The organism is Hoeflea sp. (genome assembly GCF_039975035.1).
In the GTDB taxonomy this organism is placed as follows: domain Bacteria; phylum Pseudomonadota; class Alphaproteobacteria; order Rhizobiales; family Rhizobiaceae; genus Hoeflea.
Window position 1 is genome coordinate 1 of sequence record NZ_JBDWHW010000097.1, and the last position, 52,663, is coordinate 52,663.

The following is a 52,663-nucleotide window of genomic DNA, read 5'->3' on the forward strand; positions in this document are numbered from 1 at the left end:
CTCAAGCACATGGCCCACAACCTCATCCGAATGACCCCCGGAAAGGACTCGCTGCGCCTCAGACGAAAAGTCGCCGCTTGGGACGACGATTTCCTTGCAAGCATCATCGCCAGATGATTGCTTCACCCGATTCCCCTGGGGGCCAAGGGGAATGCCTTTAGCATCTGCGGAAGCATCGCAGTTTGTGGGCTCTGTAGTGCTCGGTTTCCTTGCCCTGACAGCAAAACGCCGGAATCTGGCGTCATGACGCAATAAAATTACACGAATACTGTTCGACCGATTATTTACGGTCGTCATGCAGAGGTTTTTTGGATCGGGTCTCTTGCGCAATCGGGTGCATTCTGTCATAGAACACAGGAAATAGGACAGCCTTGCTGTCCTATTTGTGTCCGCCCTGGCCAACTGGCTGAGGTCTTGGCAGATGCAAAGGGGCTATGAGCAGCAATCTGACATAGTGCGATCCACCCGTCGTAAGGTGACCGTCTAGCCCCTTCATGATACAACAGCGCACCCCGCGCCCGTATCCACAAAGTGAGGCTCGAAAGCCCCGCGAGGCCAGACGACAGATGCATCCGGAACGAAAGCGTCGCCGCAACGGCGATGACGGGTTTAAGGCCGGGATCAACCGCCGCGACGGCCATGAAGGAGGAATGAAGATGGCAGAACAGGTACCATCTCGGACGGACGCGAATGCTTGCATGGCTCATGCCGAAACCAAGCCCGCCGCCGTCCAAACCTTTGGACTGCCGTCAAAGCAGGGCCTTTACGATCCGCGCAACGAACATGACGCCTGCGGTGTGGGATTTGTGGCGCATATGAAAGGCCAGAAATCACACCAGATCGTGCGTGACGGCTTGTTCATGCTCGAGAACCTTACTCACCGCGGTGCGGTTGGGGCCGACCCGCTGATGGGTGATGGCGCCGGGCTTCTGGTACAGATTCCTGACAGGTTTTTCCGCGAAGAGATGGCTGAACAGGGCGTGACGCTGCCCGAGGCTGGTGATTACGCGGTGGGCTTTGTCTTCATGCCGCAGGACGAAGCACTTTGTGACCACCTAAAGGGCATCATCGCCGAAGGTGTCGCCGCTGAAGGGCAGACGCTGCTGGGTTTCCGCGACGTTCCGGTCGACAATTCATCCTTGTCCAAGGCGCCGGAAATTGCTGCGACCGAACCGCGCCATGTGCAGGTGTTCATCGGTCGGGGTGAAAATGTTGAAGATCAAAACGTCTTCAAGCGACAGCTGTTTGTGCTCCGGAAGGTGATTTCGAACCGCGTCTATGATGAAACCGATGGCCGCGACAATGGCTTCTATTTCGTCTCGCTGTCGACGCAGACAATCGTCTACAAGGGCATGTTCCTGGCCTACCAGGTTGGCGCCTATTACAAGGACTTGAGCGATCCACGGTTTGAATCCGCCGTAGCCCTTGTTCATCAGAGATTCTCGACCAATACGTTTCCGTCGTGGAAGCTTGCACATCCCTACCGGATGGTGGCGCACAATGGCGAAATCAACACGCTGCGCGGCAACGTCAACTGGATGGCTGCGCGGCAGGCTTCGGTGTCGTCGCCCTTGTTTGGCAGTGATATCTCCAAGCTCTGGCCGATTTCCTATGAGGGCCAGTCCGATACCGCCTGTTTTGACAACGCGCTCGAATTCCTGCTGCGTGGCGGTTATTCCATGGCTCACGCAGTGATGATGCTGATCCCGGAAGCCTGGGCAGGCAACACGCTAATGGGCGCGGATCGCAAGGCGTTTTACGAATATCATGCGGCCCTGATGGAGCCATGGGATGGCCCGGCAGCGGTGGCCTTTACCGATGGCGTCCAGATTGGCGCGACGCTTGACCGGAATGGCCTGCGTCCGGCGCGGTATATAGTAACTAATGACGACCGGGTGATCATGGCATCTGAAGCTGGCGTTTTGCCTGTGGATGAAAGCTCGATTGTAAAGAAGTGGCGGTTGCAGCCTGGAAAAATGCTGCTGATTGACATGCAGGAAGGCCGGATCATTTCCGACGAGGAGGTCAAGTCGGGACTTGCGGCGAAGCATCCCTATCGTGAATGGCTTGAACGCACCCAGCTCATCCTAGAAGACCTGAAGCCGGTCGAGCCGCGGGCCTTGCGCAAGGATGTGTCACTGCTCGATCGTCAGCAGGCCTTCGGCTATACACAGGAAGACACCAGAATTCTGATGTCGCCGATGGCGACCACGGGACAGGAAGCTATCGGTTCAATGGGAACTGATACGCCAATCTCCGCGATGTCGCAGAAATCAAAGCTGCTCTACACCTATTTCAAGCAGAATTTCGCTCAGGTGACCAATCCGCCAATCGACCCGATCCGGGAAGAACTGGTGATGAGCCTGGTGTCCTTCATCGGGCCACGTCCGAACATTCTTGACCACAAGGGTGCGGCGAAGAAAAAGCGGCTTGAAGTGCGCCAGCCGATCCTGACCAATGGCGATCTCGAGAAGATCCGTTCGATTGGTCACACGGAGGATCGTTTCGACACCAAGACGCTGGATTTCACCTATGCGAGTGACAAGGGTTCGGATGGGATGAAAGCAGCGCTCGACCGGCTTTGCAACCGGGCCGAAGAAGCTGTGACCGGCGGCTACAACATCATTATCCTGTCTGACCGTCAGATAGGAGCGGACCGGATCGCGATCCCTGCGCTGCTGGCGACGGCGGCGGTGCATCACCATCTGATCCGCAAGGGTCTGCGTACATCAGTCGGTCTTGTGGTCGAATCGGGTGAGCCGCGCGAGGTTCACCATTTCTGCTGTCTGGCAGGTTATGGCGCCGAGGCAATCAATCCATACCTGGCTTTCGACACGCTGCTTGACATGCACAAGCGCGGGGAATTCCCGCCGGAAGTCGACCAATACGAAGTCGTCTCCCGCTACATGAAAGCCATCGGCAAGGGCATCCTCAAGGTGATGTCGAAGATGGGGATTTCCACCTATCAGTCCTATTGTGGCGCGCAGATTTTTGATGCCATCGGCCTGTCCAGTGATTTTGTCGATACCTACTTCACAGGCACGGCAACAACGATTGAAGGCGTTGGGCTCGACGAGGTTGCGAGCGAGACTGCCAGCCGGCATCGGCTTGCCTTCTCCAATGACCCGGTTTTGGCGACTTCGCTGGATGTGGGGGGCGAATATGCTTACCGGATGCGCGGTGAAGAGCACGTCTGGACACCCGATTCAGTGGCTGCGCTCCAGCATGCCGTGCGTGGCAATGCCAAGGACCGCTACAGTGAATTCGCCGATATGATCAACCGGTCAACCCTCAAGATGAATGCCATTCGCGGGTTGTTTGAAATCCGTACTGCCGAGGCCAACGGGCGCAAGCCGGTTCCGCTGGATGAGGTGGAATCTGCTGCGGATATCGTGAAGCGGTTTTCCACCGGCGCGATGTCTTTCGGTTCGATCAGCCGTGAGGCGCATACGACGCTTGCAATCGCGATGAACGAGATTGGCGGCAAGTCGAATACCGGTGAAGGCGGTGAGGAGCCGGACCGTTACCTGCCGCTCTATGGTGGCGGGGCCAACCCGGAACGTTCCGCGATCAAGCAGGTTGCATCGGGGCGTTTCGGCGTGACCACCGAATATCTGGTCAATGCCGACATGCTGCAAATCAAGGTGGCCCAGGGCGCCAAGCCCGGCGAAGGCGGCCAGCTTCCGGGCCACAAGGTAGATGCGACGATTGCCAAGACGCGGCATTCGACACCGGGCGTCGGACTGATTTCGCCGCCGCCGCACCATGATATCTACTCGATCGAGGACCTGGCGCAGCTGATTTTCGATCTCAAGAACGTCAACCCGGAGGCTGATATTTCGGTCAAGCTGGTGTCGGAAGTGGGCGTTGGAACGGTTGCAGCCGGCGTTGCAAAGGCGCGTGCCGACCACATCACCATATCGGGGTATGATGGCGGCACCGGCGCATCGCCGCTGACCTCGCTCAAGCATGCCGGCGGCCCCTGGGAAATCGGTCTGGCCGAAACCCATCAGACACTGGTGCTCAATGGTCTGCGCTCGCGCATCGCGCTGCAGGTCGATGGTGGCCTGAAGACCGGGCGTGATGTGATCGTCGGAGCGTTGCTCGGCGCCGACGAGTTCGGCTTCTCCACCGCACCGCTGATCGCTGCCGGCTGCATCATGATGCGCAAGTGCCATCTCAACACCTGTCCGGTTGGTGTCGCCACCCAGGATCCGGTGCTGCGCAAGCGCTTCAAGGGCACGCCCGAGCATGTCATCAATTACTTCTTCTTCATTGCCGAGGAAGTGCGCGAATGGCTGGCGGCGATGGGGTATCGCAATCTCAATGAAATTATCGGCCAGTCCGAACTGCTTGCCAAGGATGGCATGATCGAGCACTGGAAGGCCAAGGGACTGGATTTCAGCCGGATTTTCCATAAGCCGGATGCGCCCAAGGAAAAGACCTACTGGACTGAACGCCAGAACCATCCGATTGCCGATGTTTTAGACAGGCAACTGATTGAAAAGGCGATGCCTGCGCTTGAAAAGCGGGAAAAAGTCGAGTTCGACGTCGATATCAAGAACGTCGATCGTTCCACCGGCGCGATGCTGTCGGGTGAGGTGGCCAAGCGGTTCGGTCACAAGGGACTTCCCGAAGATACCATCAGCGTCAAGCTCAAGGGTACGGCCGGGCAATCGTTCGGCGCATTCCTGGCCCATGGCGTAACATTTGATCTGGCCGGCGACGCCAACGATTATGTCGGCAAGGGCCTGTCGGGCGGATGCATCATTGTGCGGCCGCCGGAAAACTCGCCGATTGTGGCTGAAGACTCGATCATTGTCGGCAACACCGTGCTTTACGGCGCCATCGAGGGTGAATGCTATTTCCGTGGCGTTGCAGGCGAACGTTTCGCTGTGCGCAATTCGGGCGCCATTGCCGTGGTCGAGGGCGTGGGCGACCATGGCTGCGAATACATGACCGGTGGTCTAGTGGTGGTTATTGGCGAAACCGGACGCAACTTTGCCGCCGGCATGTCTGGCGGCGTTGCCTATGTGCTCGACGAGGCCGGCGATTTTGCCAGCCGCTGCAACATGGCGATGGTGGAACTGGAGCCGGTTCCCGAAGAAGACGATATTCTCGAGAAGCTGCATCACCACGGCGGCGATCTTGCCCACAAGGGCCGGGTCGACGTCAGCGGCGACATGACCCGGCATGACGAGGAGCGGCTGTTCCAGCTGATCTCCAATCACATGCATTACACGGGTTCGACGCGGGCCAAGGAAATTCTCGACAATTGGGCCGACTATCGGCCGAAGTTCCGCAAGGTCATGCCGGTCGAGTACCGGCGCGCGCTTGAGGACATGGAGCGGATGCGCATAGGCGTGGCGGCGGAATGAACCGTTGGGCAGTCTTCCACCGGCTGCTTTCGACGGAGATCGCAATCGCCGTGCCGACGATTGCCTACGTCGTAAATGACAGGTTTGACATGGAATTCATCGTACTTGGGGCGGTCATTGGCCTGACCTATTGGTACTGGGGGCCCTCGTGGCCGCCACTCTGATGTGAGGAAGAAAGAATGGGTAAGGTAACGGGTTTTCTCGAAATCGACAGGCAGACGGCGAAGTATCAGCCGGCGTCTGACCGCATCCGTCATTTCCGCGAGTTCACCATTCGCATGAGCGATCAGGAAGTCCAGAAGCAGGCGGCTCGCTGCATGGACTGCGGCGTGCCCTATTGCCATGGTCCCACCGGGTGTCCGGTTCATAACCAGATTCCCGACTGGAACGATCTGGTCTACAACAACAACTGGGAAGAGGCGATCCGCAATCTGCATTCGACCAACAATTTCCCCGAATTTACCGGTCGCATTTGCCCCGCGCCTTGCGAGGAAGCGTGTACGCTCAACCTCGAGGACGCCCCGGTCACCATCAAGACGGTAGAGCAGGCTCTGGCCGACAAGGCCTATGAAATGGGCTTTATCGTGCCGCAGCCGGTGACCAGTAAAACCGGCAAAAAGGTCGCCCTCATCGGATCTGGTCCTGCCGGCATGGCCGCAGCACAGCAGCTCGGGCGCGCCGGACATGAAGTTCATGTCTACGAACGCGAAAGCCAGCCCGGCGGTTTGCTGCGCTATGGCATTCCTGATTTCAAGATGGAAAAGCACTTCATCGACCGCCGCATCGAGCAGATGGAAGGCGAAGGCGTGACGTTCTTCTGCAACGTCAATGTTGGTGTTGATAAAAGTGTCGAGGAACTGCTCAAGACCTACGATGCAGTGCTTTACACCGGCGGCTCGGAAAAGCCGCGCGATGTCGGCATTGCGGGCGCGGGTCTGATCGGCGTGCATGATGCCATGCCATACCTGGTTCAGCAGAACAAACGCGTTGCCCGCGAGAGCATCGACAATGTCGGTTGGCCTTCGGAGCCTGTGCTCGCCGGCGGCAAGCATGTGGTGGTGATCGGCGGCGGCGATACGGCGTCGGACTGCGTCGGTACCGCGTTCAGGCAGGGCGCTGTCAAAGTCACCCAGCTTGATATCCGGCCACAGCCGCCTGAGAAGGAAGACAAGCTTGCCATCTGGCCCTATTGGGCAACGAAAATGCGAACATCATCTTCGCAGGCCGAAGGTGCCATTCGCGAATTCCAGGTGGGGACTCTCGAACTGGTTGGCGAAAACGGCATTCTGGCCGGCGTCAAATGCTGCCAGGTGGATGAGAAACGCAAACCGATTGCCGGAACCGAGTTCGTCATCAAAGCCGATCTTGTGTTTGTCGCCATCGGCTTTCGCGGTGTTCTTGATACCGGCGTTGTCAGCGAGCTTGGCGACAAGTTGTCGATGACTTCAGACCGTCGTGGCTCGACCAATATTGCGGCCAATGAGGATGACTACCGAACCTCTGTCGACAAGCTCTGGGCCGCCGGTGACGTGCGTCGTGGTCAGAGCCTGGTTGTCTGGGCGATCCGTGAAGGCCGTCAAGCCGCCCGGGAAATCGATCTGAGCCTGATGGGCGCAACCGACCTTCCTCGCTGATCATCCCCGGTCTGTCCTCACTTTGGAGGGAACCGGGATAACCTTGCGTTGGGGTTTCCCGGTTTCCGAAGAGGCTGTCGAGCGAACGCCGGTATCGAAGCTCAGCGATTGCCGCGTGGCCAGGTGTAATTGTCGACGCGGTTGGCTGGCGGTTCAGGTAAAATTCCGTCAATCACCATTATGTCGCGTGGCGAGCGGATGAGACTTGCCGAAGCTGGCATGTCGCCCAGCAGCGCCGATCCGCCGTCGAGATCCGGATCAGTCATGGCCACAGGTATTGTCCGGGTGATGGCCGCGGCACTTTCCCCCGGTGCAGGCGGCATGAAGATCTCGGGGAAATCTTCGGAAGAAAAGGCTGCCACCCCGGCTGTGGCTGCGTCCCCGAGCAACCGCCGAGCGGATTTTTCGACATAGAACGCGATCTTGCGTTTGCCGGCGGAGGTCAGGTTGATGCCGTCCGAACCGCGAAGCCGAACCTGCTGTCCATTGATATCGGATCCGGTGAAGATGAATTTGCCCTCCTCGTCGACAAAACCGTCCCAGATATCGATGAATTCACCCCCGGCCAATTCGGCAAGTTTCCGGTAAATGCCGTTTAGGGCCACGATGTCGGTTGTCATGGCGGGCGACTTGAAAGCTGGTAATCCGACCCACAGCAGCGGTGTATTGCGGGTCCGCAGAATGCCAATAAGCTGTTTGGTGCGGCGCGAATATTCAGCCAGCCAGTTGACGGAGCGAACGGCCTCACGTTTGCCGTTGACCAACAATTGCTGACGATCGTTCGAGCCGATCTGCACTACGATGATGGACGGCCGGACTTCTTCGATGATCGCCGGCGCCTGTTCGAACCAATTGTAATAATCGTCGCGCACCAACCCCGAAGATCCGTTGGTCCGGTCGATCACCACCACACCTGGTGATTTTTCAAATGCCTCGCTCAATCCGTCGGCGGTGCCATTTGCCAGAAAATCGCCAATCACCAGGATTTTCTGCGCATTCTCAAGCTTCTCGATTGCAGGTTCTGGCGGTGGCGCGGCTTTGACGCTGCGCGCTGGCTTCTTGACCCGGCTGGTTCGCGTCGTGGTTGGCGGCTTGGATTTCTTGACATTGCCACCGCCAAACAAAAGCTGGAGGAAGGACTTGCGCTCGACCCGTTCCTGAGCCGCCGCCTGCTGGGTCGCCTGCAACACGACCAAGCCGGCCATCGAAGCGATCAGCAGGATGGCGAGAAGACGCAGGAATGGAAAACGATCTGGCATGCGCGCGCGATCTCCGTTTCGGCCAAAGGCCGGTTGGGACCCGCTGCCCTGACACAGATCAGTAGCGGCGGATCGCATCCAGTATCTTTTGCGACGGAATCGGCTCGCCGGTCAAGCCGGCCCTTGACTGGAAGGCCGCGATGGCAGCCTTTGAACCCGAACCGAAATTGCCGTCTATCTCTCCGTCATAATAGCCAAGTTTCTTGAGCCGGGTCTGCAGTTCAAATTTTTCCTTGACGCCCAGCGTGCCTGCCGGCCGCGGCCATTGCTGGTCGACTCCGCCATATCCGGCGATTTCGTCGGCCAGAACGCCAACACCGAGAGCATAGGAATCCGAGGCATTGTAGCGCTTGATGACGAAGAAGTTCTTGGTCATCAGGAAAGCCGGTCCGTTCGCGCCGCCGGGCATCTTGAGTTCGGCGCGCCTGCCTCCGTCAGGAAAGCCCTTGCCGCCGGGTCTGGTGAACCCGAGGGCCGCCCATTGCGACAAGGTCTTGGTCTGTCCGGAATATTTGGATGCTCCGCGCGGAGCGACAGCTTCATAGCCCCATGTTTCTCCGGTTCTCCAGCCATTCTTCTTGAGGAGATTTGCGGCGGTCGCCAATGCATCGGGAATTGAGTTCCAGATGTCGCGATGCCCGTTTCCGTCAGCGTCGATGGCGTAGGCCAGATAACTCGTGGGGATGAATTGGGTATGGCCCATCGCTCCTGCCCAGGAGCCTGTCATCTCCCGGGTCGAGATGTCGCCCGATTGAAGGATCTTCAAGGCTGCGACCAGTTGCTGGCGCGCAAATTTCGCGCGCTTCTTGTCAGCATAGGCAAGAGTGGCGAGAGCCTGCGGAACGTAGTGGAGGCGATCGGTCTTGGTGAGGATTTCGCCATAGTTGGATTCCATCGACCAGATGGCGAGCAGAACAGACGCGTCCACGCCAAAGTGACGTTCGATCGCAGACAGCGTTCTGGCGTGCCGAGCCGCCATCTCGCGACCCTTGGCAACGGTATAGGGGTTGACACGGGAATCCAGATAGTCCCAAACCTTGGTCGTGAATTCCGGTTGATAGCGTGCCTTCTCAAGCACTGTCGGGTCCGGTTTGGATACACCACTGAACGCCTTTTCGTAGGTCGAACGGGTGATCCCGGATTTGGCGGCTGTGCCGTAGAAGCCGGAGACCCACTTCTGGAAGCCCGCATCGGCAAGCGCGGGAATTGGTGAGAGCAGTCCGGCAAAGATGCAGAAGCTGGCGGTACGGACAAGGTTTTTGGGTGTTCGGAGCATGTTCCAAGCATCCTGTTGTTTGAGGCTTTATCGAGCGGTTGATCGGTGATCTTAGCTCTCAGCTGTCAACAAATCGTTTACCATGTTTGCCGCGCCGGCGACGACTTTGCCATTTTCTAATACATCCCGGGTATTGCCGATAACCTGAGCCGGGATGAACCGGGGAACATCATTTATGAGAAATGAGGAAAAGACATGACAATGACGCGCAAAATCAGAAAAGCCGTTCTGCCGGTCGCGGGACTGGGCACCCGGTTTCTGCCGGCCACCAAGGCAATCCCGAAAGAGATGCTGACAGTGGTCGACAAGCCGGTTGTCCAGTATGTGGTTGAAGAAGCCATCGCAGCAGGCATCGAGCATTTTGTTTTCGTCACCGGCCGCAACAAGGCAGTCATTGAAGATCATTTCGACATTCAGGTTGAACTCGAGGCAACGCTGCGCGAACGCGGCAAGACGGTCGAACTGAAATCACTCGAAGACATGCTGCCAAAGGCCGGCGCGACCAGTTTCACGCGCCAGCAGGCACCGCTCGGCCTGGGGCACGCCGTCTGGTGCGCGCGAGATATTGTCGGAGATGAACCGTTCGCCTTGCTGCTTCCAGACATGGTGATGCGGGACAAGGTCGGGTGCCTGTCCGGAATGGTCGAGCTTTACAACAAGGTTGGCGGCAATATCGTGGCTGTTGCCGAATGCGATCCCGCGCTGGCCCACAAATATGGCATTGTCGGCAAGGGCGAAGCCCTCGACGGTGGCTTCCGCATCACCGAGATGGTCGAGAAGCCGGCGGCAGGAACCGCACCCTCGAATTTCTACATCAATGGCCGTTATATCCTGCAGCCGGAAATATTCGACATCCTGTCAAAGCAGGAGCGAGGCGCCGGTAACGAAATTCAGGTGACGGACGCAATGCTCAAGCTTGCATCCCAGCAACCGTTTTCGGCCTATCCTTTCGGCGGCCAGACCTATGATTGCGGATCCAAGGAAGGCTTCATTCTGGCCAATGTCGCCTTCGCGCTCGACCGGGAAGATATCAGGCCGCTGGTGGCCGACGCTCTGAAAAGCCTGATAGCCGGCTCCTGAGAGACGCTGCGCCAGCCGCTAGAACGTGGTTTTCTCGGGAATGACGGGGATGGTGTCCGTGCCCGACCCGTCACCTGCGAAGCTTGAGGCCCAGTCCGACGCGGGTCGTGGTCTCGTCGGTTGCGCCGGGCTCTTCGGTGCGGGTGTAGCTCGCGTCAGCCTCCAGATCGAGATAACGGTTGATGCTCCAGGTCAGGCCGGTGGAGACACCGTAGCTGCGCTGGTTGCTGCGGCCGCTGCCGGAATCGTAATCCCTCAAGCCTGCGGAGGCACCGAGGCGAGCCACAACAGCGCTGTGGATCTGCTGGGTGAGGCTGGAATCAAACTCATAAACGACCGAGCCGGACTGGCCTGCCGTGGTTGCAGATTCCACGGTTGTGGCTGCGCTGGCCATCAGGTTGGTTCCACGTCGCGGCGACCAGTTGAGCTCGCCGTCAAGCGTCAGACCGGAAATGTCGCTCAGAGCACTGTCGTCAAGGGTTCGCAGCACGTAACCGGCTGCCAGTTCACCTGACAGCTTTTCACCGAAATTGAATTCCGCGCCGCCGCGAGCGCCATAGGTTGTTGAAGACCGTTCAGCGCCAGTATTGTCGATGCGCTGATCGTATTTCTCTCGGCCAGCCGAGACCTCCAGAAACGGAATCAATGCGGGCGACACGGCGTAGCCAATGCGCGTGGTGAGTTCAACTCCCGATGTATCGCGATCATCGACCAGAATGGTACCGCCATTCGCCAGGGTGGCGTTGCCGTACATTGTGCGGGTGAGTTCCAGTGAAGTCGTACCGCGTAAATTGCCCAGGTCTTTCTGCAAACCGATGCTGGCGCGCAAGTCATGAATTCCAGATTGCGTCGTGGCGCCCGCTATGGCGTTCGGGTCGGTGCGGCTTTCCTGGGAATAGCTGTATCCGGCGCCAAGAATCGCGGTCACGTCATTGACCATGTCGAGGTTCAGCCGGGCATCGATATTGGCGCTCGGCGATTCAGTGCCGGTTCCCGAAAGGTTTTTCTGGAAAGTCCCCGATCCGTCAACGCTGAGCTGATGACGTGACCAGTCCGATTGAAGCGTCGCTGAAACCGTCGTTTCGCTGTAGATCCGGCTGGTCGTTGTCGGGCCGTAGCTGGTCGATTCGTGAACCACCCGTTCAGATATTGTTGGCCGCAGGTTCAGCGAACCCAGCATGAAGCCCGGAACGGAGGTGTCGTCGGCCCGGCTATTGCGAGGCAAGTCATCCACGGTTCCGGTGCGGTCGTTTTGTCGCGCCAGGCTTGCCGCATAGTCGCGGTCGGACTGATCGCGATCCGATACGCTGCCAACAGATCCGGTTTGAGTTTCTGTATCGGCCTCGGCGTTGCCCGTGGTGAATTGTGCTTGCTCGTCGGTGCTGAGTGCTCCCTGGCTGGTCGCGGACGTTCCAGCGGAACTGCCGCCGCTTGCCGGCAGGGCGCCGTAAAGCGTCGAGGCGGCTGAGGCATCGGAAGAGATGGAGGCTGTGGTGGTGCCGCGCAGCCCGTAACTCTCTGTCGTGGAATCCGAATCGGACACCGTCTGAGCCTGTGCCGCCGATATCATCGTGAGCAGGCATACCGCGGAGGCGCAGATGCGCAATCGCGGGCTGTTCGGTGCAGGTTCTGACAGTGCCGTGGTGTCTTGGTTGCGCATGCGTTTTCGGGTCCGGAGCCGTCCAAATCTTTTCAAACCGTAAACACATGTGGTTAACGCGAGGTTTCGATCAGCTCTTTGTCATGATGGTTGTGTGTTTGATGGACACGGCAGCAGCAACGCGATATTCCGGCGACATGAAGAAGATCCTGCCAGACTACCCAGCCAAAGAGATCCGGCTTTCCGCCCAACGGACGGTCCTTACGGAAAAATGCGGCCTCGACGCTCTCGCCGCCGCGCTTGATAACGGGCTTGCCGAGCATTTCGTGCGCGCGGTTGAAGCGCTTGGCGGAATCTCGGGTCGGGTGATTGTCACCGGGGTCGGAAAGAGCGGGCATATCGGCGCGAAAATCGCCGCGACCATGGCCTCGACCGGCACTCCGTCGCATTTCGTGCATCCGGCGGAGGCAAACCACGGCGATCTGGGAATGATCGCGCAGGATGACGCAATCATCGTGTTGTCCTGGTCGGGGGAAAGCGCCGAGTTGAAGGGTATCCTGGCCTATTCCCGCCGGTTCCAGATCCCGCTGATCGCGTTTACCGCCGGATCGCAGTCGACGCTGGCACGGGAGGCCGACATCGTGCTGCTGTTGCCGCGCGAACAGGAGGCGTGTCCGCACGGTCTGGCGCCAACCACCTCGACGCTGATGCAACTGGCGCTCGGCGATGCGCTGGCCGTGGCTTTGCTCGAGGCCAAGGGGTTCACCGCCGGAGATTTTCATACGTTCCATCCCGGCGGACAGCTTGGCGCAAATCTGGCGCATGTGGCGGACGTCATGCACACAGGCGAGTCCGTGCCACTGGTGCCATCGGGCACGCCCGCGCCGAATGCCATCATGACGCTGTCGCAGCGGAAATTCGGATGTGTCGGGGTGACCGGGCCTGATGGACGGCTGATCGGCATCGTCACCGACGGCGATGTGGCGCGCAATCTGGGTCGGAATCTGGTTGATCAGCCGATCGATGCCATCATGACCAGCCAACCCAAGACCATCGCACCCACGGCGCTGGCCAGCACGGCTATGGCGATCTTGAACAAGAACGCCATAGGTGCGCTGATCGTGACCGATCCGGATCTGTTGCCGGTCGGCATCGTACATTTCCACGATCTGCTCAGGATCGGTGTCGCCTGAAAACCTTTCCCGGAATGCCGGTCAGGCTGGTTCTACTGTCAGGCAGCCGGCCTGGGCTGTCGTAATTCGCACGCGTGCCCCAACGGGCATGTTGGGGCCCTGCACGATCCAGGTGGTGTCGTCGAGCCTGATCCGGCCCTTGCCCTCGCTGATCGGTTCTTCCAGCGTTGCCGTCCGGCCCACAAGGCCTTCCATCCGCCGGTTGAGCATGGGTTGATCGGTTTCCGTTTTCGATCCCAGGATACGCTTGCCGACAATGGCGAAGGCTACTGCAAGCACCGCGAATACCAGCAACTGTGTTTGCCAGCCCCAGAAGCCGGCTCCCCACAGAGGGAATGACAAGGCGCCGACGGCCATTGCCGCCAGGCCGATCCAGAGCAGGAAAACCCCCGGGACCAGGATTTCGAGCCCGAGGAAAACCAGTCCGACGATCCACCAGGTCCATGGCCCGAGTTCGGCTACCAGTCCGGCAATCATGCGTCCGGCTCCCCTCGCGGGGCAAGCGGAGTTGTCGCACGCGGCTGGCGTGGCGGCTGACCGGGCACACGTTTCGGCGCCGTGGTGGAAGCATCGCCGTCACCCCTGCCGAAAACTTCCTGCGCGATCGCGCCAATGCCACCCAGAGATCCGATCAGCGAAGAGGCCTCCAGTGGCATCAGGATGACCTTCTGGTTCGGGGCCGAGGCAATCTGACCCAGCGCCTCGGTGTATTTCTGCGCAACGAAGTAGTTGATCGCTGTGACGTCACCTTCAGAAATGGCGACAGACATCATCGTTGTCGCCTTGGCTTCAGCTTCGGCGAGCCGTTCGCGGGCCTCGGCGTCGCGGAATGCCGCATCGCGGCGGCCCTCGGCTTCAAGAATGGCCGACTGCTTGGCGCCTTCGGCACGCAGGATCTGTGAATTGCGCGAGCCCTCCGCTTCGAGGATATCTGCACGCTTTTCGCGCTCGGCCTTCATCTGCCGGCCCATCGCCTCGACCAGATCCACCGGCGGAGCGATATCCTTGATTTCAACCCGGGTAATCTTGATGCCCCACGGTGCCGCCGCCTGATCGACGACTTTGAGCAGCCGGTCGTTGATGGCATCGCGGTTGGACAAAAGCTCGTCGAGGTCCATCGAGCCCATGACGGAACGGATATTGGTCATGGTCAGGTTGAGCAGCGCCTGTTCGAGGTTGGAAACCTGATAGGCGGCCTCCGCGGCGTTGAGCACCTGGTAAAATGAGACCGCATCCGCGGAAACCGACGCGTTGTCACGGGTGATGACTTCCTGGGTGGGGATGTCGAGCACCTGTTCCATGATGTTGATCTTGCGGCCAATCCGGTCGACAAAAGGAACAATGAGATTCAGACCGGGCGTCAGTGTGCGTGTGTAGCGCCCGAAGCGCTCCACCGTGAATGCAAACCCCTGCGGCACTGTCTTGATCCCTGAAAACAGGATCAGGATTGCAATGACGACGACTACGATGACTGTGATATCCAATCCTACCATGCCCTAGACCTCCCTGGCTCGTCTGCGGTGTCATCACCGACACGGCAGCGGCATTCCCTAACAATGTCCACGCATCTTGACCCGTCGAATATCCGAATGGAATCCCTGATCAACGCCGTAGCCGGATTTCGGCATAAAACCGTCCCTTTAAGACAGGTAATCGGTCTCGCAAGAGCTTTCAATCTTTACCGGATGCCATCTTCGTGCTTGTGCCGGGTTGCATCGGACAATCGAGGCGCGAAAGCGCCACAAATCAGACCCAGCCCTGCAGTTCCCGCCGGACAACTGTCTCAAGCACCTTGATGCCGTCAGGCGTGTCATTGAGGCACGGAATATGGGTGAAATGCTCACCGCCGTTTTCGTGGAAGATCTCGCCTGCTTCGCCGGCGATTTCCTCGAGTGTTTCCAGGCAATCGGATACAAAGCCGGGATTGATCACTGCGATGCGCTTGATACCTTCCCGGGCCAGTTTTTCCACGGTCTTGTCGGTGTAGGGCTGGAGCCATTCTTCAGGACCGAAGCGCGACTGGAATGTCGGCATCAGTTTTTCCTCCGACCAACCCAGCCGCTCGCGCACAAGCCGCGCGGTTTTCAGGCACTGGCAATGATAGGGGTCGCCCTTGAGGAAATAGGATTGCGGAATGCCGTGGAACGAGGTCAGCACGATTTCCGGCTCCCAGTCGAGGGTGGCGAGATGGGTCTCGATGGATTGGGCAATGGCCTCGATGTAGACCGGATCGTCATGATAGGGCGGAACCGTACGCAGAGCCGGTTGCCAGCGCATTTTCATCAGTGTCTCGAAGGCCTTGTCATTGACGGTCGCTGTTGTTGCCGCGGCATATTGCGGATAAAGCGGAAACAACACGATGCGGTCGCACCCAGCATCCTTGAGCGCCTGTATCTTGTCGGGAATCGAGGGTTGACCATAGCGCATCGCCCAGTCGACCTTCACCGAGGGAAAAGACGACAAGGCCGCGCCCAGTTGGTCGGACTGATTGCGGGTGTAGGTTCTCAGATAGCTTTCATCAAGATCCTTGTTCCAGATCTGCTCATAGGCCTTGCCGACACGACCGGGACGGGTGTTGAGAACGATGCCGAACAGGATCGGATACCAAAGCAAACGCGACCACTCGATCACGCGTCTGTCCGTGAGGAACTCTTTGAGATACCGCCGCATGGATTTGTAATCGGTGCCGTCGGGCGTGCCGAGGTTGACGATCAGAACGCCAACCTTCTGGATCTTCACCGGCGCGTGTTCGGGCGAGAGTACGCCTACCGCGCGGCAGGCGTTGTCGGTCAGGGTCAGATGGCTGTTCAAGGGGCTCGGTCCAATCCGGTCTTCATTTGCCTCAGTCGGTCGCCCGGACCTGTCTGATGGGGTCATCCACCAGCCGGTCAGCGGTTGATCGGGAACATAGAGACATCGATCGACAAATCAATCTGCCGGTGATGCGGGGTTTTGCCAACTCAGTCAAAAAAAGGACCCGGAAAACCGGGCCCTCTTTCAGTTGTCTTGACGGTGATCTCACTTGGCCGGGATGGACAGTGTTTCACCCACCACGAGATCCTTGGCGTTAGCCGACGGATTGGCTTCGGCAATCACCTTCCACATTGTGGCGTCGCCGTAATAGGTCTTGGCGAGGTCCCAAAACGTGTCACCGGAGGCTACAACGTGTTGCTTGCCTGCCATTGCGGTGTCGGCTACCGGCTCTTCCTTGGTCATTGCCGGGGCTGCTTCTTCTGAAATCGCCGGGGCCGATGTGGTCAGGTCCTTAGAGCCGGGAAGCGGTTCGGGAACCTCAACTGCCGCTTCCGGGGCAGGGGCAGTTTCCTCTGCCGCCGGTGCGGCTTCCATCGGCTTTTCTGCGACCGCCGTCACACGGCCTTCGGTGAATGGCGTGTAAGGATTGTTCTTGGTGAGATAATCGGCAACCACCTGTTCAAGGCCCGGACCGTAGTCATAGGCATTCATGCCGGCGGAATTAAATACGGAATAGCCGTCTCCGCCCGATCGCATGTAATTGTTGGTCGCCACCGAGTAGACCGCATCCGGGTCGATCGGTTCGAAACCGTCGCCCTTCTTGACTTCCACCGAAACGATCCGCGAACCGGGTTCAGCATCCTTGTTGAACGTGTAGCGAATACCTGCCACCTGGGCGAAACGTCCTGCGCCTTCCTCGATCTGGCTGGCGCCGTTCTCGAGCGCCGCGATAACATCCGAGCCCTTGAGCTGGAATGTCGCAAGCGTGTTCTGGAACGGCAGCACCGAGAGCACTTCGCCCATGGTGATTTCGCCGGCATCGATGGAAGCGCGCAGACCGCCGCCGTTCTGGATCGCTATTGTCACACCCTGATCGGCAACCCGGTCGAGCATGGCGTCGGTAACGAGGTTGCCCATCGAGCATTCGGTCGAGCGGCAGGTTTCGCGGCTGCCGTCGATTTCCTTGACGGTTTCGGAAACCTTGCGGGTTTTCAGCTCTTCGATCGGCGCGCCAAGTTCCTTGATCCGCGCCAGGACAGCTTCATCGGGCTTGACCGAACTGTCGAGATAGATCGGATCGCCCTTGGCTTCCTTGACCACGCCGTCATCATCGAACGTCACGGTGAATTCGCCGAGATATTTCGAGTAGGACGCGGCCTGGGTGACCGGAACCTGGTAGCCATCCGGATTGTCGATCATGGTCGGATACGGACCTTCGGCCTTGTCGTCCGTGTTTGACAGCAGCGAATGCGAGTGACCGCCCACCACGACGTCGACGCCAGGGATCTTCGCGATCATTTCCTTGTCACGCGGGTAGCCGACATGGGTCAGTGCAATGATCTTGTTGACGCCTTCCGCCTTGAGCTTTTCGACTTCAGCGGTGATCGTGCGGATGTCGTCGGCAATCAGAATGTTGGGGCCGGGGGAGGAAATCTCCGGCGTATCGGTTGTTACCGCGCCGACGATGCCGATTTTTTCGCCACCAACCTCAAGTACCAGTGACGGCTTGATCCGGTCTCCAACTTTCGAGGAAGCGCTTGCGGCGACGTTGGCCGAGAGGACCGGAAATTTGATCACGTCAAGAAACGGCACCAGTGCATCTTCACCATCGTCAAACTCGTGGTTGCCCACGGTCATGGCGTCGAACTTCATCAGGTTGAGAAACTCGGCTTCAACAGTCCCCTTGTAGGTGGTGTAAAACAGCGATCCCTGGAAATTGTCACCGCCGTTCAAGAGCAGCAGATTGCTGCCTTCATGCGCCTTGCGGCGATCAGCGATAGCGGTTACCAGCCGTGCGGCGCCACCGATGCACTTGGCTTCGCTCTCATCCTCCGCGGAACAGGTGGATTCGTATTTGTTGTTGGATTCAATGCGGCTGTGCCAGTCATTGATGTGCAGAATCGTCAATGTGTAATCGGCGAAGGCCGCGCCCGAGCTCAAGCCCAGGATGGATGCCGATAAGAGTGCGCGTTTGATGAGACTTGTCATGGAATGGCTCCCTGTTCTGGTGCTCTCTACCCGCCGGCATTCCGTGTTTCCGGAGCTTTCGGCAGACCTGGACCAATGCTTTCACTATCGGGGGTGAACATCAAGAGCCAACCGTCTTGTCGTCTGATTTTTAGCTGTTTTCAGGCTGAATAATCGCGCTCGTCGGCAATCACTTTGCCATCGTTCGGAAGGCTGCCGGGCGTGGCGATCTCGACTGTTCCGCGCAGCTTGGCGATGGCCGCCAGCGTTGTCTCTACTGCCGCTGTTTCAGGCTCGGCGCCCGGCGCGGGTTCGACCTTCAACGTCATCACGTCGATGTCCCGCGAGCGGCTGACAACCAGGCGCGCCCGGGCAATCTCGGGATGCGCATTGAGCACCTGGGCTATCTGTTTGGGATCGACAAACATGCCCTTGACCTTGGTGCGCTGATCCGCGCGGCCCATCCAGCCCTGAATTCGCGGGCCGGAACGGCCACAGGGCGAAACCCCGGGCATGATCGCCGACAGATCTCCGGTTCCGAAGCGAACCAGCGGATAGCCTGGATTGAGAGTGGTCACGACGAGTTCGCCGACTTCACCGTCAGGCACCGGATCATCGGTGCCGGGACGGACGATTTCCACGATGATGTCTTCATTGACAATCATTCCGGGATGCGGGGCGCCGCTCGCATCGGAGCTTTCATAGGCGATGACGCCAAGATCGGCGGTTGCGTAGCACTGAAGCACGGAAACGCCCCGGTCAGCGTAATATTGCCGCAGGGAGGGAAACAGTGCGCCGCCGGAGACCAGGGCCCGTTTGAACGACGTGAGATCCCGGCCCAGTTCATCGGCTTTCTCGAGAATGATCTTCAGGAAATCCGGTGTGCCGGTGTAACCGGACGGTTTCAGGCGAACGGCGGCGTCGACCTGGGCTTCGGTATTGCCCCCGCCTGCGGGAAACACCAGGCACCCCAGCGCGCGTGCGCCCTCATCCAGAATGAAGCCGCCGGGGGTCATGTGATAGACGAGAGAGTTGTGAATGACATCGCCCGCGCGAAAACCCGCGGCAAACATTGCCCGGGCCGAAGCCCAGGGGTCGACACCAAGCCCTTGCGGCTCCCACACCGGTCCGGGCGACATGAAGACCCGGGTACCCCGGAGCGCGTCCGGATCGGCCAGTCCGCCGAATGGCGGACTTGATTCCTGCATCTGCATCAGGTCGGGTTTGCGCAACACCGGGAGTTGAGCCAGGGCGGCCCGATCCCTCAGGCTGGCAGGATCAGGATGCCCGAGCCAGGCGTCGAGGACGGGAAGCCGCCTGAGACTGCGGTCCAAGAGGGCCCTGAGGCTTTCGAATGTCTCCTGCTCACGGGTTTCAGGCGCCCGCGTTTCGCGCTCATCGAAATAGCTGGTCATGGCCCGGGCCCTGCGCTTGCTGTCTAGATCCGGCGCACCAGAGTGAACTGCGAGCCGGTCGAGGACGTGCAGTTGAGCTGGGATTGAGTGGCCAGCGAGCAATTGACCCGTGAAGTTGTCTGACGCAGCAGCGATGTCAGTTCAATCTCGACCATCCTGTCTGATACGTGGCGGTAGGAGCCTTCCGCAAGAAGCGAGTTTGTATCCGTTGTCCGGGTCTCGAAGCGGCCCGCGGAAAAGCTCGAAATGATGCCGTTCGGATCAACCCACTGACCGTCAATACCTTGAGGCTGTGCTGTTGTTATCGGGCGGGGAGAATAGGTCGCCGACTGGCAGGCAACCAGCGAGCCTGCAAGTGCGCCAACGGCGATTATGCGATGTAGGTTCATGGTCCAGTGCTCCCCTCGAGCCGACATAAATATGATTCCGTCTATGAAAGAATGCAGCGCCTGTGCGCCGAAAGCAAGGCAGACGCCTGCCAGTTGCGTCAATTTGGCTCCGACCGGCAGGCGTTTGTGACAAACTTATCGAACCAGCACGTTGCGGAACTGCCAGGGATCGGTTTCGTCGATGTCTTCCGGGAACAGGCCCGGACGACCGGTCAGAGGCGTCCAGTCGGTGTAGTGGCCTTCCACCGGGCCGAGATAGGGCGACTGCACTTCCAGGCAGCGTTTGTAATCAACCTCATCGGCCTCGACGATGCCGGCATCCGGATTTTCCAGTGCCCACACCATGCCGGCCAGAACCGCTGACGTCACCTGCAGTCCGGTTGCATTCTGATAGGGCGCGATGCGGCGGGTTTCTTCCAGCGAAAGGCGCGAGCCGTACCAGTAGGCATTCTTGTCGTGACCGTAGAGCAGCACACCCAACTCATCGAGTCCCTCGACCAGTTCGTCTTCGTCAAGCACATGCTGCACCGGCTGGGCGTTGCCGCCATTGCCGAACATTTCATGCAGGGACAGTACAGCGTCATTGGCCGGATGATAGGCGTAGTGACAGGTCGGACGGTAGGTAACGTCGCCGTCCTTGTCCCTGACCGTGAAAAAGTCGGCGATCGAGATCGACTCGTTGTGGGTGACCAGGAAGCCGTATTGCGGACCGGGGGTCGGACACCAGGTGCGCACGCGGGTGTTGGCGCCGGGCTGTTCGAGATAGATTGCTGCCTTGCAGCCCTTCTTGTGCTTCTTGGCGTTTTTGGGCATCCAGTTTTCATGGGTGCCCCAGCCGAGCTCAGCCGGTTGCAGGCCTTCCGAGATGAAGCCCTCGACCGACCATGTGTTCCAGAACACGTTGAGCGGCTTGGGGTTCTTTGTCAGCTGGGTGTCGCGCTCGGCGATGTGAACACCCTTGACGCCCGTCTTCCGCATCAGTTTGGCCCAGCCCTCGCGGTCGTTCTGGTCGGGCTCTTCGAACTTGATGTCGAGATCCGTGGCGAGGTTGACCAGCGCCTGCTTGACGAACCAGGAGACCATGCCCGGGTTGGCGCCGCATGTGGAGATGGCGGTGGTGCCGCCGGGGGTCTTTTTCTTTTCGCGGCGCAGGGTTTCACGCAGCGCATAATTTGTGCGCTCGGAATTCTTCATGTGCTTGTCGAAATAGAACCCGAGCCAAGGCTCAATGACCGTATCGATGTAAAGCACATCGAGCTTGCGGCACATCTTGATCAGGTCAACCGAGCCGGTGTCGACCGAGAGATTGACGCAGAATCCCCGGCCTTCGCCTTCGCTCAGAAGCGGCTTGAGCAATTCCCTGTAGTTTTCCTTGGTAACATGCGCCTTGATGTGGCGGACGCCAAATTGCGCCAGGATTTCCATGTCGGCTGCATCGTCGCGAGGGTCAATGACAACCATCCGGCTCTTGTCGAATTTGAAGTGCCGCTCGATCAGCGGCAGGGTGCCGCGACCGATGGATCCAAAGCCGATCATCACGATAGGGCCGGTGATCTCCCCATAAACCGGATAATCCTGTTGGGTCATGCTTTCGCTCCGTTAACTGCGCTGCAGCCGTCTGCGGCGGTAGCGGCGGCGTAAACCATACTTCCTTGTTACAATAAAGCGAAATCAGAGAGCTCAGGCATCCATGGCTTCGAGTTCGTCGATCAGTCCCTCGATCATCGACAGCCCTTGATTCCAGAATCCGGGATCGGACGCATCGAGGCCGAACGGAGCGAGGAGTTCGGTGTGATGCTTGGTGCCTCCGGCCTTCAGCATGTCGAAATAACGGTCGCGGAAACCCTCGGGACTGTTTTCGTAGACGGAATAGAGGGAATTGACCAGACAATCGCCAAAGGCATAGGCGTAGACGTAAAACGGCGAATGGATGAAATGCGGGATATAGGCCCAAAAGGTCTCGTATCCTTCGGACAGTGCCACCGCCGGTCCGAGACTTTCCGATTGAACCTCGAGCCAGAGCGCACCCAGTTGGTCGGACGTCAGTTCGCCTTCGCGGCGCGCGGTGTGAACCCGTCTTTCAAATTCATAGAACGCGATCTGGCGCACCACCGTGTTGATCATGTCCTCGACCTTTTGCGCCAGCATGGCCTTGCGTTCGCGGCGGTCCGTGGTGCGCTCCAGCAGCGCACGGAAAGTCAGCATTTCGCCGAACACCGAAGCGGTTTCGGCGAGCGTCAGCGGCGTCGACGACATCAGCGCGCCTTGCGCCCCTGCAAGCACCTGATGCACGCCATGACCGAGTTCGTGAGCCAGCGTCATCACATCGCGCGGCTTGCCCAGGTAATTGACCAGCACATAGGGGTGGACCGAGGGGACGGTGGGATGGGCAAAGGCGCCGGACATCTTGCCCGGACGGCTGGGCGCATCAATCCAGCGCCGGTCGAAAAAGCGTCGGGCAATTTCGGCCATCTCCGGCGAGAACTGGTGATAGGCGGAAAGCACAGTGTTCTTGGCTTCATCCCAGGGGATTGTTTCGCTTGGCGTTTCTGGCAAAGGCGCGTTGCGGTCCCAGAATTCCAGCTTTTCCAGGCCGAGCCAGCGGGCCTTCATCGCATAGTAGCGATGCGACAGCCGCGGACAGGCTTCGCGCACCGCCTGGGCCAGCGCGTCGACCACCGGGCGCTCGACCCGGTTGGCCAGATGCCGGCTGTCGGCGATGTCTTCGAAACCACGCCAGCGGTCGGAGATTTCCTTGTCCTTGGCGAGCGTATTGGTAATCAGGGTGAAGGTGCGCAAATTTTCCCTGAATGTTGCGGCCAGCGCCTGGCCGGCCTTCTTCCGCTTCGCCCCGTCGGAATCCTGCAGCATCGACAACGTGGCTTCCAGTGGCAGCGGTTCATCATCAATGGTGAACTCGAGGCTGCCCATGGTCTCGTCGAACAGGCGGTTCCAGGCGGCGTGGCCGGTCATCGATTTTTCATGGAACAATTGTTCGATCCGGTCTTCGAGCTGATAGGGCCGGTCGAGCCGCAGGTCATGGATCCAGGGTGTGTAGCGGGCGGCCCGCGGATCCTGGCTCAAACTGTTCTCGATCACCGCATCGTCGATCCGGTTGAGTTCCAGCGCGAAGAACAGAAGATGCGCGCTTGTATCGGTCATCGCGCTCTGCACGTCACCATAGAACTTGGCGAATTTCGTGTCCGACGTGTCGGTGAAATAGGCCAGCCCGGCGTAGGATATGATCCGGCCCATCAACTCTTCAAGCTGTTCATAGGCTTCGATGGCTGCGCCCAGGCCGTCATCGCCCGAAGTCCTTGCGGCCTCCTCGATCCGGCCCTTCCAGCGCGATTCAAACTGTTCGGCGCGGTTCCGGGCTTCAGTGAGATCGGCCTTGAATTCGGGAGCATCGGGAGCGGCATACAGATCCGCCAGATTCCATCCGGGCAGGTTTCCCAGGGCGGCGTCTGCTCCCTGGGCCGTCGCGGCTGCGCGAACCGGCGCATGGTCCAGAATTGTTTTCGGCATGACGGACTCTCTTTCAAACAGGCTTGGCTAAATGGAGTTGGCGAAGCAGCCCCAACGGGTTTTACTGGCAGCGACGATTAAAATGCAAACATTTCTCGAAATCCGATTTTCAGGCTTTGCTGGCAATGTCGGCCGACGGCGAAAGCCCTGACCGTACTCTCGGTAGTGAGGAAACAAAGCTCGTGTCAAACCGAATTCTGATTGTCGATGATGACCCGGTACAGCGCCGCTTGCTCAAGGCTGCGGCCGAACGCGCCGGCTATGCGACCGAACTGTTTCAGGACGGGCGCTCGGCGCTGGCCCGGTTGAGCGATTCCGGCGATAAGGTCGATGCGGTCGTGCTTGACCTGATGATGCCGGAGATGAACGGATTGCAGATGCTGGAGCACATGCGGGCCGCCGGCATTTCGGTTCCCGTGGTCGTCCAGACCGGGCAGGGCGGCATCGAGACCGTGGTCAAGGCGATGCGTGCGGGAGCTTTCGACTTTGTCGTCAAGCCGGTTTCACCCGAACGGCTGGCGTTGTCGCTGGCCAATGCGCTCAAAGCCTCGCAAACCGGAATCGCCCCGAAATTGGCCCGCAAGGGAGCCGGGTTCAAGGATATCGTGGCCGCGAGTCCGGCCATGGAGCGGGTGCTGTCACTTGGTCATCGCGCCGCCGCCTCGACAATTCCGGTGGTGCTGGAAGGCGAATCCGGCGTCGGCAAGGAAATGATCGCGCACGCCATCCAGGTCGAAAGCAACCGGCGCAACAAACCCTTCGTGACCGTCAATTGCGGTGCAATTCCAGAAAACCTGGTCGAAAGCATCCTTTTCGGTCATGAGAAAGGCGCCTTCACCGGCGCGTCGGAACGTCATGCCGGCAAATTTTCCGAAGCCGATGGCGGCACGTTGTTTCTCGATGAAGTCGGGGAATTGCCTCAGGAGATCCAGGTCAAGCTTTTGCGCGCGGTGCAGTCGGGGGAGATTGAAACCATCGGCGCGCGAATGGCGAGAAAGGTGGATGTCCGTCTGATCTCCGCCACCAACAAGGATCTGATTGCGGAGGTCAAGGCCGGCCGGTTCCGCGAAGATCTGTATTACCGGCTCAATGTTTTCCCGATCCATGTTCCGGCGTTGCGCAAACGCAAGGAAGATATTCCACAACTTGTCCGCCATTTCACGCAGCATTTCTCTGAGACAATCGGCAGAAGCCGCGTCCGCGGCATTGCGCCGGATACCATGGCATTGCTGACCGCTCACGATTGGCCTGGTAATATCCGCGAACTGGAAAATGCCATTCACAGGGCAATCGTGCTATGCGACGGCGACACGTTGACGAGTGACCTTTTTCCGCAAATTGCCGCTCAGATGCCGGGCTACAGTCTCGTAGCCCGGGCGGATTGCGAAAATTCGTCAAGTTTTCCCACGGTACCTTTCGAGGTGCTTGGTCTGATGGCTGCCGACCGGGACGCGGGGATAGAGCCCTTTGATATGCCCGAGACCGCGGAGCAGGCAATGCCTGTCGGATTGGGCTTGCCTGCGGTCAACGCGGTGACGCTTGATGGCGAAGTGCGTCCTATTTCAGAGGTTGAAGAGGAACTTATCCGCTTTGCGTTGTCGTTTTATCGCGGGCAGATGAGCGAAGTCGCACGACGTCTCGGGATTGGTCGATCAACGCTTTACCGCAAGCTCAAGGATTACGCGATTGATCCCGACAACCCCGGACGCGAGGCCGCTTGACCGCTAAAAACCACCGACCTTGAAAATATGTTGCCGAATTGATCTGTTTCATTCCTTGTTAAGTGTTCGTTCACTATAAGGGGTTGAGCAGCGGTACATGGCGGTGCTTGCCATTGTGTCACCGCATTTGACCACCAAATGGTGATCAACAACGGTTTTCCGGCGTTCGGGGACGACTTTGGCGACAATGACAACAGATTCAGATTTGGCACCATCCACATGGCTTGCACTCACCTCCAGTTGGTGCGGCCTGTGCTCGGCTGTGGTGTCGTCGGGGTTTCGCTACTGTTTGCTGGCGCTGATCGCAACATCCGCCATGTTGGTGACATCTGCCGGTGCATCAGCGGAAACCCGTTCTCTCAAGCTGTACTACATCCACACCAAGGAAAAAGCCGAGATCGTCTTCAAGCGCAACGGCCGATACGATCAGGCCGGATTGAAAAAACTCAATCGCTTCCTGCGGGATTTCCGGCGCAACGAGCCGACCAACATGGATCCCCGGTTGTTCGATCTGGTATGGGAAGTCTACCAAAAGGTCGGAGCGCGGGACTATATCAATGTTGTCTCGGCCTACCGCTCGCCGGCCACCAACGAGATGTTGCGCCGGACCCGTGGCGGGCAGGCCAAGAAAAGCCAGCATATGCTCGGCAAGGCGATGGACTTCTTCATTCCCGGGGTCAAACTCACCACGCTTCGCGCCACGGCGATGAAATTGCAGGGTGGCGGCGTCGGATATTATCCGAAATCCGGTTCGCCCTTTGTCCATGTCGATGTGGCAAGCGTGCGCGCCTGGCCCCGTATGAGCCGGCAGGAGTTGAGCAGGCTTTTTCCTGACGGAAAGACCCTGCATCTTCCGCCGGATGGCAAGCCGCTTCCCGGATACAAGGTCGCCCTGGCCGATTACAAACGGCGTGGCGGTGCAATAGTGTCGACCAGCAGCAGCAATTCGAATTCCAGCAACAAGCGCTCGGGCGGTTTGTTGGCGGCGCTGTTTGGCGGCGACGAGGATGAAGAACCAGAGGCAATCGCCGCGGCGCCAACTCCTGCGCCCGCGCCACCCCGCACGGAAGTGGCAGGATTGCCCGGTGTCACGGATGCACCGGCGGACATAGCTCCGGAACCACAGCTTGCATTGGCGCTTCCGGCGCGCGGACCGGTTCCCGGCGCACGGCCGGCGCTTGAGCCAGCCATTGTGGTTGCCGCACTGGCTCCACCGGAACCAATTGTGCCTGCCCAGGCCGAGATCAATGCGTATGCCGCGGCCGCAAATGCGGAAGTCGTCACGGCGCCTTTGGAAAATGCCGTTGTCGATCTCGCCAGCATTCGCGCACCGATCCCGGAATTTCTAGCCGAGCGGACCGGCGGGTCAGACCCGGCGCCTGAAACGCCGGCGGTAGAGATGGCCGAGTTGCCGGTTCCGAACCTGATCAGGGCGCGTATGCTTTCGGACACAACGGAGCCAGCCGCGGACATGAAGCCAGCCGCGGACATGAAGATTGCCTCGGCATCGCCGGAATCCGTCAAGCTTCCGTCAAACCAGCCCTCGCAGGCTGAGGTGGCCGCGGCTTCGCCGGTGGGGGAGGGGTTTGTGCCGCTGCCGATCCGCCGGCCTGCCAATCGCGCCGCGGATCGTGTTGCGGTGCCGGTACCTGAAGAGATCCAGGTCGCATCGCTTGCTCCGCCGACGCGCGGTGCACGTTTGGCCGGATCGTCCGCGACGATTTCTTCACCTCGCAAAGGCGACCGTCCGACCGCCGCCGAGGTGGCGGGGCAGGCCCAGCGTGTCGCGATCCGCACCGAGCCGAAATTGACCGATACCATGATCTCGAAATGGGCCCTGGCGCAGGAACGCGTGCAGACCATGGCGGTCCAGCCGGGCAAGTCGCGTCATTTTGTCGTCACCCAATTGCGCGCCGCGCCAAAGGTGGTTTACGCGAACGCCTTTGCGCCGGGCGGCGGCGACTTGCCGCACAACCAGTTCAGCGGTTCGGCTGTCAATTTCGTCACCGTCGCACGGTTCGACAAGTAGATCTCATCTGAGAAACCCCAAAAAATATGGCCGCCCAACTTGCTTCAGTTGGGCGGCCATATTGGTTTTCAGTGACTGACGAGTTGTCCCGCATCTGCGGCTCGAACCTGCTGCAGGCGCGCCCTCGATCTGATCAAGGGTGGGAAATCGTGTGGCCAGGAGGCACTCGCACCTTGGTTTCAGGCGAGCTGATTGCGGTTGATATGGAATCGCCAGGACGTGACAGGGGTCAGCTGGCGTCTTCTGGTTCCGGAGCCATGCCGAGAGCGTGCAGATAGGTGTCGAGAATAGCCTCCTGCTCAAGCCGGTCGTTCTGGTCCTGCTTGCGGATGGCAACGACCTTGCGGAGCACCTTGGTGTCGTAACCGTTGGATTTCGCCTCGCCATAGACATCCTTGATGTCGTCAGCGATGGTTTTCTTTTCTTCTTCCAGCCGTTCAATGCGTTCGACAATGGAACGGAGCTGGTCGCGGGCGACGGCGCCGGCATCAGACATGGGATCACTCCTGAATGGACAGATGAGAGGTTGATAGGGTGAGGCCTCAAGTGCCCAAAGGCGGCCTTCGGGTCAAGGGCGTTTGCGATATCTGAACCGATTATTCGGCTTCCTGTGGACATGCGTGGACGGGGCCGGTCTAAACCACGCGGGAACCGTGCAGCTCGACCTCGTGCAAATCCGCACGTTCGGCCATCGATGCGAGAATCGGCGACAGGCGGTCGATCCACGAGTTGATGCCGGCTCTTTCGGAAATCAGGTCCTGGCGGATTTCGAGCAATCCGTGCGCGAGACCCGTCATCGAGCAATGCCTGTGCATCGTGTCACCCCGGAGCGCTCCGTCATAAGGTTCGTTGTCGCCCACCACCAGCGCCGGATCGGCGCGCAGCAGATCGATCAGAAGCTGCGCCGCGCGCGGGTCGGTGTCCCACAACACGCCGGCATGCCAAGGCCTGGCGACGCCCTTCCAGGCGTGCGTGAAGGAATGCATGGAAATCACCAGCGGGGGTTTGGAGGACTTGCGCCAGGTTTCGGCAATCACCGTGGCCACAGCGTCATGATAGGGGCGGTGATAAAGGTTCAGACGACGGTCCCGCTCCTCCTCGCTGAGCGGGTGATTGGCCGGTATGACCATCCCGTCGGAAAGTTTCATGATCAGCGTCGGATCATCCTCACCGCGATTGGGGTCGATCAGCAGTCTCGAGAAACAGCCCAGAACCGCGGGAACTCCCAGGCTGGCGCAGAGACCGCGTGTCACGTCTTCCACACCAATGTCATAGGCGATGTGGCGGGTGAAGGCTTCCGCGGGCAGGCCCAGATCGCCATACTCGGCAGGCAGCCGGTTCATGGCGTGATCGGCAAGAATCACCAGGGAGCGGCTTGGGTCGCCAGGAATGATTTCAAAGGGCTTAAAGCCGGACATGGCGGATTCGGATACCGGTATTTGGGATGGACGATGAGACCGGATCAATTGCATAGCCGCGTCTTCCGGGCAACCACAAGGATCGGGTTCTTTGCATTCTCACAGTTTGTGCTAGCCTGCTAAGCTTGACTTTAGTCGGAGGTCTTTCGTTGACTTTCACCGCCCCCCGGCGCAAAAAGCAACACATAATCCCCAAGCGGAGACTGACCGAAATTGATGTTTCGCAAGTTGCCACAAGCCCGTTCTTCCATCACCAGATTCGCTGTACTCATTCCCCTGACGCTCGGGGGACTGATGCTCGCAACCGTGGGGGAGGCGAAGGCGGATTTCAGAGTGTGCAACGGGACCCAGTCCCTGGTGGGGGGCGCGATCGGCTACCGCACGGCGGAAGGGTGGGTGACGGAAGGCTGGTGGCAGATACCGGCCAATTCCTGCGCGACCCTGATCGAAGGTCAACTGGGATCGCGATATTATTATCTCTATGCCGAAGATGCCGGTGGCGGCGGCCGCTGGGCCGGTGACATCAACATGTGCGTCGCCGACAATGAGTTTCGCATTGTCGGGGTCGAAGACTGTTTCGCTCGTGGTTTTCAGCGCGTGGGATTCAAGGAATACGACACCGGACGGCAAGGCAGCTGGATGGTCCAGCTTTCTGATGCCCCGGAAGCGCCGGAAAGCTCAAATTGATGAAGCGGTTACGTAATGTGAAAATTCTCGCGACGCTCGGGCCTGCCTCGTCCGATGAAGCGATGATCAAGAAACTGCACGAAGCAGGCGCCGATCTGTTTCGCATCAACATGAGCCATTCCACTCATGAGATGATGCGCACGCTGGTCGGTCGTATCCGCGCCGTGGAGAAAGAATGCGGGCGTCCGATCGGCATTCTCGCCGACCTTCAGGGGCCGAAACTGCGGGTAGGGAAATTTGCCGACGGGGCGGTGACGCTGACTGCCGGCCAGACATTCGTGCTGGACAATCGCGACGAGCCGGGTGATTCGACACGCGTCTTCCTGCCGCATCCTGAAATCCTCGAGGCGGTCCAGCCCGGTCACCGGCTGCTGATCGATGATGGGCGATTGCAATTGCTTGCTGTCGAATCAGACAAGACCTCAATCACCTGCACCGTTGTCAGCGGCACCAAGATTTCCGATCGGAAGGGCGTCAGCCTGCCCGATACCACGCTCGGTGTCGGCGCACTGACCGAGAAGGACAGAAGCGATCTCGATGCAGTGCTGGCCGTCAATGATGTCGACTGGGTTGCCTTGTCATTTATTCAGCGGCCCGAAGACCTTTCCGAAGTTCGCAAGATTGCCCGTGGCCGCGTCGGCCTGATGTCGAAAATCGAAAAGCCCCAGGCGATTGAACGGATAGACGAGATCATCGAATTGTCGGATGCGCTGATGGTGGCGCGCGGCGATCTGGGCGTCGAGATGCCGATAGAATCGGTGCCGGGGATCCAGAAACAGCTCACTCGCGCTTGCCGCAAGGCCGGCAAGCCCGTGGTGGTTGCTACCCAGATGCTGGAATCCATGATCTCGGCGCCGGTTCCCACCCGAGCCGAAGTTTCCGATGTCGCAACCGCCGTGTTTGAAGGCGCGGATGCCGTGATGCTGTCGGCTGAATCGGCAGCCGGGGATTATCCGGTCGAAGCGGTCACGATGATGGCGGCGATCGCCCGCAAGGTGGAGCGCGATCCCAACTATCCCGGCATTATCTATTCCCAGCGCCCGCAGCCTGACGCCACCGGTGCCGATGCAATCTCGCTCGCCGCTCGCCAGATCGCCGAAACGCTCAATCTGTCGGCAATCGTCTGCTATACCTCGTCAGGCAATACCGGTCTGCGCGCCGCGCGCGAACGGCCGAATGTGCCGATCATCGCGCTGTCGCCGGTGATCCAGACCGCACGGCGGCTGTCGGTCGTCTGGGGACTGCATTGCGTGGTGACCCAGGATGCAACAGATCTTGACGACATGGTGGACCGCGCCTGCCGCATCGCTTTCCGTGAGGAATTCGGCAAGCCGGGCGATCGCATCATCATTTCTGCTGGCGTGCCGCTTGGTACGCCAGGCTCAACCAACATGCTGCGAATTGCCTATATCGGTTCGGACGGCATGACCGGGATCTGACCGTCCGCCGGGCAGCGATCTGTACCGCAATGACTTTTATCCGGCGGAGGAAACTTCGCCGGAGCAACTTGCATCATCGTCCGCCAAGGCTGCTTCCGCCGATGCGGTCGCGGCCTTCAGGTCGACGTCGAAGCCTGAGACCTTCTCGATGGCCCGGACTGCGAGGTCGGTTGTGACGTGATCCGGCTTGTGGCCGAGATTGCGGATCCAGAGCAGTTCCGCGCCAGCGATATCGCGCGCCAATCCCTCCGAATGAATATGGGCGAGCACCACGGAATCGCTGTCGCCGGTGATGATGACCGTCGGCGCGGTAATCCGGCTGTAGTGTGGCGAAACGCGCGCGAGATAGGGTTTGAGGCCGGAAACATCTATGGCGTTGTTGCGAAACGCCTTTGGCCTGAGCACCAGAGCCGGTGCGGTCCGGGCGATGTAGTCATCTGGCTTGGGATTTGGCGCGAAAACGCAAGCCGAGCCGCTTTCGAGCCGGGTAAGTCCTGCCGGCAGCGCCAGCGTGTTGGCAAACAGCGGACCGATGACGGGCATGCCGGTCAGACCGTAGTACCAGGCTATCCCACCTGGCCAGGGATGCGTGGCAGGTGCCAGAAACACCAGCCCGGCGGTCATTTCAGGATGAGCCAGGGCAAAACTTGCCGCGATCGCCCCGCCAAAGGAATGACCGATGATGACGGCCTTGGAGATTCCCCTGGCTTGCATTGCGCGTGCAACGGCTTCCGCCTGGCCATCGGGGGTGTTGTTTTCGCTTCCTCCGCGTTCCGACCAGCCGTGGCCCGGACGGTCGATGAACAGCATTTCGGCGCGGCCCTCGAACCAGGGTCGGAACGGGATCATCTGATCGAGCAAGTTGCCGCTGGCGCCGTGAATGAACACCAGTGGCGGCAGATCGGCCGTGCCGGGACGCGGGACATGCACAGCGTGAAGAGTGTAGCCGCCGACATCAATCATCTCGCCCACGGGCGGATAAAGCGCCTCTATCGAGCGAGCTTTCATCTGCGTCCATGCGGCGAGACCGGCGAGCAGCAAAGCCACGGCAGGGATTGTGTAGATCATGATGGTCCGGATCGATCTTTGGAGGGGCATGAGTCATCAATGATTGAGAGCTGGAAGGAAGGGATGGTGACCTCTGCTTCCATGACGATGCAGCGCGGGATAAGTTTCAGAGGAAATCAGGTCTTTCTGCCTGCCAGCTTGTCGGCCAGTTCTCCCACCTTTTGCTGGGCCTGGCGGTTGGCAGGATAGATCTCGAGCATTTGTTCCCAGGCCCTGAGTTCGAGCTCATCGTTTCCCGACTCCGAGAGAATCGCAGCCATGCCGGCAATGGCGCCGAAATGGCGCGGCTCCAAAGTCAGGACCCGGTTTATGTCGACCATGGATTTTCCGTGGTTGCCCATCATGAAATGCAGCGTTGCCCTGCGGTTCCATCCCTCCACGTAGTCGGGCATCAGCACGATTGCCTGGTCCAGCAGATCAAGCGCCAGGCCATTCTTGCGGTCGGAGACGGCCTTGTCGGCCCATTGCATCAGGAGATTGACGGTGGCGCTGCCCGAATCGCGCCATTGTGCCCAGATCCGTTCGCTGATTCGCCTGGCCTTCTGATCATCGCGCTCATGCTTGAGATCTGAAAACAGCGTGTCGAGCGTGACACTGGGCGTCGCCGATGCGCTTGCCGCAGGAGCTTCAAGCCCGGTTTGAGCCAATGCAGGCATAACCGGCAAGGCTGCAAGCAGTGCGGTGGCAACGGACAGGGCAGGGAAGCTGAAAGACGAAAAATGGCGCATACCGGAAAACTAGTCCGTCTGCGCCAAATTTCAATGCAAATTTCGGTGAAGGCCAAGCGGCCTGCGCCTTCAGCCCTGACGAGCCTTGAAACGCGGGTTCTGCTTGTTGATGATGTAAACCCGGCCCTTGCGGCGAACCAGACGGTTGTCGCGGTGACGGGCCTTGAGCGCCTTAAGCGAATTCTTGATCTTCATTGTTCTGATCCGCACGTTATCTGGGCGACCGGGTCGCCTATTCAATCAAAAGCGCGCCAGCAAGGACGCGCTCATCGGTTGGCACGGCATGTAGCCGCTTGGGCATTTACTGTCAACTCCGGGAAGGGTTTTTCCCGCCCGGAAGCACTCCGAAAGCCTATTTTCGCGGCGCGATCCGGGTAACGTGTCCCATCTTGCGGCCGGCGCGCGCATCCGCTTTTCCGTAGAGATGGATCACTGTGCCGGGTTCGGCCGCCAAATCGGTCAGTGTGTCGACGTCGTCGCCAATCAGGTTTTCCATCACGCAATCTGAATGCCGGGCCGGATCACCGAGCGGCAGGCCGGTGATGGCGCGTATATGCTGTTCAAATTGCGAAATGGCACAGGCAGCTTCGGTCCAGTGCCCGGAATTGTGCACCCGGGGCGCGATTTCATTGACCAGCAGCCGGTGGGTGTCTCCATCGCGGACGGCAAAGAATTCGACGGCGAAGACGCCGATATAATCCAGATGACCGGCTATTGCGGACGCAATTTCAAGCGCCTGTGCGCAGGCCTCGGGGCCCAGCTGCGAGGGAACCGTCGACGTATGCAGGATATGGTCGTGATGAACATTCTGCACCACATCGAAGGCCCGGACCTCGCCCGACAGGCCGCGCGCGGCGATCACCGAGACTTCGCACTCGAAATGCACGAAGGATTCGAGGATCGCCATCTGGCCCTTCATGGCGGCAAAAGCCTCGTCAGCGTCTTCCGGCCGGACAAGCTTCGCCTGGCCTTTGCCGTCATAGCCCAGTCGAGTCGTCTTCAAGACAGCCGGCAGACCGGTGGTGAGGATGGCGTCTTCCAGATCAGTCCGGCTCGAAACGGCGGCAAACAAAGCTGTTTCAGCGCCCAGTTCCCGCGCCATGGTTTTTTCAAGAAGCCGGTCCTGGGCCACTTCGAGAGCCCTGGATCCCGGTCGGACGGGTATGTGCGCCTCAAGCCACCGGACTGCGGTGACAGGCACGTTCTCGAATTCGTAGGTGACGACATCGCAGAGCACCGCCAGTTGCTCGAGCGCTTCGGGGTCGTCATAGCGGGCGACGATCTGGCTGTTGGCGACCTGTGCGGCGGGTGCATGGATATCGGGTTCAAGAATCACGGTCTTGTAGCCCAGCCGCGCGGCCGCCATTGCCAGCATCCGGCCGAGCTGGCCGCCGCCGATGATGCCGATGACGGCGCCGGGCAGGAGTGGTTGCTCGCTCATGGCTGATCAACCGGCTGGTCGGCCACGGCATCGGTGCGTGCCTGACGCCAGGCGTCGAGTCGCTGTGCCAGTGCTTCGTCGGACAAGGCCAGAACACTCACGGCAAGCAACGCCGCATTGATTGCGCCAGCCTTGCCGATAGCCAACGTGCCGACGGGAATGCCTGCCGGCATTTGAACGATCGACAAGAGGCTGTCCTGTCCCGAAAGCGCTTTGGATTCGACCGGGACCCCGAAGACCGGCAAGGGGGTGAAGGCAGCGGTCATGCCGGGCAGGTGGGCCGCGCCGCCCGCGCCGGCGATAATCACCTTGAAGCCGTCGGCCCGGGCGCCCTTGGCAAATTCCACCAGGCGGTCGGGCGTGCGGTGTGCCGAGACGATCAGGGGGCGATGCGATACGCCCAATTCCTCAAGTGTCTCGCAGGCGTGCTTCATTGTGGGCCAGTCAGACTGACTGCCCATGATTACGGCCACTTTCGGTGTATCAGCAAGGGTCATTGTCGCTCCCCCGTCAGGCGATGATATCAGGGATGATCTGGTCCTCGAGCTCGGTAATCTTGTCCTTGATCGCCAGCTTCTTCTTTTTCATGCGCTGAATGCGCAGCTGGTCGCAACCAGTTTTTATCATGGCGTTGATCGCAACGTCGAAGTCTTCATGCTCATGGCGCAACCGCGCGACGAGCATGCGACGCTCCGCCTGTTCCTGGTCGGACATAAATTTTCCCCGTCTTACGCATCTTGTCGGCGCTGGTCCCGACGTGTTTGTCATTTCGGCGCTCGTAGCACAGAATCGGGTTTAACAGGAAGTTATCTCAAATCTAGAAATCACCTTCGACAAAAGGAAAAAGCCATGGCACACTCCATGGTGTCAACAAACGATTTGCTCCGGTGTCCCGGCGCCGGCGCATTCCAGCAAAGGAGCCGCCTATGTCGATTGATGCTCATCTTGCCACACTTGAGAAAAAACACGGTGAACTGGAGGCCGAACTCCGCACTGTGCAAGCGCAGCCATCCGTCCACGACGAGAAGATTGTCAGTATCAAGCGACGCAAGCTGCGCCTCAAGGATGAAATCAATCGTCTGCGTGCCGACACACAACATTGACCAGATTTGCATGACAAGATGACGACGCGGGGTTTCCCCCGCGTCTTTTCATTTCGGGAATAATGTGCCTGCGGGTCGAAAATAATGCGACTGCTGGACGTGGTTCAGGACCAGAATTGATCGATCCAAAGGTTCAAGTGCATGAATCCGCCGGTGTTGACGGCGTAGATCCTGCGCGTGCCCTGATTGGTGACAGTCACCAGATTGCAATCGAGAAGCGCCTTGAGGTGCTGTGAAACCGCCGGCCGGCTGATTGGCAGGCCATTGGCCAATTCGTTGACCGTGCGCGGCTGGCGGCGCAACTCTTCCAGAAGATGACGCCTGTTGGGATCAGCGATGGCTTGAAAAGCGTCCGTGGTCATCAGGTCAGGCTAATTTAAAGCAATAGACCCGGCAAGTCTTTTGTATGCGATGCAGCAATCAAACCATGTTGCTGGAATGCCGGGCCCGGAACCACTCGAGTCGCTTCATGTCGAACCGAATGTCCTTGCCTCGTCGCGCAGCAGGAATTTCTGGATCTTGCCGGTCGAAGTCTTGGGAACCTCTTGAAAGATCACCGTGCGCGGGCATTTGAACCGGGCCAGCAAGCTACGGCAATGCTCGATCACGTCCTCTTCGGACAGGCTATGGCCGGGACGGAGCTCGATAAAGGCGCAAGGGGTTTCGCCCCATTTGTCATCGGGCCTGGCCACCACTGCCGCAGCGATGATCGCCGGATGCTTGTAAAGCGCATCTTCCACCTCGATGGAAGAAATGTTCTCGCCGCCCGAGATGATGATATCCTTGGACCGGTCCTTGAGCTGGAGGTAGCCGTCCGGGTGCATCACGCCCAGATCGCCTGAATGAAACCAGCCGCCACGGAAGGCCTCGGCGCTGGCTGCGGGATTTTTCAGATAGCCTTTCATCACGATGTTGCCGCGGAACATGACCTCGCCGATGGTTTCGCCATCCGCGGGTGTCTTTTCCATAGTTTCCGGGTTCATTACGGCCATGTCTTCCAGAGCCGGATAGCGCACGCCTTGGCGCGCTTTCATGGTGGTGCGGGCGCTTCGCTCGAACGCTGACCATTCGGCCTTCCATTCGTTGACAACCGCCGGACCGTAGGTCTCGGTCAGCCCATAGAGATGAACCACCTCGAAACCGGCGTCGGCCATGCCTGCGAGAACCGCTTCGGGCGGAGGAGCGGCGGCGGTGTTGAAGCTCACGGTATGGGAGAAGTCGCGTTTGTCGGTCTCGGGTGCGTTCAGAAGCGTCGACATGACAACCGGCGCGCCGCAAAGATGCGTGACGCCATGATCCGCAATGGCGTCGTACATCGCCTTGGCCCGTACCCAGCGCAGACAGACATGCGTGCCGCCGACGACGCCGAGCGTCCAGGGAAAACACCAGCCATTGCAGTGAAACATCGGCAGGGTCCACAGATACACCGGATGGCGTCCCATGCCCGAGGCAATCACGTTGGAATAGCCCATCAACGCCGCGCCGCGGTGATGATATACCACGCCCTTGGGATTGCCGGTGGTGCCGGAGGTATAATTCAGCGAAAGGGATTCCCATTCATCGGCGGGCAGGACCCGGGTGAAATCGGGTGAGGCAGCGAGAACCAGTTCTTCATAATCGTGGCTGCCGATGCGCTCGCCTTTGGGGAACGGTGCGTCGTCCGGGTACTCGGTGTCATCATAATCTATCACTATGGGCTGAACATCTGTGTGTTCGAGCGCCTGGGATATGACCGACGAAAATTCGCGGTCAACGATCAACACCTTGCACTCTGCATGATCAAGCTGGAACGCGATTGCCGGCGCATCAAGCCGTGTGTTGATCGAGTGCAGCACCGCGCCGAGCATGGGCACGCCGTGATGGGCTTCGAGCATCGCCGGTGTGTTGGACAACATGACCGACACTGTGTCACCCTTGGAAATCCCCAGTGCCGACAGCGCATTGGCCAGCCGTTTCGAGCGTTCCAGAAAGGATCGGTAACTCACCCGCAAGGCGCCATGGATGATGGCTGTGTGATCAGGATGGATCAGCGCCGCGCGTTCGAGATGAGCCAGCGGCGTAAGAGCCTGATAGTTGGCGGAATTGCGGTCGAGGTCGGTTTCATAAGGATTGGCGGTCAAGCTCTGGTTCCCGTGCATGGTGTCGTACGATGTCCAATATCAAATCACCTGAAACAAGAGTTGTCATCAGGTCAATAGGGGGACGGCCCCGTCCCAGATCAGTTTCAGCGCCGCCAGAAATACCATCACATACATAAAGGGATAGAAAATGTCCGGTTTTATGCGCCTGACGATGAAGGCGCCGGCCAGCGTCGCCACCGGGGCCAGCGGCGCCAGCACCAGCGAGGTCGACAGATTGGTCGTGTCGAACTGGCCGAGCGCGAAATAGGGTACCAGCTTGATGGCGTTGATGATGGCAAAAAAACGCACGCTGGTTCCGGTATAGATCCTTGGATCCTGGCGGAGCGGCAGGGTGTAGATCTGATAGGGAGGCCCTCCGGCATGCGAAACAAAACTGGTGAACCCGGCCAGGGCGCCCCAAAGTGCTCCCTGGGCAGGCCTGTGCCCGCGCGCTACCTGCTGGTTGCCGGTGCGGGCCGCGGCGATGCTCTGCGCCACGAAGCGCCAGACAAACCACAGCGCCACTGCGCCAACGATCAGCCTGATCATCGGAACGGTCACCCAGGCGGCGGTGATCCAGCCGATGGCAATGCCCGCAAGCGCGCCGGGGACCATGATGACAAGTGTCCTGGTGTCCTTGTGGCTGCGCCAGGTCCACAAACTGATAATATCCATGACAACAAGGATCGGCAGCAGTATGGCGGCGGCTTGCACGGGTGAAATTGTCAGAGCCATCAGCGGCACGCCGAGCAGCGCCATGGCGCCGCCAAAGCCGCCTTTGGAAAGACCGACCATGATCACGGCCGGAATGGCGGCGGCATAGAAGTACGGGTCAGTCATCATCGGGGTGGTTGATCCTTGTGCCGCGCCGGTCTATCCCGTTTGCATTCAATTGGCCATATCGGCTTTCACCGCTGGCCCTGACAGGAACTCTCATGACAGATCCGATCAAACGTTGCCGCCTCGTCCTTGTTACACCGGATATAGCCGATGCCGCCGAATTGGCGGCGGTGACTGCTGACGCGCTGCGCGGCGGTGATGTCGCCTCGGTTATTGTTCCCCAGCACGCGCTGGACGAGAAAAGTTTTCAGAAGCGGTGCGAGGCGCTGGTCCCGGTTATCCAGGCCGCGGGCGCCGCGGCTCTGGTTGCGGGCGACTCCCGGGTCGCGGGCCGGGTCCGGCCTGACGGCCTGCATATCGAGGTTGGCCCAACCGCAATGGCGGAAGCGGTCGCGCGTCATGCGCCCGGATTGATCGTCGGCGGCGGCAACGCGCGGGAACGTCATGCTGCGTTGTCGATCGGTGAGGCGCAGCCTGATTACATCATGTTCGGCTCGATTGCCGGCGACATCAAGCCGGAGCCGCATTCCAAGAATCTGGCGCTTGCGGAATGGTGGGCGGACATGATCGAGATCCCTTGCGTCGTGATGGGTGGAACCAGCACAGCCTTCGTGGAAGATATGGCGCAGACCGGGGCCGAATTCATTGCCTTCGGACAGGCGGTTTTCTCCAATCCGGCCGAGGCCCCGCGCATAGTCGCGGAAATAAATGCAATCCTTGACGAAAAAGCGCCACGGTTTGGCCGATAATGCGCGAAAACCCTGACCCCGATATTTCGGTCGCCCACAGGTCTTCCGCCATGCTCTACAAATCATCCCGCCTGCTGCCGCTGGCATTGTTGCTGACATTGGCAAACGGAACCGCGCAAGCGCAGGACGGTTCGGGTGGCGACAAAGCCTTGGCTGGGGTCGCAGAAGCGGCGCCTGTCACAACGGGTGCCGATCAGGACAATGCGTCTGAGGATGCGACGGTGCGGGCCTTCGGCGCCTTTCAACGCGGTTACTATCTCACGGCAATGGAACTGGCGCTGCCGCGTGCGCAGCTGGGCGATCCCGCGGCCCAGACCCTGGTCGCAGAACTGTTTGCGGCAGGTCTGGGTGTGGCGCGCAGTATGGATGACGCGGCCTTCTGGTATGGTCAGGCCGCCGAAGGCGGCGATGCGTCGGCTCAGTTCAAGTATGGCGTCATGCTGCTTGAGGGCAGATATGTAGAGGCGGACAAGGCCAGGGCCGAAGAGTTGATGAAAAAGGCGGCCGACGCCGGCAATGCCTTCGCACAGTTCAATCACGCGCAAGTGCTGGTTTCGCAAAAGCCGGGTGACGCAGGCATTCTGGAGGCGCTGCCTTACTTTGAGAAGGCTGCGGACCAGGGCGTTCCGGATGCCCAATACGCGCTGGCCCAGATTTACAGCAACACCGTCGGCGTTCCCGAAGAGAAACGGGCCCGGGCCCGGGAATTCATGGAAAAGGCGGCGCGAGCCGGTTTCGACACCGCACAGCTTGACTATGCCATCTGGCTGATCGACGGGATCGGTGGTCCCAAGGACTATGAGAACGGATTTCGGTGGATGCAGATTGCCGCAAACCGGGGCAATGTGGTGGCGCAAAACCGGATGGCGGTGCTGCACATCAATGCGATCGGGACCAGCGGCGATCCGGTGGAGGCAGCCAAATGGTACATCCTGTCGCGCCGTGCCGGCTATGATGACCGGTCGCTTGACGATTTCTATCAGGGGCTGACTGAAGAGGAACAAAAACAGGCGATTGATGCCGCAAACCGGTTCGGCAAGCGCTGAACCGGCATTTTGAAACGCTCTGATCAAGCGCCAGACTTGAAAAGCTGAGCCATTTGTGGTCTTGAGGCCGCCAAGCGGCGCCGAAAACCGGGCCGGATCAAGCTGACGCGGAATGCTCCCATGAAAATCAACGGAAATGAAATTCGCCCCGGCAACGTGCTTGAGCACAATGGCGGCCTGTGGGCCGTGGTGAAAACCAATGCGGTCAAGCCCGGCAAAGGCGGCGCCTTCAACCAGGTCGAGATGAAAAATCTCATCGACGGCACCAAGCTCAACGAACGTTTCCGGGCTTCGGAAACGGTTGAGCGCATCCGGCTTGAACAGAAGGACTTCCAGTTCCTTTACGAGCAGGGTGAAGCGCTGGTGTTCATGGATCTGGAAAGCTACGAGCAGCTTGAGCTGCAAAAGGAATTCGTCGGCGATCGCCGCGCCTTCCTTCAGGACGGCATGATGGTGACGGTTGAGCTTTATGAAGACCGGCCGATTGGTATCGCCCTGCCTGATCACGTGACCCTGGCAATCGCGGAAGCCGATCCTGTGGTCAAGGGCCAGACCGCGGCGTCGTCCTACAAGCCCGCGATCCTGGAAAATGGCGTGCGCATTCTCGTGCCGCCGTTTATTTCGTCAGGCGAGCGGGTGATTGTCGACACCAACGAGCTGACTTATCTGCGTCGCGCCGACTGAAATTGATCCAGGTGCGAAACGGATCGCGCCGCCGACATCAAGGAATGAAATAGATGGCGCGTTCAGCCCTTCTCAACGTGATGGTTCAGTCCGCGCTCAAGGCCGGGCGTTCGCTGGCGCGCGATTTTGGCGAAGTTCAGAATCTTCAGGTTTCGCTCAAGGGCCCGGCGGACTATGTCAGCCAGGCTGACCGCAAGGCCGAGACCATCATCAAGACCGAGTTGCTGCGCGCCCGCCCGACCTATGGCTTCATGGGCGAGGAGAGCGAAGAGCAAACCGGGACTGACGGCGCCCATCGCTGGATTGTCGACCCGCTTGATGGTACGACGAATTTTCTGCACGGCATGCCGCATTTCGCCGTGTCGATTGCGCTTGAACGCAATGGCGAGATCGTGGCCGGCGTCATTTACAATCCCGCGACCGACGAGCTTTATACGGCCGAACGCGGCGGCGGCGCGTTCTTGAACGATCGCCGTCTGCGCGTGGCAGCCCGCAAGGCGATGTCGGATGCGGTGATTGGCACCGGTGTCCCGCATCTGGGACGCGGCCATCACGGCAAGTTCCTAGTCGAATTGCGCCATGTCATGGGCGAATGCGCGGGCATCCGGCGCATGGGCGCCGCAGCGCTGGATCTTGCCTATGTCGCAGCCGGCCGGCTCGACGGGTTCTGGGAAAAACCGCTCGAACCCTGGGACATGGCTGCGGGACTCATTTTGATCCGTGAAGCGGGCGGGTTTGTCTCCGATGTAACCGGCGGTACCGACATGTTCGGCACGAAGTCGGTCGCGGCGGGCAACGAGTATGTGCTCAAAGGTCTTCTGGAGCTGGTAAAGCGGCCTGTTCCAACGGCCTGATCCTGCCGTCACGGCTTTGTTTTAAAAGCATGCTTTCATTTCCGCCATAATATCGGCTAGTCTTTGCACAATCTTTTGATTTGGGACAAAGGCCAGGACGGACAACGCATGGCAAAACTGACATTGTCTGGATGGGGTATCTCTGAAGACGGCAGCGGAGCCGACCCGCATAAACTTTCCAGTCCGCTGGTGTTTTTCTGGAGCATGATGATCTTTCTCATCCTCTCCGGTTTCGTCGCGGCAATCCTGTACCGGCAAATACAAACCGCGTTTCTCGCCAATCCCGGACTTAACGGATTGATCCTCGGGGTGCTGGCGGTCGGGGTGTTGCTCGTCTTCACCCATGTGATCAGGCTGCGCCCGGAAGTGCGCTGGGTCAATTCGCTGCGCGCCACAGGCGACGCGGAAAAAGTTGGTCGCGACCCGGTACTGCTGGCTCCGATGCGAGCCCTGATCGGTCGCCGCCAGTCGATGGCGCTGTCGACCTCCTCGCTGCGATCCATTCTTGATTCAATTGCAACCCGTCTTGATGAATCGCGCGACACATCGCGGTATCTGATCGGACTTTTGGTGTTTTTGGGCCTTCTCGGCACATTCTGGGGCCTGCTTGGCACGATCGGATCGATCAACCAGGTGATCCAGTCGCTCGATCCGGGGACCGGAGGCACCGAGGATGTGCTTTCAACGCTGAAAAGCGGCCTGTCGGCTCCGCTGGATGGAATGGGCACGGCGTTTTCCTCATCACTCTTCGGCCTGGCAGGATCGCTGGTTCTCGGATTTCTCGACCTGCAGGCGGGGCGCGCCCAGAACCGGTTTTACACCGAGCTTGAAAACTGGCTTTCGACCATGACAGATCTCGATTCGGACGTGGCCTTGCCGTCCGACAGCGCCGGAACGACGGAAGAAATCCGCATGCTGTCGGAGCGGATGCAGAAGATGTCGCAGGATTCCGGCATGACCCCGCGCACCACCGCGGCAATGGCAAGCCTTGCCGAAGGCATACAGGGTCTGGTCAAGAACATGCGCAACGAACAGCAGATGCTTCGCGACTGGATCGAGGCGCAGCAGGTGGAAACTCGGCGGTTGCGCGAGACGCTCGACAAGCTCGCCGACAAGATCGGGGACAAGTAGGCCATGGCGCTGGCGCGAAACCGGCGGCGGGAGCATGCGGTCGACTACTGGCCGGGATTTGTCGATGCGTTGTCGACATTGCTGCTGGCCATCATGTTTCTGCTCACGGTGTTCGTGCTGGCGCAATTCTTTCTGTCGCGCGAAATTTCGGGCCGGGACCAGGTGCTCAACCGGCTCAACAGCCAGATCAACGAACTGACCCAGCTTCTGGCGCTGGAGCGTTCGGGCAAGCAGGACCTTGAGGACACGCTGGCCAACCTGCAGGCTTCGCTTTCAGAATCCGAAAGTGACCGGTCAAGATTGCAGGAGCTGCTGGCCAGCGGGTCGGGTGCAAGCGCGGCGGCTGAAGAACGCATCGGAAGCCTGACCGAAACGCTCGATGCCGAGGAAAAGGTTTCCCAGCGGGCTCTCAATCAGGTCGATCTGCTGAACCAGCAGATTGCCGCGCTGAGAGCCCAACTCGGCGCGCTCGAGGATGCGCTCGAGGTCTCGGAGAGCAAGGACAGGGAGAAGCAGGCCAAAATCGCCGATCTAGGGCGGCGGCTCAATGTTGCGCTGGCCCAGCGCGTCCAGGAGCTTAACCGTTACCGGTCCGACTTCTTTGGCCGGTTGCGGGAAATCCTGTCCAGTCGCGAGGACGTGCGCGTGGTCGGCGACCGTTTCGGGTTCCAGTCCGAGGTGCTGTTTCCATCGGGCGGCAACGAGCTCAATCCCGCCGGGCAGGAACAGATGGCCAAGCTCGCAACCGCCATCAACGAGCTTTCCCGCGAGATTCCCGAGGAAATCAACTGGGTGCTGCGCGTCGACGGGCACACCGACAATGTGCCGTTGTCAGGCAATGGCCGTTATGCCGACAACTGGGAACTCTCCAGCGCCCGCGCCACTTCGGTGGTCAAATACCTGATTTCGCAAGGGGTACCCGCCAATCGCCTGGTGGCGGCCGGCTTTGGCGAATTCCAGCCGATTGCCGAAGGCGATAGCGATACGGACCGCGCCACCAACCGCCGGATCGAGCTGAAGCTGACCGAGCGGTAATGCTACAGGGTTTAGGCCACCGACCCGCTGGCCAGTCCGGGAAACACCCGGGCTTTGGGCAATGGGGCTGCCAGCGGGGCGTAATCGGCAGGATCAAAGCGTACAAGACCGCTGAGAAACACCTGATCGCGAATCCCGGTGTCGAGGTCCGCAATTGCGGCTTCGACCGCATCGGCGATCGCTGAAGCCTGGGCGGAATACCGGGCGCTGGCAATAAGCGGCAATGCCGGCGTTTGGGGAGTGGTGGCGAAGGCAACGAGATCGTCCGCCGCCGGTTCATGGCGCTTTGCCAGTTGCCATGTGACGGCATCGATCGACGCCCAGTCAGCCTTGCCTTCCGCAACGGCCCGGATTGATGCGCGGTGCGATCCGGTTTGAAGCGGTTCGGGCAAGGATGCATGCCCGCTGTTGGCAAGCAGCCGGACCGGGGCTGCGAAACCTGATTGCGAGTGAACCATGTTGAAGGCAAAGCGCTTGTTGGCAAGGTCGCCCGGATTATCCGGCGTGGTGTTCTTGCGCGCGACAAGCACACTGAAATAATGGCCGGGGCTGGCGCCGGTGGCCGCATGGGCCGGGGTGCCTATGAGCGTCACCTTGCCGGTAAGCCGTGTCGCATAGGGGTAGCCGCAGGTCTGCGACAGGATGAGGTCGGGCTGAAGCCAGAGCGGTTCGGGGTCGTCACTGCGCTCAAGCGCTGCGGGAGCGGCAATTCCTGCATTTGACAGGTGCTTGCGAATTCCCGCCCACACGGCATCGGTGGCTTGCCGGATTTCCGGCCAGTCATACATCGGCAGGGCGGCGACGCCGGTCATGGCGCCACCGCCTTGTTTTGAGATGCCATCACTTGGTTTCGCCACCCCGTCCACGCCGGCGCTCGATCGGCCAGGCGACGGGTTCCTTGGGTCGGAAGCCGAAGCGGCGAAACACCTCCCAGTAGCTTTCATAGCGGTAGCCGCCGTTCATGCGCAAAAAGCGCGACCGGTTCTCCCGGAAGAACTCCGGAATGCGGTACCAGGCCAGCGACGGATAGGCATGGTGCACCGAGTGAAAGTTGTTGTTGAGAAACAACAGGCTCAGCGGACCACGGGATTCGATGATCACCGAGCGCTGGTTTGCCTTCTCGACCGCCTGGTGCTCAATGAACGAGCGCACCATCAACAGTCCCATGCCGAAATAGGCGGCGAAAAAATAGCCCAGCGGCGGAAGACTGCCGTAGTTGCTGACGAGCCAGAACAGCAAGGCTACTGCCAGAAAATGACGCAGCCATATCGTAAGAATGTTGCTGTCGCCGGCCTTGATGCGAACGAACTCACTGCGGATGAACCCGATTGTGGCGAGGGCCGGGCCGAGCGTCATCCGGCCAACAAGTGTGTTGTTGGCGACGAGCGCGCTTTGAAACCAGGCCGGCAGCGACACCCATATATCCCGGTCGAGATAATAGCTCTCCGGGTCGTCATAAGGGTCGGTGATGTTTTCGTTGATGTGGTGGGTGAGATGGCAGGATTTGAAGCGCAGGTAAGGCACCAGCACTCCTATTGGTGGGGCGATCAGGAAATCATTGAGTTTCTGGTTCCTGAATGGATGACCGTGTAGGAATTCATGTTGTAGCGAGGAATGCAGCGTAATCGTAGGGATGAGCAAAAGGACACGCAATGTGTCCGGCAGTTCAACCCACCCAAACGTCAGCAACAACCACACAGCATAGCAAACGCCTGCCAGAAGCAGGGTCCGCCACTCCGCGTCATTCCGCATCGTGGATACACCTTCTGAATGTTCCCGTTATAACCCGCGGACAGGCGTCCCCACCTCCGCGTGGCTTCCAGACGAACACCCGATGATTACCCTTATTCGGGATTTTTCACAAGATTGTTACACTTGTTTTTCAAACGTGTTCATTGGCAAGGCGTTCAGTGCCGGGCCTGGCTTCAAGGGAAAGGGCCTCGGCGCCGTGCTCGAACTGCAAACGTGCAAGGCGGGCATAGAGTCCGCCGCGGGACACCAGTTCGGCATGAGTGCCCTCCTCAACGATCTGCCCCTTGTCCATGACCAGAATGCGATCGGCACGCAGCACGGTAGCCAGCCGGTGAGCGATGACAATGGTCGTGCGGTTCTGCATCAGGCCTTCCAGCGCCTTCTGAACCAGTTTTTCATTCTCCGCATCGAGCGCGGATGTGGCCTCGTCGAGCAGCAGGATTGGCGCATCGCGCAGGATTGCCCGGGCAATCGCCACGCGCTGGCGCTGGCCGCCGGAAAGCGTGATGCCGCGTTCGCCGACCGGCGTTTCATAGCCCTTGTCGAGCGCCAGGATGAAGTCATGCGCCTGGGCGGCCACCGCGGCGGCTTCGATGTCGGCCTGGCTCGCGCCCGGCCTTCCAAAGGCGATATTGCTGCCGACGCTGCCGGCGAAGATGGTTACATCCTGCGGCACGAGAGCGATGCGGGCGCGCACCTCGGCCGGGTCGGCATCGCGGATATCGACATGATCGATCAGCACTGACCCCGAGGTCGTGTCGTAGAATCTCAGGATCAGGGAGAACAGGGTGGATTTGCCGGCGCCGGAAGCGCCGACCACGGCAATGGTCTCGCCGGGCCTCACATGAAAGCTGGTGCCGGTCAGCGCCGAGGTGTCGGGCCGGGCAGGGTAGGAAAAATGCACATCCTCAAAGCGAATGTCGCCCAGCGCAGGCATAGGCAGCGGCTTGGGCGAAGCCGGAGCCCGGATCTCGGGCACTTCATCAAGCAGTTCGCTCAATCGTTCGGCGGCGCCGGCAGCCTGTGACAGTTCACCCCAGACCTCCGACAGCGCGCCGAGGCTGCCTGCGGCAAACACCGAATACAGCAGAAACTGGCCGAGCGTTCCGGGCGACAATTCTCCCGACAGCACCGATTGCGCGCCATACCAGAGCACCGCGACAATGGAGCCAAAAGCCATGGCAATGGCAAAGCCGGTCAGGATGGAGCGCGCCAGAATTGACTTTCGGGCTGCGGTGAAGGCCTGTTCAACGGCTTTGCCGAAGCGGGCCTGTGAGCTTTTTTCGGTGTTGAAGGCCTGGACGGTGCGAGTTGCGCCGATGGCCTCGCCGGCAAAGGTCATGGCTTCGGCCAGACTGTCCTGGGCTTCACGCGAGCGCTTGCGCACCTTGCGGCCGAACCCGACCAGCGGGAAGACGATCAGCGGAATGGCCCCGAGAACCAGGCCGGAAAGTTTCGGCGAGGTGATGAACATCATCCCGCCCGCACCTACACACAAAATGGTGTTGCGAAGCGCGAGCGATGCTGTGGCGCCAACTGTCGATTTGATCTGGGTGGTGTCGGCAGTAAGCCTCGAGACGATTTCGCCCGACCGGTTGGCATCATAGAAGGCGGCAGACAATTGCGTGACGTGGTCAAACACGTCGCGGCGGATATCGGACACCACGCGCTCGCCAAGGGTGATGACAAAATAGTACCGGCAGGCCGACGCGATGGCGAGCATGATGGCAATCCCTGCCAGCATCGAGAAATAGCTGTTGATGAAACCGGCATCCTGCGCGGAAAAGCCATGGTCTATCATCCGGCGTATCGCCATCGGCAACGACAGCGTGGTCACAGCCGCCATCAGCAAGAAGATCAATGCTCCGGTCACCAGATGCGGGTAACGCCTTACATAAGGGGCGAGACGGGCGAGCGGGCGCATCGACCGGCGCGCGGTTCGAGTGGTGTCGGATTGTTCAGCCACGTCTTCTCCTGCAATGCGTATTCGATGATCCCGAGAGCCTGCAAAAATGGAGGCGGGCCTTGTTATCGATTGAGCCTTCATGTATAGGCTCGCCATCGAATTGGGAAGTCGTTGACCTGACGGACACCGGCTTCATTTATGTGTTTGGCCAAAATGCCGCAAGCTAAGCTGCGCAGGGGCCTCCCAAAGGCAGGACAAAGAAGATGAAGTCGAACATCCATCCCGACTACCACATGATCAAGGTTGTCATGACCGACGGCACCGAATACATGACCCAGTCAACCTGGGGTGCCGAAGGCGACACCATGAACCTCGAAATCGATCCGAAGTCGCATCCGGCATGGACCGGCGGCAACCAGCAGATGCTGGACCGTGGCGGTCGTCTTTCGAAGTTCAAGAAGCGCTTCGAAGGTCTCAGCCTGTAATCATTTCGGCCAATGCCGGATACCGAAAGCCCGCCAGCGCAAGCCCGGCGGGTTTTTTGTGCTTTCGGGCGGCGTCTGGCCGACAGTTGGCCGTGACAAAAAAAGGCCCGCGATTTTGTCGCGGACCCTGGATGCACTCCCATATGGGGTGAAGGGGTAATTCAGCGCTTGCTGAAAACCGTCTGCAGCAGCAACTGCTGGGCCTGGACCGAATTTTCGTTGTCCGGCTTCAACGCAGCCGCTTCGGCGGGACGGTAGATCTCGCGATCAAGAATGGCCACGCGGTTCTGGATGCGCAACGAACGCTCGACCAGGTCGCGGAAGCTATCCGGCAAATCGGACCAGCCCTGCGCCGTCCTGTCGCAATTGAAGCTGTCGAGGCGCACCTTGTTCTTCTCGGCCAGAACCTGATCGCGGTTCATCTCGCCATTGTTGACTGCGCGTTGCAAAAGCAGCCACGAGGCCATCTGCATCAACCGGGTGGTCAGCCGCATGGACTCCGCAGCGTAGAGAACGCCTGCCATGCGGGGCAGCGCTTTGGAAGCGGTGCGACCGGGGCCGTCGAGATAGTTCGCGGTTTCCTCAACCAGTCCCATTCCTTCGGCATAAAGCGCCTTGAATTGGGCTGAATTGGCCATGCGGTCTGCGAGATTGACGGTGTTGAGGCTGGTTTCAGACATTGGCCGGACATTCCTGATTACAAAAAAACTGTTTTAGGCGGCTGTTGCGAGGCGGCAGATATTGCTGCCGAGCCCGTATATCCTGAACTCCTGCCGTCTTTCCGGCAAGCCTATTCTTAAGAAAGGGTTAACACGCCCGCGGGCCTTGGAAGCCGCAATTTGGGACTGTTTTCGGGATGTAAAACGGCAGGTTTGCCTGTTTGAGGGTACCTGTTTTCAGTCCGGGAAGGCAAGCTTCATGGCGCAATGGCCGGACCAAAAAAAGAGCCGCATCAGCGGCTCTCAAGAGTTTAACAGGGAGGCGTCAAACAATTCGACCCGAGGTCAAATTGTCAAATCCAGGAAGCCCGGATGCCTATAGTAAAGACTTGTAAAGCTTAACCGAAGCTTAACAAAGAGCGTTTTTCCCGCAAGCGTTTGCATATGTTGAATTATTTTGATTTGAACAGGTCCTCTGCAACGCTGCGGCTGGAGGTTTTTGCGCGTTTGTCTGCTTCCAGTCTGGTGATCTCCTCTTTCAAAACAGCGATTCGTTCCTCAAGTTCCCCTGCGGAAAGGAATGTCAGGTCGCAGCCGATTTCATGAAGCTTCCTGGGTTTCGGGCGGTCATCATCTGCAAACATGGTTTCTGTCTCCCGTTGGGCTCTGGTTTGGTCGGACAATTTCCAACCGGCATTGCCGTCACCCTAGCCTGAGCCTAAATTGCGGAAAAGTGGCAGCAGGAGAATGATGTGATGCGTGCAATCGAGATCCGCAAACCGGGGGGACCTGAAGTCCTTGCGCTGACAACACGGCAACAGCCGGTTCCCAAGCAGAGCGAACTGCTGATCAAGGTCTTTGCGGCCGGCATCAATCGTCCCGATTGCCTTCAGCGGCAGGGCGCCTATCCGCCGCCGCCGGGGGCTTCGGATATTCCCGGTCTTGAAGTTGCCGGCGAGGTCAGTGCGGTGGGCGCTGCGGTCAAGCGCTTCAAGCCGGGTGATCGCGTCTGTGCTCTGGTGGCTGGCGGCGGCTACGCGGAATTCTGTTGCGTGGACGAAACCAACGCATTGCCCGCGCTCGGCAGCCTGACCATGACCGAAGCAGCGGCCATCCCCGAAACCTTCTTCACGGTCTGGCACAATGTGTTCCAGCGCGGTGCGCTCAAACAGGGAGAGACATTCCTGGTTCATGGCGGAACCTCGGGCATCGGAACAACCGCCATTCAGCTTGCCAAGGCGTTCGGCGCCAGGGTGTTGGCAACGGCCGGCTCAGAGGCGAAATGCGCGGCAATGCGGGATCTGGGCGCGGATCTGGCCATCGACTATCGGCAGAGTGATTTTGTCGAGGCGGTGAAACAGGCAACCGACGGCAAGGGTGCCGACCTGATTCTCGATATGGTCGGTGGCGACTACATCAACCGGAATTATCAGGCCGCGGCGATCGAAGGCAGAATCGTCCAGATCGCCTTTCTGCGAGGCCGCAAGGCGGAAGTTGATTTCTCGCTGCTGATGATGAAGCGGCTTACTCACACGGGATCGACGCTGCGGGCGCGCGATATAGCCTTCAAGGCCCGGATCGCCGATGAGCTGCGCCAGCATGTCTGGCCACTGCTGAACGAACGCCAGGTGCTGCCGGTGATGGATTCGATCTTTCCTATGGATCAGGCGTCCGCGGCGCACCAGCGGATGGAGGATGGCGACCACATCGGCAAGATCGTGCTCGACATGACATGACGATCGTCGCCTGCTGCCTCAATCGTCATGGGTTGTTGCGCGCGGATCAAGATTGATCGATTCCGGCGTTGCCGAACGTGCGGATGGCGTCGAGGAGAAGTTCTCGCGCTCTTCGGCGGGAATTGCCGCGCGGATGCGGGAGCGGACGATGGCGTAAACGGCAATCGCGACATGGGCGGCGGCTGTGACCGCAAACAGCATATAGGTGTTCTGCGCCATGGCGATACCACCAATGAGCGGGCCTATGATGGTGCCGATCCCGTAGAGCAGCAGCAACCCGCCCGACACGGTGACAAACTTGTCGCTTGCGGCAAAGTCGTTGGCATGGGCAACGGTGATGGAATAGAGCGTGTAGGACATCGCGCCGTAGAGCGAAATCAAGCCGTAGAGGACGCCGATGCCGGATGGCTTTATCATCGCAATGGCGAGGCCTGAAACCCCGGCAACCGCTGCGAGGCCCGCCAGGACATAGCGTCGATCCATGCGGTCGGACATGCGGCCTGCGGGCAATTGCATGACAGCGCCCGAGAAGATCGTGATCGACATCATGGTGGCGATGGTCAGTGTGGTCAGCCCGACATCGGCGCCAAAGACCGGTGCCAGCGTGCCAAACGCGCCATTGGCAACGCCGATCAGGAGGATCGAGACGAAGGACACCGGTGAATTCCGGTAAATCATCCCGAGATCGAGCTTGATCTCCTTGAGCGGCGCCGGACTGGACGCGGTGGACACCGCTGTCGGAAGCAGCGCCAGACAATAGAGGATGCCGGCGATGATGAAAAAGGTCGTTTGGGTGATGTCACCCAGGGCGATGCTCATCTGCCCCGCGACAATGGCGACATAGGTGACTGTCATGTAGAGCGAGAAAATCAATCCCCGGGTTTCATTGGTCGCACGCTCGTTGAGCCAGCTCTCGATAATCATGAAGGCGGCGGCGATCGAGAAACCGGTGACCACCCGAAGCAGGATCCAGGAGACCGGATCAACCAGCAGACCGGTCAGCAGTGCGATGATGGCGATCGTTGCGGAAAACGCCGAGAACGCCCGGATATGGCCGATGCGCCGCACCAGTCGCTGCGAAAAGATGCAGCCGAGCACGAAACCGGTGGCCCAGCTCGTGCCGAGAAGCCCGAGTGCTGTGGGGGAGAAGCCTTCGGCAGAGCCGCGCATGGGCAGCAGCAACCCGTGCAGACCGTTGCCGGCAAGCAGAAAAGCCGTCCCGAGCAGCAAGGACAAAACGGGAAGAAGATTGCGGCGCATGAGAATCCGGTGTGTAAGAGCGTTGCAGATATCGAGCGAACCGGGAATCAATGACCGGACGACAAGCCTAGCTGATCGACTCTGATCATGACAGGTTTATGGCTGGATTGAGAAAGGCGCGGTTCATGGCGACAAAAATACTGCTTGTTCTGGTTCTGGTCGCCATGGGACTGCACCTGATCAAGCCATTCGGGCTTCCTGGCCTGCGGAGGCGGGCGGATGTCTGGAAAATCGCCCTTGTCCTCATTTTTTCCATGATGATGACGCTGGTTCTTCGTCCCTGATAAACTTGGCCACATGCTCGGCCCAATGCCTGTAGCCAAGCGCATTTGCATGAAATCCATCGACGGCGAACCCCTCCGGTCCGTCCACCGGCAGCGGGTCGAGCGCAGTGGCATATCGTTCCTGGCAAAGCTGTGCGCCGATGGTGTTGATGATCCGGACACGCATGGCAAGAATGAACGCCAGCGAACCCGGCAATGCCGGTACATCCGTCATGGAGACGACCGGTGACCAGTAGAGCTTCGCATCGGGCCAACGGCTGTGCGCGGCGTAAAGCAGGCCGCCGAAGTCTTTCTTGAAGCGCGATCTGGTGACGTAGTTCTTGGCGTCATTGGTGCCGACGGCCAGGATAACATGGGTGAAATCCCGCTCCTCGATATTGGCAACCACGTAATCGCGAACCTGGGAGGCAGTGGCAGAATTGGCCCCGGCATTGCGCCAGGAGACCGGTTTGCCGGTCATCCGGTTCAGGCACAAGGCAAGCTGCGGTCCGAGAGTGTCCTCGATGCGATCGGCACCGACGCCGGCGGCGGAGGAATCGCCGATGACCAGCACACGGATTTCAGCCGGTCCGTCGCCAATCTGGCCCTTTGGCCGGCCGCGCGGCGGCGGGAGGCGGGGCGCGGTTTTTCGTACACCGATGCCCTTGAACACGGCAACCGGCAGAAGCAACCAACTGATGAGGCCTGAAAGGAAACTGTTCATGGGCGGTATCGTATCAGCCTGTCCTGGTCATCATGCTTGCGAACGTCGCACACCCTAAAATGAAGCCCGCCGTATTTCTACGGCGGGCTGAA

At 59.5% G+C, this 52,663-nt stretch carries 48 protein-coding genes; 19 read left to right on the plus strand and 29 right to left on the minus strand.

What is annotated here, in order from left to right; genetic code table 11:
- Nucleotides 1-698 precede the first annotated feature (698 nt).
- From gltB to ABJN75_RS07990, 3 genes are read left to right on the plus strand one after another with little or no spacing between them, the layout of a single operon-like run.
- Nucleotides 699-5,378, plus strand: coding sequence for a glutamate synthase large subunit (gltB, locus tag ABJN75_RS07980; protein ID WP_348438498.1), 4,680 nt, complete (start codon nt 699-701; stop codon nt 5,376-5,378).
- The gene (locus ABJN75_RS07985; RefSeq protein WP_348438500.1) at nt 5,375-5,542 is read left to right on the plus strand and encodes a hypothetical protein; all 168 of its coding nucleotides are present in this window, start codon (nt 5,375-5,377) and stop codon (nt 5,540-5,542) included. Before gltB ends, ABJN75_RS07985 begins: the two co-directional genes overlap by 4 nt.
- A gap of 15 nt (nt 5,543-5,557) precedes the next feature.
- On the plus strand, nt 5,558-7,012 hold the full coding sequence (locus tag ABJN75_RS07990) for a glutamate synthase subunit beta (RefSeq protein ID WP_348438502.1): 1,455 nt from the start codon (nt 5,558-5,560) through the stop codon (nt 7,010-7,012).
- Between the two features lie 101 nt (nt 7,013-7,113).
- Here the strand turns inward: ABJN75_RS07990 and ABJN75_RS07995 are convergent, their stop codons facing one another.
- Nucleotides 7,114-8,271 (minus strand): DUF459 domain-containing protein, encoded by a 1,158-nt coding sequence (locus ABJN75_RS07995; RefSeq protein WP_348438504.1) that lies wholly within the window; start codon nt 8,269-8,271, stop codon nt 7,114-7,116.
- 58 nt (nt 8,272-8,329) lie between these two features.
- Entirely contained in the window at nt 8,330-9,547 is a 1,218-nt protein-coding gene (locus ABJN75_RS08000) for a lytic murein transglycosylase (protein WP_348438506.1), read from the minus strand.
- A 195-nt stretch (nt 9,548-9,742) separates the two neighbouring features.
- On the opposite strand from ABJN75_RS08000, the gene galU reads away from it, so the two are divergent.
- The gene (galU, locus tag ABJN75_RS08005) at nt 9,743-10,627 is read left to right on the plus strand and encodes a UTP--glucose-1-phosphate uridylyltransferase GalU (protein ID WP_348438508.1); all 885 of its coding nucleotides are present in this window, start codon (nt 9,743-9,745) and stop codon (nt 10,625-10,627) included.
- A gap of 70 nt (nt 10,628-10,697) precedes the next feature.
- Here the strand turns inward: galU and ABJN75_RS08010 are convergent, their stop codons facing one another.
- A complete protein-coding gene (locus tag ABJN75_RS08010; protein WP_348438510.1) occupies nt 10,698-12,287 on the minus strand; it encodes an outer membrane beta-barrel protein in 1,590 nt (529 codons plus the stop codon).
- Nucleotides 12,288-12,424: 137 nt separating this feature from the next.
- Here ABJN75_RS08010 and ABJN75_RS08015 point away from each other — a divergent pair, with 137 nt between their 5' ends.
- Complete coding sequence (locus ABJN75_RS08015) at nt 12,425-13,420, plus strand: KpsF/GutQ family sugar-phosphate isomerase (protein WP_348438575.1); 996 nt, start codon at nt 12,425-12,427, stop codon at nt 13,418-13,420.
- Nucleotides 13,421-13,441: 21 nt separating this feature from the next.
- Here ABJN75_RS08015 and ABJN75_RS08020 read toward each other — a convergent pair whose 3' ends face one another.
- From ABJN75_RS08020 to ABJN75_RS08055, 8 genes are all read right to left on the minus strand, one after another.
- A complete protein-coding gene (locus ABJN75_RS08020; protein WP_348438512.1) occupies nt 13,442-13,897 on the minus strand; it encodes an NfeD family protein in 456 nt (151 codons plus the stop codon).
- Nucleotides 13,894-14,913 (minus strand): SPFH domain-containing protein, encoded by a 1,020-nt coding sequence (locus ABJN75_RS08025; protein ID WP_348438514.1) that lies wholly within the window; start codon nt 14,911-14,913, stop codon nt 13,894-13,896. The genes ABJN75_RS08020 and ABJN75_RS08025 overlap by 4 nt, the downstream gene beginning before the upstream one ends.
- A gap of 253 nt (nt 14,914-15,166) precedes the next feature.
- Nucleotides 15,167-16,231 carry a ferrochelatase gene (hemH, locus tag ABJN75_RS08030; RefSeq protein WP_348438516.1) on the minus strand — a complete coding sequence of 355 codons (1,065 nt, stop codon included), beginning with the start codon at nt 16,229-16,231 and terminating at the stop codon, nt 15,167-15,169.
- 207 nt (nt 16,232-16,438) lie between these two features.
- A complete protein-coding gene (locus ABJN75_RS08035; protein ID WP_348438518.1) occupies nt 16,439-18,382 on the minus strand; it encodes a 5'-nucleotidase C-terminal domain-containing protein in 1,944 nt (647 codons plus the stop codon).
- Between the two features lie 140 nt (nt 18,383-18,522).
- Entirely contained in the window at nt 18,523-19,776 is a 1,254-nt protein-coding gene (locus ABJN75_RS08040; RefSeq protein WP_348438520.1) for an AMP-binding protein, read from the minus strand.
- Nucleotides 19,777-19,799: 23 nt separating this feature from the next.
- Entirely contained in the window at nt 19,800-20,165 is a 366-nt protein-coding gene (gene omp10, locus ABJN75_RS08045) for an outer membrane lipoprotein Omp10 (RefSeq protein ID WP_348438522.1), read from the minus strand.
- A 135-nt stretch (nt 20,166-20,300) separates the two neighbouring features.
- On the minus strand, nt 20,301-21,752 hold the full coding sequence (locus ABJN75_RS08050; RefSeq protein ID WP_348438524.1) for a homospermidine synthase: 1,452 nt from the start codon (nt 21,750-21,752) through the stop codon (nt 20,301-20,303).
- 93 nt (nt 21,753-21,845) lie between these two features.
- Nucleotides 21,846-23,693: a M3 family oligoendopeptidase gene (locus ABJN75_RS08055; RefSeq protein ID WP_348438526.1), complete on the minus strand. Its 1,848-nt coding sequence runs from the start codon at nt 23,691-23,693 to the stop codon at nt 21,846-21,848.
- Nucleotides 23,694-23,875: 182 nt separating this feature from the next.
- Between ABJN75_RS08055 and ABJN75_RS08060 the strand changes: the two genes are divergently transcribed.
- Both ABJN75_RS08060 and ABJN75_RS08065 read left to right on the plus strand, forming a co-directional pair.
- Nucleotides 23,876-25,414 (plus strand): sigma-54 dependent transcriptional regulator, encoded by a 1,539-nt coding sequence (locus ABJN75_RS08060; RefSeq protein WP_348438528.1) that lies wholly within the window; start codon nt 23,876-23,878, stop codon nt 25,412-25,414.
- Nucleotides 25,415-25,619: 205 nt separating this feature from the next.
- Nucleotides 25,620-27,443, plus strand: coding sequence for a DUF882 domain-containing protein (locus tag ABJN75_RS08065; protein ID WP_348438530.1), 1,824 nt, complete (start codon nt 25,620-25,622; stop codon nt 27,441-27,443).
- 229 nt (nt 27,444-27,672) lie between these two features.
- On the opposite strand, the gene ABJN75_RS08070 is transcribed toward ABJN75_RS08065, so the two are convergent.
- Nucleotides 27,673-27,939 (minus strand): DUF2312 domain-containing protein, encoded by a 267-nt coding sequence (locus tag ABJN75_RS08070; RefSeq protein WP_290888798.1) that lies wholly within the window; start codon nt 27,937-27,939, stop codon nt 27,673-27,675.
- A gap of 139 nt (nt 27,940-28,078) precedes the next feature.
- Entirely contained in the window at nt 28,079-28,861 is a 783-nt protein-coding gene (locus ABJN75_RS08075) for an N-formylglutamate amidohydrolase (protein WP_348438532.1), read from the minus strand.
- Between the two features lie 294 nt (nt 28,862-29,155).
- Between ABJN75_RS08075 and ABJN75_RS08080 the strand changes: the two genes are divergently transcribed.
- Both ABJN75_RS08080 and pyk read left to right on the plus strand, forming a co-directional pair.
- Nucleotides 29,156-29,548 carry a DUF1036 domain-containing protein gene (locus ABJN75_RS08080; protein WP_348438577.1) on the plus strand — a complete coding sequence of 131 codons (393 nt, stop codon included), beginning with the start codon at nt 29,156-29,158 and terminating at the stop codon, nt 29,546-29,548.
- Nucleotides 29,548-30,987, plus strand: a complete 1,440-nt coding sequence (gene pyk, locus ABJN75_RS08085; protein ID WP_348438534.1) for a pyruvate kinase — start codon at nt 29,548-29,550, stop codon at nt 30,985-30,987. Before ABJN75_RS08080 ends, pyk begins: the two co-directional genes overlap by 1 nt.
- A gap of 36 nt (nt 30,988-31,023) precedes the next feature.
- On the opposite strand, the gene ABJN75_RS08090 is transcribed toward pyk, so the two are convergent.
- From ABJN75_RS08090 to ABJN75_RS08115, 6 genes are all read right to left on the minus strand, one after another.
- Nucleotides 31,024-32,055: an alpha/beta hydrolase gene (locus ABJN75_RS08090; protein ID WP_348438579.1), complete on the minus strand. Its 1,032-nt coding sequence runs from the start codon at nt 32,053-32,055 to the stop codon at nt 31,024-31,026.
- A 116-nt stretch (nt 32,056-32,171) separates the two neighbouring features.
- Entirely contained in the window at nt 32,172-32,711 is a 540-nt protein-coding gene (locus tag ABJN75_RS08095; protein WP_348438581.1) for a hypothetical protein, read from the minus strand.
- Between the two features lie 141 nt (nt 32,712-32,852).
- Nucleotides 32,853-32,978 (minus strand): type B 50S ribosomal protein L36, encoded by a 126-nt coding sequence (gene ykgO, locus ABJN75_RS08100; protein WP_003497670.1) that lies wholly within the window; start codon nt 32,976-32,978, stop codon nt 32,853-32,855.
- Nucleotides 32,979-33,135: 157 nt separating this feature from the next.
- Nucleotides 33,136-34,224 carry a 5-(carboxyamino)imidazole ribonucleotide synthase gene (locus ABJN75_RS08105; RefSeq protein ID WP_348438537.1) on the minus strand — a complete coding sequence of 363 codons (1,089 nt, stop codon included), beginning with the start codon at nt 34,222-34,224 and terminating at the stop codon, nt 33,136-33,138.
- A complete protein-coding gene (gene purE, locus ABJN75_RS08110) occupies nt 34,221-34,721 on the minus strand; it encodes a 5-(carboxyamino)imidazole ribonucleotide mutase (RefSeq protein WP_348438539.1) in 501 nt (166 codons plus the stop codon). The genes ABJN75_RS08105 and purE overlap by 4 nt, the downstream gene beginning before the upstream one ends.
- A 13-nt stretch (nt 34,722-34,734) precedes the next feature.
- Nucleotides 34,735-34,938 (minus strand): DUF465 domain-containing protein, encoded by a 204-nt coding sequence (locus ABJN75_RS08115; RefSeq protein WP_348438541.1) that lies wholly within the window; start codon nt 34,936-34,938, stop codon nt 34,735-34,737.
- Between the two features lie 212 nt (nt 34,939-35,150).
- Here ABJN75_RS08115 and ABJN75_RS08120 point away from each other — a divergent pair, with 212 nt between their 5' ends.
- Entirely contained in the window at nt 35,151-35,327 is a 177-nt protein-coding gene (locus ABJN75_RS08120) for a DUF465 domain-containing protein (RefSeq protein WP_348438543.1), read from the plus strand.
- Nucleotides 35,328-35,431: 104 nt separating this feature from the next.
- Here the strand turns inward: ABJN75_RS08120 and ABJN75_RS08125 are convergent, their stop codons facing one another.
- The 3 genes from ABJN75_RS08125 to ABJN75_RS08135 form a co-directional block, all read right to left on the minus strand.
- Nucleotides 35,432-35,692 (minus strand): metalloregulator ArsR/SmtB family transcription factor, encoded by a 261-nt coding sequence (locus tag ABJN75_RS08125; protein WP_348438583.1) that lies wholly within the window; start codon nt 35,690-35,692, stop codon nt 35,432-35,434.
- A gap of 102 nt (nt 35,693-35,794) precedes the next feature.
- A complete protein-coding gene (locus ABJN75_RS08130) occupies nt 35,795-37,465 on the minus strand; it encodes an acyl-CoA synthetase (RefSeq protein WP_348438545.1) in 1,671 nt (556 codons plus the stop codon).
- A gap of 48 nt (nt 37,466-37,513) precedes the next feature.
- Nucleotides 37,514-38,290 carry a sulfite exporter TauE/SafE family protein gene (locus ABJN75_RS08135; RefSeq protein ID WP_348438547.1) on the minus strand — a complete coding sequence of 259 codons (777 nt, stop codon included), beginning with the start codon at nt 38,288-38,290 and terminating at the stop codon, nt 37,514-37,516.
- 92 nt (nt 38,291-38,382) lie between these two features.
- Here ABJN75_RS08135 and ABJN75_RS08140 point away from each other — a divergent pair, with 92 nt between their 5' ends.
- From ABJN75_RS08140 to ABJN75_RS08165, 6 genes are all read left to right on the plus strand, one after another.
- Nucleotides 38,383-39,036 (plus strand): thiamine phosphate synthase, encoded by a 654-nt coding sequence (locus ABJN75_RS08140; RefSeq protein ID WP_348438549.1) that lies wholly within the window; start codon nt 38,383-38,385, stop codon nt 39,034-39,036.
- Nucleotides 39,036-40,082 carry a tetratricopeptide repeat protein gene (locus tag ABJN75_RS08145; protein WP_348438551.1) on the plus strand — a complete coding sequence of 349 codons (1,047 nt, stop codon included), beginning with the start codon at nt 39,036-39,038 and terminating at the stop codon, nt 40,080-40,082. Before ABJN75_RS08140 ends, ABJN75_RS08145 begins: the two co-directional genes overlap by 1 nt.
- A 120-nt stretch (nt 40,083-40,202) precedes the next feature.
- Nucleotides 40,203-40,766 carry an elongation factor P gene (gene efp, locus ABJN75_RS08150; RefSeq protein WP_348438553.1) on the plus strand — a complete coding sequence of 188 codons (564 nt, stop codon included), beginning with the start codon at nt 40,203-40,205 and terminating at the stop codon, nt 40,764-40,766.
- A gap of 53 nt (nt 40,767-40,819) precedes the next feature.
- Nucleotides 40,820-41,620: an inositol monophosphatase family protein gene (locus ABJN75_RS08155; RefSeq protein ID WP_348438555.1), complete on the plus strand. Its 801-nt coding sequence runs from the start codon at nt 40,820-40,822 to the stop codon at nt 41,618-41,620.
- Between the two features lie 108 nt (nt 41,621-41,728).
- On the plus strand, nt 41,729-42,751 hold the full coding sequence (locus ABJN75_RS08160) for a flagellar motor protein MotA (RefSeq protein ID WP_348438557.1): 1,023 nt from the start codon (nt 41,729-41,731) through the stop codon (nt 42,749-42,751).
- Between the two features lie 3 nt (nt 42,752-42,754).
- On the plus strand, nt 42,755-43,786 hold the full coding sequence (locus tag ABJN75_RS08165) for a peptidoglycan -binding protein (RefSeq protein ID WP_348438559.1): 1,032 nt from the start codon (nt 42,755-42,757) through the stop codon (nt 43,784-43,786).
- An 11-nt stretch (nt 43,787-43,797) separates the two neighbouring features.
- On the opposite strand, the gene ABJN75_RS08170 is transcribed toward ABJN75_RS08165, so the two are convergent.
- The 3 genes from ABJN75_RS08170 to ABJN75_RS08180 form a co-directional block, all read right to left on the minus strand.
- Nucleotides 43,798-44,598 (minus strand): PhnD/SsuA/transferrin family substrate-binding protein, encoded by an 801-nt coding sequence (locus tag ABJN75_RS08170; protein ID WP_348438561.1) that lies wholly within the window; start codon nt 44,596-44,598, stop codon nt 43,798-43,800.
- Between the two features lie 28 nt (nt 44,599-44,626).
- Nucleotides 44,627-45,538: a fatty acid desaturase gene (locus tag ABJN75_RS08175; RefSeq protein WP_348438563.1), complete on the minus strand. Its 912-nt coding sequence runs from the start codon at nt 45,536-45,538 to the stop codon at nt 44,627-44,629.
- A 130-nt stretch (nt 45,539-45,668) separates the two neighbouring features.
- A complete protein-coding gene (locus ABJN75_RS08180; RefSeq protein ID WP_348438585.1) occupies nt 45,669-47,462 on the minus strand; it encodes an ABC transporter transmembrane domain-containing protein in 1,794 nt (597 codons plus the stop codon).
- A 245-nt stretch (nt 47,463-47,707) separates the two neighbouring features.
- Here ABJN75_RS08180 and rpmE point away from each other — a divergent pair, with 245 nt between their 5' ends.
- Entirely contained in the window at nt 47,708-47,929 is a 222-nt protein-coding gene (gene rpmE / locus ABJN75_RS08185; protein ID WP_097105894.1) for a 50S ribosomal protein L31, read from the plus strand.
- Nucleotides 47,930-48,090: 161 nt separating this feature from the next.
- Here rpmE and ABJN75_RS08190 read toward each other — a convergent pair whose 3' ends face one another.
- Complete coding sequence (locus tag ABJN75_RS08190) at nt 48,091-48,609, minus strand: DUF1465 family protein (RefSeq protein WP_348438565.1); 519 nt, start codon at nt 48,607-48,609, stop codon at nt 48,091-48,093.
- A gap of 431 nt (nt 48,610-49,040) precedes the next feature.
- Nucleotides 49,041-49,232 (minus strand): DUF1192 domain-containing protein, encoded by a 192-nt coding sequence (locus ABJN75_RS08195; protein ID WP_348438567.1) that lies wholly within the window; start codon nt 49,230-49,232, stop codon nt 49,041-49,043.
- Between the two features lie 111 nt (nt 49,233-49,343).
- Between ABJN75_RS08195 and ABJN75_RS08200 the strand changes: the two genes are divergently transcribed.
- Nucleotides 49,344-50,324 (plus strand): NAD(P)H-quinone oxidoreductase, encoded by a 981-nt coding sequence (locus tag ABJN75_RS08200; RefSeq protein WP_348438587.1) that lies wholly within the window; start codon nt 49,344-49,346, stop codon nt 50,322-50,324.
- 18 nt (nt 50,325-50,342) lie between these two features.
- Here the strand turns inward: ABJN75_RS08200 and ABJN75_RS08205 are convergent, their stop codons facing one another.
- Nucleotides 50,343-51,584 (minus strand): MFS transporter, encoded by a 1,242-nt coding sequence (locus ABJN75_RS08205; protein WP_348438569.1) that lies wholly within the window; start codon nt 51,582-51,584, stop codon nt 50,343-50,345.
- A gap of 98 nt (nt 51,585-51,682) precedes the next feature.
- On the opposite strand from ABJN75_RS08205, the gene ABJN75_RS08210 reads away from it, so the two are divergent.
- Nucleotides 51,683-51,868 carry a hypothetical protein gene (locus tag ABJN75_RS08210; RefSeq protein WP_348438571.1) on the plus strand — a complete coding sequence of 62 codons (186 nt, stop codon included), beginning with the start codon at nt 51,683-51,685 and terminating at the stop codon, nt 51,866-51,868.
- Here ABJN75_RS08210 and ABJN75_RS08215 read toward each other — a convergent pair.
- Nucleotides 51,828-52,571, minus strand: coding sequence for an SGNH/GDSL hydrolase family protein (locus ABJN75_RS08215; protein ID WP_348438573.1), 744 nt, complete (start codon nt 52,569-52,571; stop codon nt 51,828-51,830). The two genes, ABJN75_RS08210 and ABJN75_RS08215, sit on opposite strands and share 41 nt — an antisense overlap.
- Nucleotides 52,572-52,663 lie beyond the last annotated feature (92 nt).

What these genes read in the sequence shown, in the direction of transcription:
- ABJN75_RS08115 (WP_348438541.1), bottom strand. Translation starts at nt 34,938, where the DNA reads ATGTCCGACCAGGAACAGGCGGAGCGTCGCATGCTCGTCGCGCGGTTG.
- efp (WP_348438553.1), top strand. Translation starts at nt 40,203, where the DNA reads ATGAAAATCAACGGAAATGAAATTCGCCCCGGCAACGTGCTTGAGCAC.
- ABJN75_RS08095 (WP_348438581.1), bottom strand. Translation starts at nt 32,711, where the DNA reads ATGCCTGCATTGGCTCAAACCGGGCTTGAAGCTCCTGCGGCAAGCGCA.
- ykgO (WP_003497670.1), bottom strand. Translation starts at nt 32,978, where the DNA reads ATGAAGATCAAGAATTCGCTTAAGGCGCTCAAGGCCCGTCACCGCGAC.
- purE (WP_348438539.1), bottom strand. Translation starts at nt 34,721, where the DNA reads ATGACCCTTGCTGATACACCGAAAGTGGCCGTAATCATGGGCAGTCAG.
- galU (WP_348438508.1), top strand. Translation starts at nt 9,743, where the DNA reads ATGACAATGACGCGCAAAATCAGAAAAGCCGTTCTGCCGGTCGCGGGA.
- ABJN75_RS08055 (WP_348438526.1), bottom strand. Translation starts at nt 23,693, where the DNA reads ATGCCGAAAACAATTCTGGACCATGCGCCGGTTCGCGCAGCCGCGACG.
- ABJN75_RS07990 (WP_348438502.1), top strand. Translation starts at nt 5,558, where the DNA reads ATGGGTAAGGTAACGGGTTTTCTCGAAATCGACAGGCAGACGGCGAAG.
- rpmE (WP_097105894.1), top strand. Translation starts at nt 47,708, where the DNA reads ATGAAGTCGAACATCCATCCCGACTACCACATGATCAAGGTTGTCATG.
- ABJN75_RS08040 (WP_348438520.1), bottom strand. Translation starts at nt 19,776, where the DNA reads ATGACCAGCTATTTCGATGAGCGCGAAACGCGGGCGCCTGAAACCCGT.
- ABJN75_RS08080 (WP_348438577.1), top strand. Translation starts at nt 29,156, where the DNA reads ATGCTCGCAACCGTGGGGGAGGCGAAGGCGGATTTCAGAGTGTGCAAC.
- ABJN75_RS08160 (WP_348438557.1), top strand. Translation starts at nt 41,729, where the DNA reads ATGGCAAAACTGACATTGTCTGGATGGGGTATCTCTGAAGACGGCAGC.
- ABJN75_RS08090 (WP_348438579.1), bottom strand. Translation starts at nt 32,055, where the DNA reads ATGATCTACACAATCCCTGCCGTGGCTTTGCTGCTCGCCGGTCTCGCC.
- ABJN75_RS07995 (WP_348438504.1), bottom strand. Translation starts at nt 8,271, where the DNA reads ATGCCAGATCGTTTTCCATTCCTGCGTCTTCTCGCCATCCTGCTGATC.
- ABJN75_RS08120 (WP_348438543.1), top strand. Translation starts at nt 35,151, where the DNA reads ATGTCGATTGATGCTCATCTTGCCACACTTGAGAAAAAACACGGTGAA.
- ABJN75_RS08130 (WP_348438545.1), bottom strand. Translation starts at nt 37,465, where the DNA reads ATGCACGGGAACCAGAGCTTGACCGCCAATCCTTATGAAACCGACCTC.
- ABJN75_RS08190 (WP_348438565.1), bottom strand. Translation starts at nt 48,609, where the DNA reads ATGTCTGAAACCAGCCTCAACACCGTCAATCTCGCAGACCGCATGGCC.
- ABJN75_RS08010 (WP_348438510.1), bottom strand. Translation starts at nt 12,287, where the DNA reads ATGCGCAACCAAGACACCACGGCACTGTCAGAACCTGCACCGAACAGC.
- ABJN75_RS08015 (WP_348438575.1), top strand. Translation starts at nt 12,425, where the DNA reads ATGAAGAAGATCCTGCCAGACTACCCAGCCAAAGAGATCCGGCTTTCC.
- pyk (WP_348438534.1), top strand. Translation starts at nt 29,548, where the DNA reads ATGAAGCGGTTACGTAATGTGAAAATTCTCGCGACGCTCGGGCCTGCC.
- ABJN75_RS07985 (WP_348438500.1), top strand. Translation starts at nt 5,375, where the DNA reads ATGAACCGTTGGGCAGTCTTCCACCGGCTGCTTTCGACGGAGATCGCA.
- gltB (WP_348438498.1), top strand. Translation starts at nt 699, where the DNA reads ATGGCTCATGCCGAAACCAAGCCCGCCGCCGTCCAAACCTTTGGACTG.
- ABJN75_RS08210 (WP_348438571.1), top strand. Translation starts at nt 51,683, where the DNA reads ATGGCTGGATTGAGAAAGGCGCGGTTCATGGCGACAAAAATACTGCTT.
- ABJN75_RS08165 (WP_348438559.1), top strand. Translation starts at nt 42,755, where the DNA reads ATGGCGCTGGCGCGAAACCGGCGGCGGGAGCATGCGGTCGACTACTGG.
- ABJN75_RS08175 (WP_348438563.1), bottom strand. Translation starts at nt 45,538, where the DNA reads ATGCGGAATGACGCGGAGTGGCGGACCCTGCTTCTGGCAGGCGTTTGC.
- ABJN75_RS08140 (WP_348438549.1), top strand. Translation starts at nt 38,383, where the DNA reads ATGACAGATCCGATCAAACGTTGCCGCCTCGTCCTTGTTACACCGGAT.
- ABJN75_RS08215 (WP_348438573.1), bottom strand. Translation starts at nt 52,571, where the DNA reads ATGAACAGTTTCCTTTCAGGCCTCATCAGTTGGTTGCTTCTGCCGGTT.
- ABJN75_RS08025 (WP_348438514.1), bottom strand. Translation starts at nt 14,913, where the DNA reads ATGGTAGGATTGGATATCACAGTCATCGTAGTCGTCGTCATTGCAATC.
- ABJN75_RS08195 (WP_348438567.1), bottom strand. Translation starts at nt 49,232, where the DNA reads ATGTTTGCAGATGATGACCGCCCGAAACCCAGGAAGCTTCATGAAATC.
- ABJN75_RS08050 (WP_348438524.1), bottom strand. Translation starts at nt 21,752, where the DNA reads ATGACCCAACAGGATTATCCGGTTTATGGGGAGATCACCGGCCCTATC.
- ABJN75_RS08035 (WP_348438518.1), bottom strand. Translation starts at nt 18,382, where the DNA reads ATGACAAGTCTCATCAAACGCGCACTCTTATCGGCATCCATCCTGGGC.
- ABJN75_RS08145 (WP_348438551.1), top strand. Translation starts at nt 39,036, where the DNA reads ATGCGCGAAAACCCTGACCCCGATATTTCGGTCGCCCACAGGTCTTCC.
- ABJN75_RS08070 (WP_290888798.1), bottom strand. Translation starts at nt 27,939, where the DNA reads ATGTCTGATGCCGGCGCCGTCGCCCGCGACCAGCTCCGTTCCATTGTC.
- ABJN75_RS08205 (WP_348438569.1), bottom strand. Translation starts at nt 51,584, where the DNA reads ATGCGCCGCAATCTTCTTCCCGTTTTGTCCTTGCTGCTCGGGACGGCT.
- omp10 (WP_348438522.1), bottom strand. Translation starts at nt 20,165, where the DNA reads ATGAACCTACATCGCATAATCGCCGTTGGCGCACTTGCAGGCTCGCTG.
- ABJN75_RS08170 (WP_348438561.1), bottom strand. Translation starts at nt 44,598, where the DNA reads ATGACCGGCGTCGCCGCCCTGCCGATGTATGACTGGCCGGAAATCCGG.
- ABJN75_RS08200 (WP_348438587.1), top strand. Translation starts at nt 49,344, where the DNA reads ATGCGTGCAATCGAGATCCGCAAACCGGGGGGACCTGAAGTCCTTGCG.
- ABJN75_RS08105 (WP_348438537.1), bottom strand. Translation starts at nt 34,224, where the DNA reads ATGAGCGAGCAACCACTCCTGCCCGGCGCCGTCATCGGCATCATCGGC.
- ABJN75_RS08155 (WP_348438555.1), top strand. Translation starts at nt 40,820, where the DNA reads ATGGCGCGTTCAGCCCTTCTCAACGTGATGGTTCAGTCCGCGCTCAAG.
- ABJN75_RS08020 (WP_348438512.1), bottom strand. Translation starts at nt 13,897, where the DNA reads ATGATTGCCGGACTGGTAGCCGAACTCGGGCCATGGACCTGGTGGATC.
- ABJN75_RS08180 (WP_348438585.1), bottom strand. Translation starts at nt 47,462, where the DNA reads ATGCGCCCGCTCGCCCGTCTCGCCCCTTATGTAAGGCGTTACCCGCAT.
- ABJN75_RS08075 (WP_348438532.1), bottom strand. Translation starts at nt 28,861, where the DNA reads ATGTCCGGCTTTAAGCCCTTTGAAATCATTCCTGGCGACCCAAGCCGC.
- ABJN75_RS08000 (WP_348438506.1), bottom strand. Translation starts at nt 9,547, where the DNA reads ATGCTCCGAACACCCAAAAACCTTGTCCGTACCGCCAGCTTCTGCATC.
- ABJN75_RS08135 (WP_348438547.1), bottom strand. Translation starts at nt 38,290, where the DNA reads ATGATGACTGACCCGTACTTCTATGCCGCCGCCATTCCGGCCGTGATC.